This window comes from Allobosea sp. Root381 (assembly GCF_001429395.1).
Lineage (GTDB): Bacteria > Pseudomonadota > Alphaproteobacteria > Rhizobiales > Beijerinckiaceae > Allobosea.
The window spans coordinates 56,938-106,044 of the sequence record NZ_LMJT01000010.1; the positions used below are offsets into that span (position 1 = coordinate 56,938).

The 49,107-nt window shown below is 66.3% G+C and carries 44 protein-coding genes and 1 pseudogene (1 of these 45 only partly in view); 24 read left to right on the forward strand and 21 right to left on the reverse strand.

The window, feature by feature from the left end:
* The 4 genes from ASE63_RS10845 to ASE63_RS10860 form a co-directional block, all read left to right on the forward strand.
* On the forward strand, positions 1–730 hold the 3' portion of the coding sequence (locus tag ASE63_RS10845) for an ABC transporter permease (RefSeq protein ID WP_056800796.1). 290 nt of this gene lie to the left of the window's left edge; only the last 730 of its 1,020 coding nucleotides appear in the window; its start codon lies off the left edge, out of view; its stop codon occupies positions 728–730.
* A 27-nt stretch (positions 731–757) separates the two neighbouring features.
* The gene (locus tag ASE63_RS10850) at positions 758–1,717 is read left to right on the forward strand and encodes a substrate-binding domain-containing protein (RefSeq protein WP_056800797.1); all 960 of its coding nucleotides are present in this window, start codon (positions 758–760) and stop codon (positions 1,715–1,717) included.
* A gap of 143 nt (positions 1,718–1,860) precedes the next feature.
* Entirely contained in the window at positions 1,861–3,033 is a 1,173-nt protein-coding gene (locus tag ASE63_RS10855) for a Gfo/Idh/MocA family oxidoreductase (protein WP_056800882.1), read from the forward strand.
* 398 nt (positions 3,034–3,431) lie between these two features.
* Complete coding sequence (locus ASE63_RS10860) at positions 3,432–4,871, forward strand: FAD-binding oxidoreductase (protein ID WP_056800799.1); 1,440 nt, start codon at positions 3,432–3,434, stop codon at positions 4,869–4,871.
* Positions 4,872–4,982: 111 nt separating this feature from the next.
* On the opposite strand, the gene ASE63_RS10865 is transcribed toward ASE63_RS10860, so the two are convergent.
* Positions 4,983–5,822, reverse strand: a complete 840-nt coding sequence (locus tag ASE63_RS10865) for an amino acid ABC transporter substrate-binding protein (RefSeq protein WP_082609832.1) — start codon at positions 5,820–5,822, stop codon at positions 4,983–4,985.
* Between the two features lie 222 nt (positions 5,823–6,044).
* Between ASE63_RS10865 and dut the strand changes: the two genes are divergently transcribed.
* From dut to cysK, 3 genes are all read left to right on the forward strand, one after another.
* Positions 6,045–6,578 (forward strand): dUTP diphosphatase, encoded by a 534-nt coding sequence (gene dut / locus ASE63_RS10870; protein ID WP_056800803.1) that lies wholly within the window; start codon positions 6,045–6,047, stop codon positions 6,576–6,578.
* The gene (locus tag ASE63_RS10875) at positions 6,575–7,027 is read left to right on the forward strand and encodes an Rrf2 family transcriptional regulator (RefSeq protein ID WP_056800805.1); all 453 of its coding nucleotides are present in this window, start codon (positions 6,575–6,577) and stop codon (positions 7,025–7,027) included. Before dut ends, ASE63_RS10875 begins: the two co-directional genes overlap by 4 nt.
* 95 nt (positions 7,028–7,122) lie before the next feature.
* Positions 7,123–8,076 carry a cysteine synthase A gene (cysK, locus tag ASE63_RS10880; RefSeq protein ID WP_056800884.1) on the forward strand — a complete coding sequence of 318 codons (954 nt, stop codon included), beginning with the start codon at positions 7,123–7,125 and terminating at the stop codon, positions 8,074–8,076.
* A gap of 87 nt (positions 8,077–8,163) precedes the next feature.
* Here cysK and ASE63_RS10885 read toward each other — a convergent pair whose 3' ends face one another.
* The 5 genes from ASE63_RS10885 to ASE63_RS10905 form a co-directional block, all read right to left on the reverse strand.
* Positions 8,164–9,492: a CHASE3 domain-containing protein gene (locus ASE63_RS10885; RefSeq protein ID WP_056800807.1), complete on the reverse strand. Its 1,329-nt coding sequence runs from the start codon at positions 9,490–9,492 to the stop codon at positions 8,164–8,166.
* Between the two features lie 133 nt (positions 9,493–9,625).
* On the reverse strand, positions 9,626–10,063 hold the full coding sequence (locus ASE63_RS10890; protein WP_056800810.1) for a hypothetical protein: 438 nt from the start codon (positions 10,061–10,063) through the stop codon (positions 9,626–9,628).
* A gap of 4 nt (positions 10,064–10,067) precedes the next feature.
* Positions 10,068–10,433 carry a hypothetical protein gene (locus ASE63_RS10895; RefSeq protein WP_056800811.1) on the reverse strand — a complete coding sequence of 122 codons (366 nt, stop codon included), beginning with the start codon at positions 10,431–10,433 and terminating at the stop codon, positions 10,068–10,070.
* Positions 10,434–10,753: 320 nt separating this feature from the next.
* A complete protein-coding gene (polA, locus tag ASE63_RS10900; RefSeq protein ID WP_056800886.1) occupies positions 10,754–13,792 on the reverse strand; it encodes a DNA polymerase I in 3,039 nt (1,012 codons plus the stop codon).
* Positions 13,793–13,905: 113 nt separating this feature from the next.
* The gene (locus tag ASE63_RS10905; protein WP_056800813.1) at positions 13,906–15,360 is read right to left on the reverse strand and encodes an AMP nucleosidase; all 1,455 of its coding nucleotides are present in this window, start codon (positions 15,358–15,360) and stop codon (positions 13,906–13,908) included.
* A gap of 340 nt (positions 15,361–15,700) precedes the next feature.
* Here ASE63_RS10905 and ASE63_RS10910 point away from each other — a divergent pair, with 340 nt between their 5' ends.
* The 12 genes from ASE63_RS10910 to gyrB all read left to right on the forward strand — a co-directional run bounded on the left by ASE63_RS10910 (position 15,701) and on the right by gyrB (position 30,018).
* A complete protein-coding gene (locus ASE63_RS10910; protein ID WP_056800816.1) occupies positions 15,701–16,246 on the forward strand; it encodes an SRPBCC family protein in 546 nt (181 codons plus the stop codon).
* Between the two features lie 39 nt (positions 16,247–16,285).
* Positions 16,286–16,768, forward strand: coding sequence for a DUF1579 domain-containing protein (locus ASE63_RS10915; protein ID WP_056800818.1), 483 nt, complete (start codon positions 16,286–16,288; stop codon positions 16,766–16,768).
* A 28-nt stretch (positions 16,769–16,796) separates the two neighbouring features.
* On the forward strand, positions 16,797–17,228 hold the full coding sequence (locus tag ASE63_RS10920; protein ID WP_056800820.1) for a VOC family protein: 432 nt from the start codon (positions 16,797–16,799) through the stop codon (positions 17,226–17,228).
* Positions 17,229–17,398: 170 nt separating this feature from the next.
* Positions 17,399–18,172: an enoyl-CoA hydratase gene (locus tag ASE63_RS10925; RefSeq protein ID WP_056800822.1), complete on the forward strand. Its 774-nt coding sequence runs from the start codon at positions 17,399–17,401 to the stop codon at positions 18,170–18,172.
* A 134-nt stretch (positions 18,173–18,306) separates the two neighbouring features.
* Positions 18,307–19,308 carry a threo-3-hydroxy-L-aspartate ammonia-lyase gene (locus ASE63_RS10930; RefSeq protein WP_156410299.1) on the forward strand — a complete coding sequence of 334 codons (1,002 nt, stop codon included), beginning with the start codon at positions 18,307–18,309 and terminating at the stop codon, positions 19,306–19,308.
* A 204-nt stretch (positions 19,309–19,512) separates the two neighbouring features.
* Positions 19,513–19,779, forward strand: a complete 267-nt coding sequence (gene rpsT / locus ASE63_RS10935; RefSeq protein ID WP_056800826.1) for a 30S ribosomal protein S20 — start codon at positions 19,513–19,515, stop codon at positions 19,777–19,779.
* Between the two features lie 782 nt (positions 19,780–20,561).
* On the forward strand, positions 20,562–22,091 hold the full coding sequence (gene dnaA / locus ASE63_RS10940; RefSeq protein ID WP_082609839.1) for a chromosomal replication initiator protein DnaA: 1,530 nt from the start codon (positions 20,562–20,564) through the stop codon (positions 22,089–22,091).
* Positions 22,092–22,280: 189 nt separating this feature from the next.
* Positions 22,281–23,396 (forward strand): DNA polymerase III subunit beta, encoded by a 1,116-nt coding sequence (gene dnaN / locus ASE63_RS10945; RefSeq protein WP_056800890.1) that lies wholly within the window; start codon positions 22,281–22,283, stop codon positions 23,394–23,396.
* A gap of 10 nt (positions 23,397–23,406) precedes the next feature.
* Positions 23,407–24,531, forward strand: a complete 1,125-nt coding sequence (gene recF, locus ASE63_RS10950; protein WP_056800829.1) for a DNA replication/repair protein RecF — start codon at positions 23,407–23,409, stop codon at positions 24,529–24,531.
* Positions 24,532–24,569: 38 nt separating this feature from the next.
* Positions 24,570–26,408, forward strand: coding sequence for a DNA helicase RecQ (recQ, locus tag ASE63_RS10955; protein ID WP_056800831.1), 1,839 nt, complete (start codon positions 24,570–24,572; stop codon positions 26,406–26,408).
* A gap of 91 nt (positions 26,409–26,499) precedes the next feature.
* Positions 26,500–27,429 carry a GGDEF domain-containing protein gene (locus ASE63_RS10960; protein WP_056800892.1) on the forward strand — a complete coding sequence of 310 codons (930 nt, stop codon included), beginning with the start codon at positions 26,500–26,502 and terminating at the stop codon, positions 27,427–27,429.
* Positions 27,430–27,579: 150 nt separating this feature from the next.
* On the forward strand, positions 27,580–30,018 hold the full coding sequence (gene gyrB, locus ASE63_RS10965; RefSeq protein ID WP_056800833.1) for a DNA topoisomerase (ATP-hydrolyzing) subunit B: 2,439 nt from the start codon (positions 27,580–27,582) through the stop codon (positions 30,016–30,018).
* Between the two features lie 12 nt (positions 30,019–30,030).
* On the opposite strand, the pseudogene ASE63_RS10970 reads toward gyrB, so the two are convergent.
* The 7 genes and pseudogenes from ASE63_RS10970 to ASE63_RS11000 all read right to left on the reverse strand — a co-directional run.
* Positions 30,031–30,282, reverse strand: a pseudogene (locus ASE63_RS10970) (transposase); the annotation flags it as partial.
* A gap of 130 nt (positions 30,283–30,412) precedes the next feature.
* Positions 30,413–31,873, reverse strand: coding sequence for a UdgX family uracil-DNA binding protein (locus ASE63_RS10975; RefSeq protein WP_056800835.1), 1,461 nt, complete (start codon positions 31,871–31,873; stop codon positions 30,413–30,415).
* A complete protein-coding gene (locus ASE63_RS10980; RefSeq protein WP_056800837.1) occupies positions 31,874–33,091 on the reverse strand; it encodes a putative DNA modification/repair radical SAM protein in 1,218 nt (405 codons plus the stop codon).
* Between the two features lie 365 nt (positions 33,092–33,456).
* A complete protein-coding gene (locus ASE63_RS10985) occupies positions 33,457–34,089 on the reverse strand; it encodes a hypothetical protein (protein WP_056800839.1) in 633 nt (210 codons plus the stop codon).
* 40 nt (positions 34,090–34,129) lie between these two features.
* Positions 34,130–34,963, reverse strand: coding sequence for an alpha/beta hydrolase (locus ASE63_RS10990; RefSeq protein WP_056800841.1), 834 nt, complete (start codon positions 34,961–34,963; stop codon positions 34,130–34,132).
* A gap of 151 nt (positions 34,964–35,114) precedes the next feature.
* On the reverse strand, positions 35,115–37,892 hold the full coding sequence (locus ASE63_RS10995; protein WP_156410300.1) for a winged helix-turn-helix domain-containing protein: 2,778 nt from the start codon (positions 37,890–37,892) through the stop codon (positions 35,115–35,117).
* A 200-nt stretch (positions 37,893–38,092) separates the two neighbouring features.
* Entirely contained in the window at positions 38,093–39,004 is a 912-nt protein-coding gene (locus tag ASE63_RS11000; protein ID WP_056800846.1) for a LysR family transcriptional regulator, read from the reverse strand.
* Between the two features lie 102 nt (positions 39,005–39,106).
* On the opposite strand from ASE63_RS11000, the gene ASE63_RS11005 reads away from it, so the two are divergent.
* From ASE63_RS11005 to ASE63_RS11015, 4 genes are all read left to right on the forward strand, one after another.
* Positions 39,107–39,766: a L,D-transpeptidase gene (locus ASE63_RS11005; protein WP_056800848.1), complete on the forward strand. Its 660-nt coding sequence runs from the start codon at positions 39,107–39,109 to the stop codon at positions 39,764–39,766.
* Between the two features lie 46 nt (positions 39,767–39,812).
* Positions 39,813–39,959: a hypothetical protein gene (locus tag ASE63_RS27900; RefSeq protein WP_200962551.1), complete on the forward strand. Its 147-nt coding sequence runs from the start codon at positions 39,813–39,815 to the stop codon at positions 39,957–39,959.
* A 52-nt stretch (positions 39,960–40,011) separates the two neighbouring features.
* Entirely contained in the window at positions 40,012–40,419 is a 408-nt protein-coding gene (locus ASE63_RS11010) for a RidA family protein (RefSeq protein ID WP_056800849.1), read from the forward strand.
* 184 nt (positions 40,420–40,603) lie between these two features.
* A complete protein-coding gene (locus tag ASE63_RS11015; RefSeq protein WP_056800851.1) occupies positions 40,604–41,212 on the forward strand; it encodes a hypothetical protein in 609 nt (202 codons plus the stop codon).
* Between the two features lie 122 nt (positions 41,213–41,334).
* On the opposite strand, the gene ilvA is transcribed toward ASE63_RS11015, so the two are convergent.
* The 7 genes from ilvA to ASE63_RS11050 form a co-directional block, all read right to left on the reverse strand.
* A complete protein-coding gene (gene ilvA / locus ASE63_RS11020; protein WP_056800853.1) occupies positions 41,335–42,861 on the reverse strand; it encodes a threonine ammonia-lyase, biosynthetic in 1,527 nt (508 codons plus the stop codon).
* Positions 42,862–42,955: 94 nt separating this feature from the next.
* Positions 42,956–43,897, reverse strand: a complete 942-nt coding sequence (locus ASE63_RS11025; protein WP_056800856.1) for a pyridoxal-phosphate dependent enzyme — start codon at positions 43,895–43,897, stop codon at positions 42,956–42,958.
* Entirely contained in the window at positions 43,894–44,934 is a 1,041-nt protein-coding gene (locus tag ASE63_RS11030; RefSeq protein ID WP_056800858.1) for a succinylglutamate desuccinylase/aspartoacylase family protein, read from the reverse strand. The genes ASE63_RS11025 and ASE63_RS11030 overlap by 4 nt, the downstream gene beginning before the upstream one ends.
* Before the next feature lie 184 nt (positions 44,935–45,118).
* The gene (locus ASE63_RS11035) at positions 45,119–45,901 is read right to left on the reverse strand and encodes a transporter substrate-binding domain-containing protein (RefSeq protein ID WP_056800860.1); all 783 of its coding nucleotides are present in this window, start codon (positions 45,899–45,901) and stop codon (positions 45,119–45,121) included.
* A gap of 43 nt (positions 45,902–45,944) precedes the next feature.
* Complete coding sequence (locus ASE63_RS11040) at positions 45,945–46,676, reverse strand: amino acid ABC transporter ATP-binding protein (protein ID WP_056800862.1); 732 nt, start codon at positions 46,674–46,676, stop codon at positions 45,945–45,947.
* The gene (locus ASE63_RS11045) at positions 46,663–47,313 is read right to left on the reverse strand and encodes an amino acid ABC transporter permease (protein ID WP_156410301.1); all 651 of its coding nucleotides are present in this window, start codon (positions 47,311–47,313) and stop codon (positions 46,663–46,665) included. The genes ASE63_RS11040 and ASE63_RS11045 overlap by 14 nt, the downstream gene beginning before the upstream one ends.
* Complete coding sequence (locus ASE63_RS11050; RefSeq protein WP_056800864.1) at positions 47,310–47,972, reverse strand: amino acid ABC transporter permease; 663 nt, start codon at positions 47,970–47,972, stop codon at positions 47,310–47,312. The genes ASE63_RS11045 and ASE63_RS11050 overlap by 4 nt, the downstream gene beginning before the upstream one ends.
* Before the next feature lie 143 nt (positions 47,973–48,115).
* On the opposite strand from ASE63_RS11050, the gene ASE63_RS11055 reads away from it, so the two are divergent.
* The gene (locus ASE63_RS11055) at positions 48,116–48,898 is read left to right on the forward strand and encodes a helix-turn-helix domain-containing protein (RefSeq protein WP_056800866.1); all 783 of its coding nucleotides are present in this window, start codon (positions 48,116–48,118) and stop codon (positions 48,896–48,898) included.
* 16 nt (positions 48,899–48,914) lie between these two features.
* Here the strand turns inward: ASE63_RS11055 and ASE63_RS11060 are convergent.
* The coding region (locus ASE63_RS11060) for a hypothetical protein (RefSeq protein WP_056800872.1) at positions 48,915–49,107 on the reverse strand (193 nt) is incomplete at its 5' end.

Consider the following 49,107-nt stretch of genomic DNA (forward strand, 5'->3'; position numbering starts at 1 on the left):
GATCATGTTCATCAACTGGGCGGCCGGCGCGGTGGGCTCGCCGCTGCTGGCGGTCATGCTCGGGGCCGGGCTCGCGATCCTGCTCGGCGGCGCCTTCGGCCTGATCCATGGCGTGCTGATCGCGAAGGGGCGGATCGAGCCCTTCATCGTCACGCTCGGCACGCTTGGCATCTACCGGGCGTACCTGACCTATTTCGCCGATGGCGGCGCGCTGACGCTGGAGAACAACCTCGCCGATCTCTATGCACCCGCCTATTACGGCAGCCTGCTCGGCGTGCCCGTGCCGGTGATCGCCTTCCTCGTCGTGGCCCTGATCGGTGCCGCGATCCTCAACAAGACGGCCTTCGGCCGGCATGTCCAGGCTATCGGTTCCAACGAGATGGTGGCGCGCTACGCGGCGGTTGACGTCGAGCGGGTCAAGATCCTGACCTATATGCTGCTCGGCATCTGCGTCGGCATCGCCACGCTGTTCTACGTGCCGCGGCTGGGCTCGGCCTCGCCGACGACCGGCCTGCTCTGGGAGCTGGAGGCCATTGCCGCGGTCATCGTCGGCGGCGCCGCGCTCAAGGGCGGCCAGGGCAGCATCATCGGCACCGTTGTCGGCGCGATCCTGCTCTCGGTCATCAGCAACATCCTCAACCTGACGAGCCTGATCAGCGTTTACCTCAACGCCGCCGTGCAGGGCTTCGTCATCATCACCGTCGCGTTTTTGCAGAAGGGCCGCCGCTGAAAGCGGGGCTGTAAAGGGAGAGAAGCCATGCTCAAGCAGACCAGACGCAGCCTCATGCTCGCCGCAGCGGGCCTCGCCTTCGCCGCAACCGGCGTCGCTGCCGAGCCGGTCAATCTCGGCGTCTCGATCCCGGCCGCGACGCACAGCTTCATGGGCGGCATCAACTACTGGGCGAACCAGGCGAAAAAGGAGCTTGAGGCCGCCCACAAAGACCTCAAGATCACGATCCGCACCGCCGCCAACGCGACCGAGCAGGCCAACCAGCTGCAGGATCTCAGCACGGTCAACAAGATCAACGCGCTCGTGGTCTTCCCCTTCGAGTCGGCGGCGCTGACGCGGCCGGTCGCCAATGTGAAGGCCAAGGGCACCTATGTCACCGTCGTCGACCGCGGCCTGACCGATACCGCGGCGCAGGATGCCTATGTCGCCGGCGACAACACCGCCTTCGGCAGGATTCCGGCCGAGTACATCGTCAAGACGCTCGGCGGCAAGGGCAATGTCGTGGCGCTGCGTGGCATCCCGACGACGCTCGACAACGAACGCATGGATGCCTTCAACGCCGTGCTCAAGGCCAATCCGGACGTCAAGCTGCTTGACGCGAAATACGCCAACTGGAACCGCGACGACGCCTACAAGGTGACGCAGGATTTCCTGACCCGCTTCAAGGACATCGATGCGATCTGGGCGGCCGATGACGACATGGCCTTCGGCGCCATCCGCGCCATCGACCAGGCAAACCGCAAGGACATCAAGGTGATCTTCGGCGGCGCCGGCGCCAAGGACATGGTCAAGCTGATCATCGACGGCAAGGATCCGCGCATCCAGGCCAATGTCAGCTATTCGCCGAAATTCATCTACGACGCGATCAAGCTCACGGCCGAGGCCCGCCTGAAGGGCGAGAAGCTGCCGTCGACGACGATCATCCCCTCGGTGCTGATCGACAAGAGCAACGCCAAGGACTTCCACTTCCCCGACTCGCCGTTCTGAACCGGCGCTGACAAGCGCCCGTCATTGCGAACGGAGCGAAGCAATCCAGCGTCGTAGAGCGCTACGTCCCCCTGGATTGCTTCGTCGGCTCACGCCTCCTCGCAATGACGGGCATCGACGCCTTCCCCGACATGGACCAGCCGATGACCGATGAAGCCCCGCAACGCCTGCGCTACGCCATGGTCGGTGGTGGACACGGTGCCTTCATCGGTGCGGTGCATCGCCATGCCATCGCGCTGGACGGCCTGGCCGAGCTGGCCGCCGGGGCGCTGTCCTCGACAGCCGAGAAGGCCCTCGCCTCGGGCCGCGCGCTCGGCCTCGCGGACGAGCATAATCATGGCAGCTGGCAGGCACTGCTCGACGCCGAGCTGAAGCGCGGGCCTGGCGAGCGCGTCGACGCCGTCGTGATCGTGACGCCGACCGACAGCCATTTTCCGATCGCCCAGGCCTTTGCGGAGGCGGGCTTCAGCGTCGTCTGCGACAAGCCGCTGGTTCATACCGGCCAGCAGGCGGACGCACTCGTCGCGACGGTGAAGGCGCAGGGCGGCGTCTTCGGCGTCACCTACAACTACACCGGCTACCCGATGGTGCGGCAGGCGCGCGAAATGGTGCGGTCCGGCGCGCTCGGCGCCATCCGCAAGGTCGTCGTCGAGTACAATCAGGGCTGGCTCGCCACCGCGCTGGAGACCACCGGCAACAAGCAGGCCGGCTGGCGCACCGATCCGGCCCGCAGCGGCATCGCCGGCGCGCTCGGCGATATCGGTTCTCATGCCGAGAATCTGGTCTCGAGCGTGACGGGGCTGGAGATCGAGGAACTCGTCGCCGATCTCGGAGCGCTGGTGCCGGGCCGCGCGCTCGACGACGACGCCAGCATGCTGCTGCGCTTCACCGGGGGCGCGCGCGGCGTGCTCGTTGCCTCGCAGATCAATGCCGGCATGGAGAACGACCTGCGCCTGCGTATCGCGGGCGAACTCGGCACGCTGGAATGGCGGCAGGAGGAGCCCAACCGTCTCGTCCACCATCGTCGCGACGGTGCGGCCGAGATTCTGACCCGCGGCTCGCCCTGGCTCGGCGAGGCGGCGCGGCGCGCCGTGCGCCTGCCCTCCGGCCACCCGGAAGGCTTCATCGAAGCCTTCGCCAATGTCTATCGCGGCATCTTCGCCGATATCCGCGCCCGGCGCGCTGGCAGCATGGCCGATCCCCTGGACGCCGATTACCCGCGCGTGACCGACGGAGCACGCGGCGTGCACTTCATCGAATGCGCCGTCGCATCCTCGGCGGCGCGACGCTGGACACGCTTCGAGCAGGCAAATTGAACCCGAGGCGCTTCCACCGCGACTAGTGGTGGAAGCCCGGAGGGAACCACATGTCATCGGCGCGTCCCCCTGATCGGAAAACGGTCCGCGAACCGCCCGGGACGCACAGGGGCAGTGACAGCGCGATGTCGCCCGATGAATCCGGCGGCTCGAACCCCAGGCCGATTTCAGTGATCGAAATCAGCCTGCTGGTGCTGGCGCTGGTTCTGCTCTGCGACGTCCTCAAGACCGCGACCGGGTGGTGATGGGGGCTCGCTCGGCCACGCGGATACTCCGTAGATCGACTGATCGAAGCTCCCGGCTGTGTGACCTGCATCACTGATGGGGGGCATGAATGGGCGCATATTCCCGACAGCCGGGGGGCGAAAGCTCGACGCAACCGTTCGGGAGGGTTCACCATGCCTGCATACGACCTGACGACACTGGCGGGCGGAAAGAAGACCATCGCGGCCCCGGTCATCGAAGCGCTCGCCTCGCAACTTCGCGGCAGCATCCTGGGCGCGAGTGACACGGATTACGACGGCGCACGCGCGATCTGGAATGGAATGATCGATCGCAGGCCCGGGCTGATCATACGCTGTCGGGACACAGGCGATGTCGTCGGCGCGGTTCGTTTCGCGAACGACAACGGGCTGCTCGTCTCGGTGCGTGGCGGTGGCCACGGCATTGCCGGAAATGCCGTCTGCGACGGCGGCGTGATGATCGATCTTTCGCAGATGAAATCGATCCGCGTCGATCCGGCCGCGCAGCGCGCTCGGGTCGAGCCGGGCGCGACGCTCGCCGATCTCGACAGGGAAACGCAGGCCGCCGGGCTGATCGTTCCGACGGGCGTCAACTCGACGACGGGTATCGCGGGGCTGACACTGGGGGGAGGCTTCGGCTGGATCACGCGGAAGTTCGGGCTGACGCTCGACAATCTGGTCTCGGTCGAGGTCGTGACCGCCGATGGCGAACTCCGGCGGGCGAGCGAGACCGAAGAACCCGATCTGTTCTGGGCCCTGCGCGGCGGCGGCGGCAATTTCGGGGTCGTGACGGCGTTCGAGTTCAGGCTTCACAAACTTGGGACGCAGGTGCTGGCGGGCCTGGTCGTGCATCCGCTCGAGGATGCCGAACGGGTTCTGAAGGAGTATCGCGAGGCGCTTGAGGCCGCTCCGGACGAGCTGACATGCTGGGCCGTGATGCGGCAGGCGCCGCCTCTGCCTTTCCTGCCGGAGGCGTGGCACGGTAAGGGCGTGCTGATCCTCGCCATGTGCCATTGCGGTGACCTTGCCGAAGGCGAGAAGGCGACGGCCAGGCTGCGCTCGATCGGCAAGCCGATCGCCGATGTGGTGGCGCCGGCCCCCTTCACCGCTTGGCAGCAGGCTTTCGATCCCCTGCTCACGGAGGGCGCCCGCAACTACTGGAAGAGCCACGACTTCACCGAGCTCTCCGATGCGGCCATCGCAGTCCTGATCGGCGCGGCGCGCCGTCTGCCGGGCCCCGAATGCGAAATCTTCATCGCCCATATCGGCGGTGCGGCGGGCCGCGTCCCGGCCGCTGCGACGGCATTCCCCCAGCGCAGCTCCCATTTCGTCATGAACGTCCATGCGCGTTGGCGCGAGCACGACATGGATCAGGCCTGCATCGGCTGGGCCCGGGAGGTGTTCTACAACGCAAGGCCCTATGCGGCCGGGACGGCCTATATCAACTTCATGCCGGCGGACGAGCTGGATCGTGTCCCGGAGGCCTATGGGGCCAGCTATCATCGCCTTGCCGCGCTGAAGCAGCGCTACGACCCGTCCAACCTGTTCCGCGTGAATCAGAATGTGATGCCGACGGCGAAGACAAGGGCCGCCTGAACCGCGTCGCGCGGGTCTATGGCAGATCGCGAATGACTGCCGATGCCGCAGGGTGGCGGACAAGCGCCCCCTGCGGCGGGGGGCAATTATCGGGAATCGTGGAACGCGGCGCTATTTGGGCACGCCGTTGATGACGAACAGGGCACGAATGAACTGATCCGGCGGGAAGCTGCCGAAACTGCGAGCATAAATCTCCTTCACGCGATCCGTGCGATAGAGCTCTGCCAGCGTGGCATCGACAAGCAGGCGCAGCTTCTCGTCGCCACGCGGCAGGGCCAGCGCATAGGTCTCGAAGGTGAAATACTGGTCGGAAAGCTTCATGCCGGAGCGGTTCTGGCTGCTGCGCAGATGATAGTTCAGGATCCCGCGGTCGGCGAAATAGGCGTCGATCTTTCCCGCGGACAGGTTCCGGACCCCGTCGGGATGGGCCTGCATCGGAATGATCTCGGCCGCGATCCCGAGTTGCGCCAAGGTCGTCTTCAGGACCTCCTCGGTCGTGGTGCCGCCGAGCACGCCGATCTTCCTGCCGCGCAGATCCTCGAGCCGGTTGAACTCATTGACCCGGTGCAGGACTCCGGCGCCATCGATGAAGGTCGGCAGCGAAAAATCGACGACGGCGCGACGCGACATCGTCATCGAGGTCGGATCGCAAAGGATGTCGATCTTCCCATCCCGCAGCGCTTCCAGCCGCGCGGTAGAGGGGACCTCGACATAGTCGATCTTGAGCGAAGCGAGCCCCTGCGCATTCTTCACGCCAGCGGCGACTTCCCGGCAAAGATCGACGATGTAGCCGGCCGGATCGCCGTTGGCCGTGCGGTAGGAATATGGCGGCGCATCGATCCGGAAGCCGAGCCGCAATGTCCCTGTCTCGCGGGCCCGTTCCAGAGTGTCGGCCGCCACGCTCGCCGTCGACATCGCTATGCCGAGAACCGCTATCAAAAAAGCTCGCATGGTCGCCTTCCGCCTTTAGGTCAGCGCGCACGATAGACCAGATGGATGAATCGAAAAACGTTGCCGCAATAGGCTAAGGCTTGCGGGCGCGGAAGGCGCACGGCTGGGATGAAGATTGATCAGGTCTGAGACCCTGGAACCGCCGGGGCTGCTTGCTCCTGCTCGTGCCCTGGGGAACAATCTCCGCCGGGCAGATTTGACCGAGGAAGACGAGGTTCGACGTTGGACGTACCGTTTGAAAATCCCCAATTCGAGATCAAGGTTCTGGACGGCCGCATATTTGATTGGGGGCTTCCCAGCTATCAGACCGACCTTTCAGCCGGAATCGACCTGTTCGCCTGTGTCGACACTCCGCTCGAAATCCAGCCGCAGGCTGCCGCCATTCTGATCCCATCCGGCATAGCCGTGCAGATGAACCATCCGAATATGGCGGCGTTCCTGCTGGCGCGCTCCGGGTTGGGCCACAAGAAGGGCTTGGTCCTGGGCCAGGGCGTCGGAACGATCGACGCCGACTATACCAATCAGATCTTCATCAGCGCCTGGCTGCGAAACGCGCCGGGCAGCGAACCGATCACGATCATGCCCGGAGACAGGATCGCGCAGCTCGTCTTCGTGCCGATCCTTCGTCCGACCTTCAAGGTCGTCGAGAGATTTTCGGCCTCGACCGGCCGCGGCGGCGGCGGTTTCGGCTCGACCGGCGTTTCCCACGGCGCATCGGGCGGCCCCGACACGACTCCAGAGGGAGCCAGCGCGTGATCCTACTCTCACGCCGCAGCCAGCTCGCCATCGCGGCGGTCGTCGATATCGCCCTCCATGCGAGGCCCTATCCCGTGGCGGCCAAGCTGCTGGCGGCGCGCCACCAACTGCCGCCGCGCCATCTCGAGACGCTGCTGCAGGCGCTGGTCCGGGCCGGCATCCTCAAGGGCGTCCGTGGCCCGCGCGGCGGTTATGAACTGGCGCGGGAACGGCGCCGCATCACCGCCGGCGACATCGCGCGCGCCGCTATGCAGGACGCCGGCGAGGAGGCGCTCGGCCCGGCGCCGCGCTCACGGCTTGTCGACGAGGTGATTGGGCCGGAGGTCATGCGGGCCTCCGAGGTTTTTCTCGCCGCGCTGGACGACGTCACGGTCGAGGAGCTTTGTAGGCGGGCGCAGCAGAGGAAGGTTCTGAGCGACACAGGGCTCGGTGCCGATTTTACAATATAGGTCGTGAATTATTCTATTCATCGACAGTGCTCGTGTATTGGCATAGCCTGATGGCCTGACGGCGGTGCGTGACCGTCGCTCCCAAGGAGGTTCCCATGGCAAAGGTGCCCGGCCGCGGCCGGATCTACGAGTCGATCACCGACACCATCGGCGATACGCCGCTGGTCAAGCTCAATCGCCTCCCGGCCGAGCGCGGTGTCAAGGCGACGATCCTGGCCAAGCTCGAATTCTTCAACCCGATCTCGAGCGTCAAGGACCGCATCGGCGTCAGCATGATCGACGCGCTCGAGGCTTCCGGGGCACTGAAGCCGGGCGGCACGCTGATCGAGCCGACCTCCGGGAACACAGGCATCGCGCTGGCCTTCGTCGCGGCCGCGCGCGGCTACCGGCTGATCCTTGTGATGCCCGAGACGATGTCGATCGAGCGGCGCAAGATGCTGGCCCTTCTCGGTGCCGAGCTGGTGCTGACGCCGGGCCCCGGCGGCATGCGCGGTGCCGTGGCCAAGGCCGAGGAACTCAAGAGCGAGATTCCGGGTGCGATCATCCCGCAGCAGTTCGAGAACCCGCATAACCCCGAGATCCACCGCAAGACCACCGCCGAGGAAATCTGGAACGACACGGAAGGCAAGGTCGACATCATCGTGTCCGGCGTCGGTACGGGCGGCACGATCACGGGCGTCGGGCAGGTCCTCAAGGCCCGCAAGCCCGGCCTGAAGATGATCGCGGTCGAGCCGGAGGATTCTCCGGTCCTGTCGGGCGGCGCACCCGGCCCGCACAAGATCCAGGGCATCGGCGCCGGCTTCGTCCCGGGCATCCTCGACCGCGCGGTGATCGACGAGGTCGTCACGGTCGGCAACCAGACCTCGTTTGAGACCGCGCGGGCCCTGGCGAAGAAGGAAGGCATTCCCGCCGGCATCTCGTCGGGCGCCGCGATCGCGGTGGCGCTCGAGGTGGGTGCACGACCGGAAAATGCCGGAAAGACGATCGTGGTGATCGTGCCCTCGTTCGCCGAGCGTTACATTTCCAGCGCTTTGTTCGAAGGGCTCTGAAGACTAAGCAGCCCCGGACCGGGCACGCCGAGATGAAGAAGGCCCGGTCCGCGCGACCGGGTCTTTTGCCATATCCGGCTCTTGCGCTCAGGCGCGCTTGGGGAAGATCAGCGTCACGCAGGTGCCGGGCCGGGCCGAATCCGGAGCGAGGGGCTTCGTGGTCATCGTCGCCTGCATGCTTCGCAGCAGGCTCGCGATCACGGTCTGGCCGAGCCCCTTGTTTTCGAGCTCGGCCGGCATCCCAATGCCGTCATCCTCCACGGAGAGGGCAAGGGCCGGCTCGCTCTCCAGGGGCGTCTCCTCGAAACGGATCACGATCTGGCCCTTCATCCCGTCCGGGAAGGCATGCTTGATCGCGTTCGTCACCAGCTCGTTGACGATCACGACGAAGGATACCGCGTCGCGCCCGGGCAGGCGGATCGAATCCATGGCGAGCTTCATGCCGATCGGGCGCCCTTCGGCGGCCTTGCCGATCTCTGCCAGCAGATCCTCCATATAGGGCCGTGCCTCGATCTCGTCGGTGTCGAGGTCGAGGCGCAGGCGGCGCTGCCCGGCGGCGATCGCCTGGATGCGCGCCTGTGCCTGCTGGAGGGCCAGGCGCACGGTGGGCTCGCGGCTCTGCCGACTCTGGACGTTAAGCAGCGCCGAGACCATGGCGAGATTGTTGCCGACGCGGTGGTTGACGTCGCGCAGCAGGGCCTCGATGCGCAGGTGTTCGTTCTCGAGTTCGCGGGTGCGCTCGCTGACGATCTGCTCCAGCTCGGCGTTGCTCATCGCCAGTGCCTGGCTGCGGCGGTGGCGGGTGCGCAGCTGCATCCAGGCCGCGAAGGCGAGCCCCGCCAGCGCCACGACGATGCCGACGCTCCCGAGCAGGCGCCGGCGCATCTCTCGGCGGTTCAGTGCGACGAGCCGAAGGTTCTCGGTCAGTTGGACCTGCTGGACCGCCTCGCGCAGCGCGTCCATGGCGCCGATGCCAGCGTCGTCGCGCATCGCGGCGAGCGCTTCCGCCGGGCGCCCGTCACGCACGAGTGCCACCATGGCATCGAGCTCTGCGAGCTTGCGCTCGGCCAGCGGCCGGAGCGCCGCGACCCGCTGCTGTTGCGGCGGATCGTTCTCGACCAGTCTTTCGAGCCTCTCGAGAGCCGGAAGGACGGCGTCGCGGCCGGTGGTGTAGGGGATCAGATAGCGCGCGGTATCGGTCAGCATGTATCCGCGCTGACCCGTCTCGGCATCGCGAAGATGCCCGAGGAAACGCTCGGCATTCTCGCGTACCGCGATTGCGCGCGAGACGCGCTCGGCCATTCGCTGCGCCTGGAGATTGATCCATGCCGCGAGCACGATGGCGACGGCGACGACGCCGATCGCGATGACGGTGGTCGTGGCCGAGCGGAGGCGCGCCCTGAGGGCCGGAATCATCGGGTACAGAAAGCGGTCCCGCGGCCTCACCCGACCTGGCATGAGGACCGTGTTGCAGGACGCGATCTCCGATCCGAGTGCGAAATGCGCGGCAGCCGCGATCTCGGGCTGACGCGTGCCCCAGTGCCGGACATCACGCGTCGCCCTCGCCGGTGTCGTCGTTGTTGAAGAACTGTCGGCCGAGCACGGCGCCAAGCACCACGACGCCGCCGATCAGCGCGACGCGCCAGCCCTTGCGCGAACCGGCGAGCTTGGCCGCCAATGGGGCCAGCAGCGGCGCTGCCATCATCGCGGTTGCTGCGACGGGAGGGCCCGGGCGACGGCGGTTCTTCAGGTAGAGTGCGATACCGAGCGCGACCAGCGCGACCAGTAGAAGCCCGCCGGCGATATAGAGGCTCGCCGCCACCGTGCCGTGCTGCAGCGCCAGATGCGAATGCAGTGCGTTGAGTGCATAGCCCGCAGCGCAGAACATCAGCAGCGCCGCAAAGCCCATCAGCACGTAGACGGTCACGTTCCGCCGGACGGCGCCGGAAATCTCCGACGCGATGAAGCCGCCGAGTCCCCCTGCCATCGATTCAGCGTGCCGACAGGAAGCCGACGAACAGGCCGACCGCAGCCGCAAGCCCGAGCGCACGCAGCGGCCGCTCCCGGATTTCCTCCTCGATCAGATGCTGAAGATCAGTCGCCTGTTCCTTGGCGACCTCGACCATGCGGTCTGTGTCGACGCCAGCCGAACGCAGGCGCTCGCCGACGGTTGCGACCAGGTCCTCTGCGCCGCGGGAGAGGCTGTCCTCGATCGCGCCGGCTTCGTGCTTGGTTGACGCCGCGACCCGGCGCGCTTCCGCCGCGATGTTCTCGCTGCCGGCGACAGCCTCGTCCTTTGCCCGCTTGGCGGACGCTGCGGCCTGGCGCTTTGCGGAACTGGTGGGGCTGGTGGCCATGTCGCTGATCCCTTGCCTGTATCGGTCTGTTGAACGGGTCCGAAAGGGCGCTACCACCCCTGCCGGACGAGCCTTGGGGCAACGCATCGAGGCCGCTCGGGTTCCGGAAGGCCCTATCCGGGTCGGCCGTCGCCACGGTGGCTGTCTCTGGATCGGCGCCCGCTCCGCCCGCATGGCAGCGGGCGACATCCTCTCGCACAGCATGGCCGCGAGCGGGGCCGAAGTCGAGAGGGGGCCGGTGTCGACAGGAACCCGGGCGACCCGATGCCCATGCGAAATCGAGAGCCGCGCCGAGCGGGACTGGCTGTTCTGCCTCGAGCCTAGTGCGCCTCGTCCCAGTTGCCGGCCGCGCGCGCCTCGACCTGGAGCGGTACGCGTAGCTGGACTGCCGGATGCGGCGCCTCGACCATGACCTTCGTGATCACGGGAAGGGCAGCCTCGACTTGGGCATCCGGCACCTCGAAGACCAGTTCGTCATGCACCTGCAGCAGCATGCGGACATCGAGCCTCGCCGCGGTCAGCGCATCTTCCATCCGGATCATCGCGCGGCGGATGATGTCGGCGGCCGAGCCCTGGATCGGTGCGTTGATCGCCTGGCGCTCGACGAAGGCGCGCTCGGACGGGTTTTTCGAGGCCACCGCCGGGAAATGGCAGACGCGGCCGAAGATCGTCTCGACATGGCCGTTGGTGCGCACGAAGGTCTTAGTCTGGTCCATATAGTCGCGGATGCCGGGGAAGCGCTCGAAATACTTCCGGATATAGGCGCTCGCCTCCTCGCGGCCGATGCCGAGCTGGTTCGCCAGGCCGAAGGCAGAGATGCCGTAGATGATGCCGAAATTGATCGCCTTTGCGCGGCGGCGCACCTCGCTCGGCATGCCCTCGACCGGGACGCCGAACATCTCCGACGCCGTCATTGCATGGATGTCGACCCCGTCGGCGAAGGCCTGCCGCAATTGCGGGATCTCGGCGATATGGGCGAGCAGCCGGAGCTCGATCTGGCTGTAATCGGCCGAGACCAGCTTGTATCCCTTTTCGGGAATGAAGGCCGTCCTGATCTTGCGTCCGGCCTCGGTGCGGATCGGGATGTTCTGCAGGTTCGGCTCGGAGGAGGAGAGCCGGCCCGTGGTCGTCGCCGCCAGGGCGTAGGAGGTGTGCACGCGCTGGGTCTGCTGGTTCACATAGGCCGGCAGCGAGTCGGTGTAGGTCGATTTCAGCTTGGCGAGTTGGCGCCATTCCAGGATTTTCGACGGCAGCGGATGCCCCTGCTCGGCCAGATCCTCGAGCACGCCCGCGCCCGTGGCCCATTGTCCGGTCGCCGTCTTCTTGGCACCGGCAAGGCCCATCTTGCCGAACAGGATGTCGCCGAGCTGTTTGGGTGAGCCGATCGTGAACTTCTCGCCGGCGAGCTCGTAGATCTCATCTTCGAGCCGGGCCAGCGACTGGGCGAAATCGCCGGAAAGCCGCGACAGGATCTGCCGGTCGATGGCGATGCCGCGCGCCTCCATCCGGGCGAGCACGGCGACCAGCGGACGCTCCAGCGTCTCATAGACCGTCATCTTGCTCTCGGCGGCGAGGCGCGGCTTCAGCGTGCGCCAGAGCCTGAGCGTCACGTCGGCATCCTCGGCGGCGTAGTCGGTCGCCTTGTCGAGCGCGACCTTGTCGAAGCTGACCTGCGCCTTGCCGGTGCCGGCGACCTGCCCGAACGTGATCGTCTCATGGCCGAGATGCAGCTCGGAGAGCTTGTCCATGCCGTGGCTGTTGTTGCCGGCATCGAGCGCATAGGAGATCAGCATCGTGTCCTCGATGGGCGCGACCTCGAGGCCGTAGCGCTTCAGCAGGACGAGATCGTATTTGAGGTTCTGGCCGATCTTCAGCACGCCCGGATCGGCGAGCAGCGGCTTGATCGCCGCGATCGCCTCGGCCAGCGGAATCTGGCCCTCGACCATGCCGCCGCCGAAGAGGTCGCTGCCGCCGCGATGCTGCAGCGGGACATAGCAGGCCCGCCCCGGCGCCACGGCCATCGAGATGCCGACGAGGTCCGCCTGCATCGGGTCGATGGCGCTGGTCTCGGTGTCGATCGCGACATGGCCGGCCTCATAGGCCCAGCCGATCCAGCGCATCAGCGAATCCAGGTCCCGGACGCATTCATAGGCGCTCCGGTCGATCTTCTGGGCGAGGACCTCGTTCTTGCGGGACGCGGCGAGATCGGCCGGTTGCATCCAGCCATCGCCGCCCGGCGCGGCGCCTGCCGGCTGCGCGGGTGCGAGCGGATCGAGCGTAGCGGGGACCGCCGGACCGTCCGTGGTCGCCTCCGCGCCGGCATAGAGCGCCTTGAGTTCCGCGGCGCGCGAGCCGCCGGGAGCGAGCGCCGGGTCGGCATCGATGGCGGCGACGTCGGCCTCGTAGGCTTCGGCGACGCGCTTGGTGATGGTGGTGAACTCCATCGCCTTGAGGAAGGCGATGAGCTTGCCGGGATCGGGTTGCGACAATGTCAGATGCGACAGCGGCGTCTCGACCTTGACGTCGTCGACGAGGCTGACGAGCTTGTGCGAGATGCGGATCTTCTCGACGATCTCGGGATTGGTCAGCGTCTCCCTACGCTTCGGCTGCTTGATCTCGCCGGCGCGGGCGAGCAGGGTTTCGAGATCGCCATATTCGCCGATGAGTTGGGCGGCCGTCTTGATGCCGATGCCGGGTGCGCCGGGAACATTGTCGGTGGCGTCGCCCGCCAGCGCCTGGACGTCGGTGACCTTGTCTGGCGTCACGCCGAAATACTCGACGACCTCGGGCTCGCCGATGCGGCGCTCGGGCCGGAAGCCGGCGCCCTTCTTCTGGTCGCCCGAGGCCGGATCGTACATGGCGACGCCGGGGCCGACGAGCTGCATCAGATCCTTGTCGGCCGAGACGATCAGCACCTCGGCGCCGGCCTCGCGGGCCTGCTTCGCATAGGTCGCGATCAGGTCGTCGGCCTCGTAGACGTCCTGCTCCACCGGCAGGAGCCCGAAGGCCCTGACCGCTTCGCGCATCAGCGGAAACTGCGGGATGAGATCGGGCGGCGGATCGGAGCGATTGCCCTTGTAGGCCGGATAGATCGCCTTGCGGAACGAGTTCTCCGACTTGTCGAAGACGATGGCGAGATGGGTCGGCCTGACGCCGAGCACGCCGTCGCGCACGAACTGGAACAGCTTGGTCGCGAACAACCGGACCGCGCCCGAGGGCAGTCCGTCCGAGCGGGCATTGTATTTCCGGTCCTGGTTGATCGACTGGAAATAGGCCCGGAAGATGAAGTTCGAGCCGTCGACCAGGAAGAGATGGTCGCCGGGCTTCAGGTCCGGGGCGGTGGGGGCTGTCTCGCTCATGGCGCGGACCATAAGCGGGCGGCGGCGGCCGGTCCATCGCGCGGATGGGGCGATTCGCAAGAAGCTGTCAGGAGCGGCGGCGCTCGCGCTGCATTGCCGGGAAGAATGCGGGTCTAGCGGAAAGGCGGCTCGTCGAAGCTGCGCAACTTGCGCGAATGGATCGTGCTGCCGGCTTCCTTGAGCTTTTCCAGCGCCGCGAGCCCAATCTTGAGATGCTCGCCGACGGCGCGCTCGTAGAAGGCATTCGCAGCACCGGGCAGCTTGATCTCGCCATGCAGCGGCTTGTCGGAGACGCAGAGCAGCGTGCCATAGGGCACGCGCAGGCGGTAGCCCTGCGCGGCGATGGTGCCGGATTCCATATCGACCGCGATCGCCCGCGACAGGTTGATCCGCCGGCGTTCCTTGGTCCAGCGCAGCTCCCAGTTGCGGTCGTCCTGCGTCACCACGGTGCCGGTGCGCAGGCGGTTCTTCAGCCGCTCGCCCTTCTCGCCGGTGACCTCGGCCGCAGCCTGCTGCAACGCGACTTGCACCTCCGCCAGCGCCGGGATCGGGATGTCCGGCGGCACCAACTCGTCGAGGATGCCGTCCTGCCGCAGATAGGCATGGGCGAGCACATAGTCGCCGATGATCTGCGTCTGCCGCAGCCCGCCGCAATGGCCGACCATCAGCCAGCAATTCGGCCGGAGCACGGCCAGATGGTCGGTGATGTTCTTCGCGTTCGAGGGGCCAACGCCGATGTTGACCAGCGTCACCCCGTCGCCGCTCTCGCGGAGCAGGTGGTAGGCGGGCATCTGGAAGCGATGCCAGGGCGCGGACATAACGCGCTCGGCGGCGCTGACGTCGATGCCGTCGCGGTCGATCCGGATGCCGCCCGGCGTGACCAGAGCCAGCGCCGTCCCGGCCTCGATCTCCGCCAGTGCCAGCCGCACGAACTGGTCGACATAGCGGTGGTAATTGGTCAGCAGCACCCAGGGCTGGACCGAACGCCAGTCAGTGCCGGTGTAGTGCACCAGCCGGCGCAGCGAATAATCGACCCGCACCGCGTCGAACAGCGAGAGCGGCCGCGGCTCGCCCTCGACGATGTCGAAGGTGCCGTCGGCGATCTCGTCACCGACGAGAGCCAGCAGCGGCGTCGGGAAGTGGCGCGCAAGCTCGACGGCCGTCACCTTGCCGCGACCGAATTCATCGCCGCCATCGAGCGCGTAGGGGTAGGGGATTTCCTGCGTGCTGACCCCGGTCTCGATCGTCGCGCCATAGTCGTCGACCAGCGGCTGCAATTGGTCGAGCAGGTAGCTGCGGAACTCGCCGGGCTGCGTCACCGTGGTCGAGTAGATGCCGGAAGCGGCGAATTTGGCGTAGCCCCGCCGCGTTGCCGCCGGAAGTTTCGAAGGCTCGTAGGTGACGCGAAGCAGCGGGTAGCGATAGCGCGCCCGCTCTTCCGGGGTTGGGGCCTGCCCCGTCTCGAAGAAGCGCTGCAAGTCATCGCGGAGCGCCGCCCACGCCTGGGCGTAGAGCGCCTTGAGCCGGTCGACGGCTGCGGCAGGGGAGGCGGCGGTCTCGAACGTCATGGGCGGGAGCGTCCTCTCGTTCGAACGAGCTTTAGAGCATCGGTCCGAAAAGTGGCATGCGGTTTTCGGGAGAAGCCGATGCGAGATCAAAGATCTAGAGCATCGGCCGGCAAAGTGGAACGCGATACCGAGAACAAAGCCGGTGTAAAAACAAGGCGCTAAGCCGATGCATCGGGGGGAGCGCTGCCATCGCCGTCATGCTGACCGCGCCTTCCGCGTGACAGCTGCCAGCTTCTGACGCCGCGCCTTGGTTGACTTAGGGGCGGCTCGCATTTACTAAACCAATAAGTTAACTGATTATGCGATCCCGGCGCCGAGGCGGCTGGATCAGGGAAGCAAGATGCTGAAGACCATTCTGGTTGCCGGGGCCGCCCTGGCCTTTGTCGCGATCGCCCTCGTGTTGATCCTGGCTGCGATGAAGCCGGACACTTTCCAGGTCCGGCGCTCGATCGCCATCGACGCCCCGCCCGAGCGCATCTATCCGCTGATCGCGGACTTCAAGGCCTGGGGCGCCTGGTCTCCCTGGGAGAAGAAGGACCCGGCGCTGAAGCGCAGCCTCAGTGGCGCCGAGAGCGGAGTGGGCGCGCGCTATGCTTGGGACGGCGACAAGAATGTCGGTCGCGGCAGCATGGAAATCGTCGAGGCGCAGCCATCGTCGAAGATCGCGCTCAAGCTCGATTTCATCGCACCCTTCGAGGCTCACAATGACGTCGTTTTCAGCCTTCAGCCTGAGGGCCGCGCGACGACGGTGACCTGGACCATGATCGGGCCGACGCCGTTTCTCGGCAAGGTCATCCATGTCTTCATGGACATGGACCGCATGGTCGGCGGCGATTTCGAGGCCGGCCTAGCCGCGATGAAGACGGCGGCCGAGCGGCCGGCCTGAACCGATTCAAGAAGCAACCGCAGGGAAAGGAAACGAGCGATGAAAGCCGAACCGCAGAAGGAACATGCCTGGCTCCAGCAACTCGTCGGCGAGTGGGAGAGCGAGATGACCTGCTCGATGGGCCCGGACCAGCCGTCTTCGACGACGAAGGGCAAGGAGAGCGTGCGTTCGCTCGGCGGACTCTGGACCGTCGGTGACGGCGGCGGCGAAGCTCCGGACGGCTCGCACTGCACGACGCTGATGACGCTCGGCTTCGATCCGGCAAAGGGGCGTTTCGTCGGCACCTTCGTCGCCTCGATGATGTCGATGATCTGGCACTATGAAGGTTCGCTCGAAGCCGACGGCAAGACCCTGACGCTGGAGACCGAGGGGCCAAGCATGGCGGGCGACGGTTCGATGTCGAAATATCGCGACATCATCACCTTCCTGAGCCCTGACCACCGAACGCTCACCTCGAAGATGCCGGGCGAGAACGGCGACTGGACCGAGTTCATGACCACCCATTACCGCCGCAAGGCCTGAGGCAACCGCAGAGCAGGAGGAAACGACGATGAAGCTCGCCACATATCTGCTGTTCGAGGGCAATTGCCGCGAGGCCTTCACACTTTACGAGAAGGTTCTCGGCGGCAAGCTGACCGCGATGATGGACCATCGCGGGACGCCGGCCGAGGAGCATGTCCGGGAGCAGTGGAAGGACAAGATCCTCCACGCCTGCCTCGAGATCGACGGCCAGATGCTGATGGCTTCCGACGCCCCGCCCGACCGCAGCGACGGCCCGATGCGTTCGGTTTCCGTCAGCGTGACCGTCAAGAGCCCCGAGGAGGCCGACCGTATCTTCAATGGCCTGGCCGACGGGGCCAAGATCAACATGCCGATGGCTGAGACGTTCTGGTCGCCGCGCTTCGGCATGTTGAAGGACCGCTTCGGGACCGACTGGATGGTCGGGGTCGAGATGCCCGCCGACCAGGCGAATTGCGGCTGACAAAGCCCGTCATTCTCGGGGGAGGCGCAGCTTCGACCCGAGAATGACGGGAGACTAGGGCTTTCCGAGCATGACGCATCCTTGGCGATGCGGAGCGCGCCAACGCGCATGGACTTGGACCTTGCCTGCCCGCTAAAGCTGTCCCGACAGAGAGCATCCGGGAGGCCGCCATGGCTTATGAGACCATTCTCGCCGAAACCAAGGACAGGGTAGGGCTTATCACCCTCAACCGTCCGCAGGCGCTGAACGCGCTGAACGGCCAGCTCATCGCCGAGATCAACATCGCGCTCGACGGCTTCGAGAAGGATCGCGAGGTCGGCTGCATCGTCCTGACCGGTTCGGAGAAGGCCTTCGCCGCCGGCGCCGATATCAAGGAGATGCAGGCCCGGACCTATCCGGAGACCTATCTCGACGACAAATTCGCCGATTGGGACCGCATCGGCCAGCGCCGCAAGCCGATCATCGCCGCGGTCGCGGGCTTCGCGCTGGGCGGTGGCTGCGAGCTTGCCATGATGTGCGACTTCATCATCGCCGCCGACAACGCCAAGTTCGGCCAGCCGGAGATCAATCTCGGCGTCATCCCGGGCGCCGGCGGCACGCAGCGCCTGACGCGGGCCATCGGCAAGGCCAAGGCGATGGACCTCTGCCTGACCGGCCGCATGATGGATGTGCAGGAGGCCGAGCGCGCCGGGCTCGTCGCCCGTATCGTCCCCCTTGCCGATCTGATGGCCGAGGTGATGAAGGCGGCCGACGCCATCGCCGCCAAGTCGCTCCCCTCGGTTCTGATGGCCAAGGAGACGGTCAACCGCGCCTTCGAGGTGACGCTGGCCGAGGGCGTGCGCTTCGAGCGCCGGCTGTTCTCCTCGCTCTTCGCCACAGCCGACCAGAAGGAAGGCATGGCCGCCTTCGCCGAGAAGCGGAAGCCCGATTTCAGGAATGCGTGAACCGGTGTGCGCCGGTCGGCTCCGCCCGCGCGCGCTACCGATCACACTCAACGCATGGCCGGGTCGTCGATCTTTGACTTGAACCCGGCCGCTCCCTGCTGACACGATGCGCCATCGCCAGCAGGATGAAGTTGATGACCGCCGCAGCCCGTATCGCCGCCCCAGAGGGCGTGACACTCCCGACCTATGCCGATGTCGAGCGCGCCGCAGAGCGTCTCAAGGGCGTCGCACATCATACCCCGGCGCTGAGCTCGGCCACGGCAAACCGGCGCACCGGCGCGAGCCTGGTCTTCAAGGCCGAGAACCTGCAGCGCATGGGCGCCTTCAAGTTCCGCGGCGGCTACAACGCCATTTCCGCGCTGACGCCCGAGCAGAAGAAGGCCGGGGTGCTGACCTTCTCCTCTGGCAACCATGCCCAGGCCATCGCCTATGCCGGCAAGCTGCTGGGCGTGCCGACCACCATCATCATGCCCGAAGACGCTCCGCAGGCGAAGGTCGAGGCCACCCAGGGCTATGGCGGCGAGATCATCCGCTACGACCGCTACACGCAGGACCGCCTCGAGATCGGCGGCCGCCTCGCCACCGAGCGCGGGCTGACGCTGATCCCGCCTTTCGACCATGCCGATGTCATCGCCGGGCAGGGCACGGCGACCAAGGAACTGATCGAGGATGCCGGTCCCTTCGACATGCTGTTCGTCTGCCTCGGCGGCGGCGGTCTGCTCGCCGGCGCGGCGCTGGCGGCCAAGGCCCTCAACCCGGAATGCCGGATCTTCGGTGTCGAGCCCGAGGCCGGCAATGACGGGCAGCAGTCGCTGCGCTCGGGCAAGATCGTCAGGATCGGCGTGCCGAAGACCATCGCGGACGGGGCGCAGACAGCCTTCCTGGGCGATCTGACCTTCCCGATCATCCAGGCGCTGGTCGACGACATCGTCACCGTCAGCGATGCCGAACTCATCGACACCATGCGGTTCTTCGCCGAGCGGATGAAGCTCGTCGTCGAGCCGACCGGCTGCCTTGCCGCGGCGGCGGCGCTGACCGGCAAGGTGCCGGTCGAGGGCAAGCGCGTCGGCGTGATCATCAGCGGCGGCAATGTCGATCTGGCGAGTTATGCCCGCTTTCTCGCCTCCGCCGAGTGAGGGCAGGCAGCGGCGGCGCGATTTCAAAGCGCTGCCTTTCGAATCTGCGTTGACGCGGGCGTAGCTTGAGATTATACGCCATCCACTCGCGACGGCCCGCGCAAGCATCGGCTGTCGCTCACGCATTTCCATTACGGTTGCGTTCGGTGCCCGCCAGGCCAATGCCAGGCGTCCGGTCGCGATGCAGCACACGAGGACGTACCGATGGCCAATACGACGTCGGCGAAAAAGGCGACGCGCAAGATCGAGCGCCGCACCGAGGTCAACAAGGCGCGCCGTTCGCGGATGCGCACCTTCCTCCGCAAAGTCGAGGAGGCGATCGCCTCCGGCGACAAGGGCGCCGCCTCCGAGGCTCTGAAGGCCGCCCAGCCGGAGATCATGCGCGCTGCCCAGAAGGGCATCGTTCACAAGAACACCGCCTCGCGGAAGGTCTCGCGTCTCGCGCATCGGGTTGGCGCTCTCGCCTCCTGATTGCAGTCTGCGACCCCGTGTGGGACACTGAAAAAGCCCGGCCTCGCGCCGGGCTTTTTTGTTGCCCGTAAGCCGGCTTGTTGCGATTCCGCAACAGCGCTCCAGCGACGAAAACTGAGGCCCCGAGGGGCTGATTCCGCAAGCTTTCCGCCGCTTTACGGGGTTGACTCCATGGAGCGTTTCAGGGCGGCAAACAGGCCGATCGGGGCCGTTTTGCCGCGCAGCGAAAGCGCTTATTTTTCATGAGTTTAGCGGGCAAAGGAATTCTCTTTCGGGAATCGTGGCGACTCTCGGGCACCCTGCCTGGCGCCTCCGAAAAAAAGATTCGGGCGCGGGGCTGGGCGGCCTTCGTGAAGAAAATCTTAAGTTCCCCAACCTATTGGCGGTCGGCCACCGGCAGGCCGCGAAGGCCTTCGCCGGGGCGGCCATCGGGGAGCTGATCGAGGGGGTATTGCAGCCCGTCGAGAGCGCCCTGTAAGGTCCTTTTCAACGCCGGTCGGACAGCGATGGCCGCCCGGCATTTCCACAAGATTATCGGTTCTGGCTCGCGACCTGGAGGTTGGAGGATGCGGCTCTTTGTCTTTTGAGTTGAGATGAAGTGCGGCGACGCCTTCCGGCGAGCCTTTCAAGCGTAATCGATCACCATCGGGCCGGAACACCGGCGAGCGCTCGCGTTCGCTGGAACCCTGGTCCTTTGACCGGACAAAACAGCGCCGGTGGGGCGGTCACTGCGGTGGCTCGCTTCTCCAGGCGCGCGAATGACTGAAGGAATGGGGCAGATGATGTTCGAACGGCGGCAGACAAGCGAGGGTGTCGAGGTTGTGGCGTCGTCGATGGTGGCAACACTTGCGGAGCCGGCCCGGCAGCCGGCAGCCGAGGTGCCCGCTCTGCAGGCCTCGCCGTCCGATGCCTGGGACCGTGTCCGGCGGCGCCTGCGGGCGGAGCTCGGCGAGGACGTGTTCTCGAGCTGGTTCGCGCGCGTCGAGCTCGGCGGCATCGTCGACGGTGTCGCTTATCTGACCGTGCCGACCCGTTTCCTGAAGAGCTGGCTCGAAGCGCATTACGCCGAGCGGCTGCGGGTCAACTGCATGGCCGAGCTGCCGGGCCTGAACGGGATCATGCTGTCCGTGCGCCAGGTCTCCCGCGACGCAACCCAGGCTCCGGCCGAGATCGTGCCGCTGCGCAGCCGGCCGGCTGCTGTAACCTCCCCCGAGGCCAGGCCGGCCCCGGCCGAGATCGCCGCGGAACCCTGCGAGCGCGATCTCGTCGATGCCTGTGGCACGATGCTCGACCGCCGCATGAACTTCCAGGCCTTCATCGTCGGCAAGTCGAACCAGCTTGCTTTTGCGGCGGCCGAGCGCATCGCCGCCGCCCCGGCCGGTACCGCGCCCTATAACCCGCTCTACATCCATGCCGGCGTCGGCCTCGGCAAAACGCATCTGCTCCAGGCGATCGCCCAGGAGGCGCGCGGCCAGGGCAAGCGCGTCGCCTATTTCACCGCCGACCGTTTCATGTACGGCTTCGTCGCCGCGCTGAAGTCGCAGACGGCACTCGCCTTCAAGGAGAAGCTGCGCGGCATCGACCTGCTGATCGTCGATGACGTCCAGTTCATCCAGGGCAAGTCGATCCAGCAGGAGTTTGGCCACACGATCAACGCGCTGATCGATGCCGGCAAGCAGATCGTCGTCGCCGGCGACCGTCTGGCCAATGATCTCGAGGCGCTGGACGAGCGCATCCGCTCGCGTCTTGGCGGTGGGCTCGTGGTCGAGGTCGGCGATCTCGACGAGGCGCTGCGGGCCAGGATCCTGGCGAGCCGGCTCGAGGCGCTGCACGCGGCCCATCCGAATTTCCACGTCAATCCCGATGTCGCCGCCTATGTCGCGCGCGTCGTCGCCACCAATGGCCGCGATCTCGACGGCGCCGCCAACCGGCTGCTCGCCCATGCCACGCTGTCCGGCCAGGCGGTCACGCTGGAGACGGCGGAAGCCGCGATCCGCGACCTGGTCCGGACCCGCGAGCCGCGCCGCGTCAAGATCGAGGACATCCAGAAGCTGGTCGCCACCCGCTACAATGTCAGCCGCGCCGACATCCTCTCCGAGCGCCGCACGGCCGCCGTGGTCAAGCCGCGCCAGATCGCGATGTATCTCTCCAAGGCACTGACGCCGCGCTCTTTGCCCGAGATCGGCCGGCGCTTCGGCGGCCGCGATCACACCACGGTGCTGCATGCCGTGCGCAAGATCGAGAAGGCGATCACGGAGGATCGCTCGCTCCATGACGAGGTCGATCTGCTGAAGCGCATGCTGCAGGAGTGAGAGCCGGCGCCGTTCGCCTTGCGGACGGCGCTTTGGCTCGCCCGCCCCGTTCCGGGCCGTGCCGCCTTTGGCTGTGATTGGGACGGTCGCTGCCCTTGCGCCTGTCGCCGCCGTCCGGCAATGTCGCGGGCCCCTTCCGTCGCCCGCACAACCGTGGCGGGCGCCAGCACGCCAGAAGATCCGAAGCCGATGAAGGTCACCGTCGAACGTTCCACGCTGCTCAAGTCGCTGGGCCACGTGCATCGCGTGGTCGAGCGCCGCAACACCATCCCGATCCTCTCGAACCTGCTGCTCAGCGGCACGGAAGCCGGGCTGAAGCTGAAGGCGACGGATCTCGACATCGAGGTGGTCGAGACCGTGGCGGCGGATATCGCCGAGCCCGGCGCGACGACCGTTCCGGCCCATACCCTCTACGACATCGTGCGCAAGCTCCCTGACGGTGCCCAGGTCTCGCTCGAGACGAGCGGCGATACCGGGCTCGTGCTGCGCTCGGGACGTTCGCGCTTCCAGCTGCAGACACTGCCTGAGAGCGATTTCCCCGACATCACCGCCGGCGAGATGGCGCATCGCTTCTCTCTGCCGGCCGGCGAGTTCAAGCGCCTGATCGACAAGACCCAGTTCGCGATCTCGACCGAGGAGACGCGCTACTACCTGAACGGCATCTATCTCCACACCATCGATGTCGATGGCCGCCCCGTGCTGCGCGCCGTCGCCACCGACGGCCACAGGCTTGCTCGCGTCGATACCGCGGCGCCCCAGGGCGCCGCCGGCATGCCGGGCGTGATCGTGCCGCGCAAGGCCGTCTCCGAGATCCAGAAGCTGCTGGAGGATGGCGAGAGCGAGGTCACGATCGAGCTTTCCGCGACCAAGATCCGCGTTGCCACTGCCGATGTCGTGCTGACCTCGAAGCTGATCGACGGCACCTTCCCCGACTATCAGCGCGTCATTCCCGCGGGCAACGACAAGCGCCTGACCGTCGACAAGGGCGATTTCGCGGCCTCGGTGGATCGCGTTTCGACGATCTCTTCGGAGCGAGGCCGGGCGGTGAAGCTCTCCATGGCCGATGGCCGGATGACGCTTTCCGTGACGAACCCGGATTCGGGCTCGGCGACCGAGGAGATCGAGGTCGATTACGATGCGAGCCCGCTCGATATCGGCTTCAACGCCCGCTACCTGATGGACATTGCCGCCCAGCTCGACGGCGACACGGCGTTGCTCAAGCTCGCCGATCCCGGCTCGCCGACGGTGATCCAGGATCGCGAGGGTGCGTCCGCGCTCTATGTGCTGATGCCGATGCGCGTCTGACGCGGCGGCCATGGCCGCCGTCGCGCGCCTGATCCTCCAGGATTTCCGCTCTTACAAGGCCCTCGATCTGGCGATCGGGGGCCAAATCGTTGCGCTGGTCGGCGAGAACGGGGCGGGCAAGACCAATATCCTCGAGGCTCTTTCACTGTTTTCGCCCGGCCGCGGCCTGCGCCGCGCCGATCTTGCCGACATGGCCCGCCTCGACGGCGACGGCTCCTTCGCTGTCTCGGTCGCCCTGGGTGATGACGGCTCGCGGCTCGGTGTCGGCCTGGGCCCCGCCGATGCCGAGGGCAAGCGGGCGCGGCTCGCCCGGATCGACGGGGCGCCGGCGGGCTCGGCGCTCGCCTTCAGCGAACACGCCCGGGTGGTCTGGCTGACGCCTGATCTCGACGGCTTGTTCCGGGGCGCCGCCGGCGACCGCCGCCGCTTCCTCGACCGGCTGGTCCTGGCGGTCGATCCGGCCCATGCGACGCGCTCGAACGCCCTCGAGCGGGCGCTGCGCTCGCGCAACCGCATCCTTGAGGAGAACCCCGGGCAGGCGCAATGGCTCGACGCGATCGAGCGCGAGATCGCCGAGCTCGGCGTTGCGGTCGCGGCGGCGCGGGCCGAGACGGTCGCCAGGCTGTCGGCGATCATCACCGAGACACGCGACGAGGGCTCGCCCTTTCCGCATGCCGGGATCGCGCTTTCGGGCGAGATCGATACGCTGGTGGCACGCGGCGCCGCGCTCGATGCCGAGGACGGCTACCGCGCCTTGCTACGCCAGGGCCGCGCCCGCGATCGTGCGGCGGGTCGCACGCTGACGGGACCGCAGGCCTCCGACCTCGAGGTGCGCCACGGCCCCAAGGGCATTCCCGCAGGACAGGGCTCGACCGGCGAGCAGAAGGCGCTGCTGATCGGGCTCGTCCTCGCCCATGCCCGACTGGTCGCCGCCATGAGCGGGCTCAAGCCCCTCGTCCTGCTCGACGAGATCGCCGCCCATCTCGATCCGCGCCGGCGTGCGGCGCTCTACGAGGTGCTGACGGGGCTCGGTTGCCAAGTCTGGATGACGGGTGCCGACCCGGCATTGTTCGGTGACCTGCCGGCCGGATCGCAGCGGATCAGGGTCGAATCCGGGCGCGCACGGACGGAATAGGCTGGATTTGGGGCCGTCGCTGCGGCAAACCCTCAGCCATGTCGCATTCAGCCGAATCAGACGCCCGCGCCATCCTCAAATCGGTGTTCGGCTATGATGAATTCCGCCCCGGCCAGTGGGAGGTGATCGAGGCCGCGCTCGCCGGCCGCGACGTCTTCGCGGTGATGCCGACCGGCTCCGGCAAATCGATGTGCTACCAGCTTCCCGCGCTCGTGGCCGGCGGGCTGACGCTCGTCGTCTCGCCGCTGATCGCCCTGATGCGCGACCAGGTCGGCCAGCTGGTGCGCGCCGGGGTCGCCGCCGCCTCGCTGAACTCGATGAACAGCGAGAGCGAGGCCGCCGAGGCCTGGGATCGGCTCAACGCCGGCGATCTGCGCCTGCTCTTCGTGTCGCCCGAGCGGCTGGCCGGCGAGGGACTGGTCAACCGGCTGCGACGGCTCGGCGTCACCCGGCTCGCCATCGACGAGGCGCACTGCGTTTCGCAATGGGGCCATGACTTCCGGCCGGAATACCGCCTGCTGGCCAAGACGCGCGAGGCGCTGGGCGGTGTGCCGGTGACCGCGCTGACCGCGACGGCTGACCGGCAGACGCAGGCTGATATCGCCCAGCAGCTCTTCCCGCAGCCGCCCCATATGGTGGTGCATTCCTTCGATCGACCGAACCTCAAGCTCGCCTTCGCGCCGAAGGATCAGCCGCGCCGGCAGATCGACGAATTCCTGCGGCGCCACCGCGGCGGCTCGGGCATCGTCTACTGTTCCTCGCGCAACCGCACCGAGAAGCTGGCCGAAGGGCTGCGTGAGAAGGGCTGGAACGCGCTGGCCTATCACGCCGGCATGGAGCAGGGCCTGCGCAATCGCAACCAGGACATCTTCCTGCAGGAGGACGGCGTCGTCGTCTGCGCGACCATCGCCTTCGGCATGGGCATCAACAAGCCCGACGTCCGCTTCGTCGTCCATGCCGACATGCCGGGCTCGGTCGAGAGCTATTACCAGGAGATCGGCCGCGCCGGGCGCGACGGCCTTAGCGCCGATACGCTGACGCTCTTCGGCATCGACGACATGGTGCTGCGCTGCCGCCAGATCGACGAGAAGCCGATCGATGACGAGCGCCGCCGCATCGAGCACAAGCGCCTCAACGCCATGATCGACCTCTGCGAGAACGCACTGTGCCGCCGCAGCGCATTGCTCGCCTATTTCGGCGAGGCGACGCAGAGCTGCCGGCACGGCAATGTCCCGATCCGCTGTGATCTCTGCGGAGCCGATGCTCCCGAACTCAGCGATGCGACGCTGGATGCGCGAAAGCTGCTCTCGGCCGTGGCGCGTTCCGGCCAGCGCTACGGCGCCGCCCATCTCGCCGATATCCTGACCGGCAACGCGACCGAGGCCATCCGCCGCCAGAACCATGACGGGCTGAAGACCTTCGGCGTCGGCCAGGACAAGCCCAAAAATGCTTGGACCGCCTTGACCCGCAAGCTCTTCGCCGCCGGCGCCTTGGCCGAGGCCAGCACCGAGCATGGCGGGTTCTGCCTGACCGAAAAGGGCGAGGACATCCTCTTCGGCCGCGAGGCGATCGCGCTCAGGGCCGATCCTTTCGCGGCGCGCCGGACGCGTCGGGAGGGACGCGAATCCGCCCGCGCCGACGGGCTCGACGAGGGCACGGCCGGCCTGTTCGAGCATCTGCGCCAATTGCGCCTGTCGCTTGCCCGCGAGGAGGGCGTCGCCGCCTATATCATCTTCACCGACCGCACGCTGATCGCCATGGCTCGGGCGCGCCCCGCCGGCCTGGAGCAGATGCGGGCGATCGAGGGCGTCGGCGAGCGCAAGCTCAGCCAGTATGGCGAGGCCTTCGTCGAGGCGATCGCGAGCTTCGACGGCTGAGGCCTGCGCTCGGTCCTACCAGTTGGCCCACGCTCGCGAATGAGGCATGCTGGCGATCGGCCGGGGGGCCGATCCGGGAATTCGCGCGTTCATGGAGAGCATCGAAGCAGCCCTGTCCGGCCTGATCGGGCAGTCGCATGTGCTCGTCGCAGTTTACGACAGGACAGACCGCATCCGCTATGCCAACGACGCCTTCCGGCGCACCTTCGGGCTCGATCCCGAGGAGACGCCGAGCTGGGCGGAGATCATGCGCCGCAACCTGCCCCAGCTGAAAGGCACCGCGATCCGTTCGCCCGATTTCGAGGCCTGGCTGACCTCGACACAGTCGCGCCGCGGCAAGACCCCGTTCCGAGCCTATGAGACCGACCTGACCGATGGACGCTGGCTCTGGATGACCGAGACCGTCCAGCCCAATGGCTGGATGCTCTACATCGCCAGCGAGATCACCGATCTGCGTCCCGACGAGCGCCTGTTGCGGCAGGACCGCGACCTCGCGCTGCGCGCCGCGCAGACCGACGAATTGACCAGCACCGCCAATCGCCGCTTCGTCTTCGGCCGCCTCGAGGCGTTGCTGCTCACGACGGCAGCCACGCCCGGCAGCGAGCTCAGCGTCTGCGTGTTCGACATCGACCTGTTCAAGGGCATCAACGATCGCTTCGGCCATCAGGGCGGCGACATGGTGCTGCGCCATTTCGTCAACCTCGTCCATCAGCACATCGGCAGGACCGATTGCTTCGGCCGCATCGGCGGCGAGGAGTTCATGCTGGTGACGCCGGGCAGCGGCGTCGAGACCTGCCGCCTCTTCGTCGAGGCCTTGCTCGCGGAGGCGCGCGTCGCCTGTCCGCTGCCGGACCTGCCGGCGCTGGCCTACACCTGCTCCGCCGGCATCGCCGCTTATCGGCCGGGCGATACCGCGCCTGCGCTCTATGGCCGAGCCGACCGAGCGCTCTATCGGGCCAAGGAAGCCGGGCGCGATCGGGTCGTGCTCGCGGAGGAGCCGCTGTCGCCGGCTTCCGCCTGAGCGTCTCGCGCACGCACGTGCATGAGCGCGTTTGCGCGTGTCCATGCGTGCGAGCGCGTATGCGCGTGAAAAAGCCGCGTTCTGCCCCTATATTCTCCCGACGAATCAAGATGATCGCGGGCGCCTGCGCGCCGGCCGAAGGACCGACAGATGAGTGAAGCTGCCCGCGACCTCGAGGACGCCGCCTATGGCGCCGATTCCATCAAGGTTCTCAAAGGCCTGGATGCGGTGCGCAAGCGGCCGGGCATGTATATCGGCGACACCGATGACGGCTCGGGCCTGCACCACATGGTCTACGAGGTCGTCGACAACGCGATCGACGAGGCGCTGGCGGGCCATGCCGACATCGTCACCGTGACGCTGAATGCCGAGGGTTCGGTGACCGTGACCGACAATGGCCGCGGCATTCCCACCGATATCCACAGCGAGGAAGGCATCTCGGCGGCCGAGGTCATCATGACCCAGCTCCATGCCGGCGGTAAGTTCGACCAGAATTCCTACAAGGTCTCCGGCGGCCTTCACGGCGTCGGCGTCTCTGTGGTCAACGCGCTGTCCATCTCGCTGAAGCTGAGGATCTGGCGCGGCGGCAAAGAGCATTTCATGGAGTTCCGCCATGGCGACGCGGTCGCGCCGCTCGCGGTCGTCGGCCCGGCCGGCGACAAGCGCGGGACGGAGGTGACCTTCACCCCGTCCCAGGAAACCTTCACGATGATCGAGTTCGACTACAAGACGCTCGAACATCGCCTGCGTGAACTGGCCTTCCTCAATTCGGGCGTGCGCATCGTCCTGACCGATGCCCGCCATGCCGAGGTGGTGCGCGAGGAGCTGATGTACGAGGGCGGCGTCGAGGCCTTCGTGCGCTATCTCGACCGGGCCAAGACCCCGGTCATCGCCCAGCCGATCATGCTCTCCTCGGAGAAGGACGGCATCACCGTCGATGTCGCGCTGTGGTGGAACGACAGCTACCACGAGAACGTGCTCTGCTTCACCAACAACATCCCGCAGCGCGATGGCGGCACCCATCTCGCCGGGTTCCGCGCCGCGCTGACGCGGCAGGTCACCGGCTATGCCGAAAGCTCCGGGATCTCGAAGAAGGACAAGGTTTCGCTGACCGGCGACGATTGTCGCGAGGGCTTGACCGCGATCGTCTCGGTCAAGGTGCCGGACCCGAAATTCTCGTCGCAGACCAAGGACAAGCTGGTCTCCTCGGAGGTGCGCCCGGTCGTCGAGAATGTCGTCAACCAGGCGCTCTCGACCTGGCTGGAAGAGCACCCGAACGAGGCCAAGACCATCGTCGGCAAGGTCGCCGAGGCTGCCGCCGCCCGCGAGGCGGCCCGCAAGGCGCGCGATCTCACCCGCCGCAAGGGCGCGCTCGACATCGCCTCGCTCCCGGGGAAGCTGGCCGATTGCCAGGAGCGCGATCCGGCCAAGTCCGAACTCTTCATCGTCGAGGGTGACTCGGCCGGTGGCTCGGCCAAGCAGGGTCGGGCCCGGGAGTATCAGGCCGTCCTCCCGCTGCGCGGCAAGATCCTGAACGTCGAGCGCGCGCGCTTCGACAAGATGCTCTCCTCCGAGCAGGTCGGTACGCTGATCACGGCGCTCGGCGCCGGCATCGGGCGGGCCGAGGCCGAGCAGGGCGGCTTCAACCTCGCCAAGCTGCGCTACCACAAGATCATCATCATGACGGACGCGGACGTCGACGGCGCCCATATCCGGACCTTGCTGCTGACCTTCTTCTACCGCCAGATGCCGGAGCTGATCGATGCCGGCCATCTCTTCATCGCCCAGCCGCCGCTCTACAAGGCGGCGCGCGGCAAGTCGCAGACCTATCTGAAGGACGAGCGTGCGCTGGAGGAGTATCTGGTCGAGACCGCGCTGGATGGCGCCGTCTTCAGGACCAGCGAGGGCATCGAGCGCGGTGGCGCCGACCTGCGCGGGCTGATCGAAGAGGCCCGGGGCGTCCGCCACACGCTGTCGCAGCTGCATTCGCGCTACGACCGCCGCGTCGTCGAGCAGATGGCGATCGCCGGCGCGCTCCGTCCGATCTCGGAGGAGAACGAGGCGCAGGGCAACGAGGCGGCCGCCTATGTCGCGCGCCGGCTCGATGCGATCTCCGACGATCTGGAGCGTGGCTGGGAGGGTAAGGTCGCCGAGGGCGGCTACGTCTTCTCGCGCATGGTCCGCGGCGTGAAGCAGGCGGCGATGATCGATGCCGGCCTGCTCGCCAGCGCCGAGGCCCGCAAGCTCGACGCTTCGGCCGCCTCGCTGCAGGAGGCCTATGCCAAGCCCGGCACGCTGTCGCGCAAGGGCGACGACCATGTCGTCAACGGCCCGACCGACCTGTTCGAGGCCGTCTCCGCCATCGGCAAGAAGGGCGTCTCGCTGCAGCGCTACAAAGGTCTGGGCGAGATGAATCCCGACCAGCTCTGGGAGACGACGCTTGACCGCGACGTGCGCTCGCTGCTCCGGGTCAAGAACGACCAGAACGACGAGGCTGACGACCTCTTCGTCAAGCTGATGGGCGATGTCGTCGAGCCGCGGCGCGAGTTCATCCAAACCAACGCGCTGAACGCGACCGTCGATACCTGAGCGTCTTTTCGTGTTCACATCCTCGCACAGGCGTCGCTCCGGACGGATGCCGAAGCAGTACCCGACGTGCAGCATCCGGATCATCAGCTCCGGATCGATCGAGGGCCGCCCCATCTCGCTTTAGAACGGGCGAAGATGGGCGCGGATCTCTGACAGATCGACGGAACGGTCGATGGCGCGCACCCAGTGATCGGCTGGTACGTGATGCCCCCGGCTGAACTCGTAGAACAACGTCTCATGCGCTACATGCCGCTCGCCCATCATCGCGCCGCGCCCCGGCCAAGAACGACTGAATCAGGACTTTACAGCTGAGAAACATCGATTTTTAAACGGCACCGGCGCAAGTTCGAAGTCGAAAGCGCTGCACAAGCTAACTTCAGAACTATTGTGGCCATTATTCCGGGTCCAATAGTGCGGAAAGTATCCCCTTTGCCGAATTCAGGTCTGCGACGAAACGCGCCGTTTCTTTTTCCCTTTCCGCTTCGTCTGGAAGCCGCAGCAAATATGATGGATGAACGGTCGCAATCATCGGCGTGCCATCGTCAAGCGACGTAATCTGGCCGCGTAGCGATGAAATCGACGTTGCCTTGCCCAGCAGCGAGGTCAAGGCGGTCGCGCCCATGGCCACGATGAGCCTCGGCCTGACGAATTCACGCTCAAGGCCAAGCCAGAAGCGGCAAGCCTTGATCTCGCCTGCGTTCGGGCTCTGGTGAATCCGCCGCTTGCCGCGCACCGTGAATTTGAAATGCTTTACGGCGTTGGTGATATAGGCGCGATCGCGTTCGAGCCCTGCCTGCGCTATCGCCTTGTTGAAAATCTGCCCGGCGGGCCCGATGAAGGGCTCGCCAGCCAGATCCTCCTGGTCGCCCGGCTGCTCGCCGACGAACATCACGGCAGCGTCGAGCGGGCCTTTCCCGAAGACGGTCTGCGTCGCATCCCGGCACAGATCGCAACGGGCGCAACTGCGCGCTGCCGTCGCCGCCTGAACCCAGTCGGAGGGTATCCCGGCGGTCCCTCCGATCAGCTCGGCTTGCCTCGACTGCTGGCGAGCATGACGAATGGAGGGGCTCGTCGGTGCCGCCTTCACCATTGCGGACATACGCTGCGAGGCGCCGGCAATCAGCGGCGCGATCAATTCGGCCTCCGGCAAGTTGCGCCAGTATTTCTCCGGCATCTCGGCTTTCATGGCCTTGATCTTCAGTCGCGCCGGATTGAAGATATTGGCGTAATAGGTCCTCCAATAATCCTCCATGGCGTCGTCGTCGGGCGAATCGCGCTTGGCCGCGCCTTCCGCTATCTGCAGGGCCGTTCCATCCCAATGAAGGGAGGCCAGCGGCGTCAGGATCGACCACCTCATCGACGAGAACCGGTTCACGAAGAACGACGAAACCCGCCGCACGATGAAATGCTCGGGCTCGAACCAGGCGACGAACACCTCGCCTTCCGCGTTATCGCGAACCTGCCTGAACCTGACGAAGGCGGTCATCTTATGTAAGTCGCGCCTGACGGCGCGCGCCATCGTGTTGAGGCGGTGGACGTCGGGATCGGTCGCGACCTTGAGAAGATCGGGCTCCCGCTTCAGGCGCAGCAACAGCCGGTAGAGCAGGCCGAACCGCTCGGGATCGCGATGGCAGACGACCTGCTCGGCGAGATCGAGAAATTCGCGCGGCACGTTGAGTCGAAAAAGCGGATCGCACGCGAGATGGTTGACCGGCTGGTCGACGAACAGGGCCATCGGCTCATCGCCGACATGCCAGACAATGTCGCCCGGCGGAATCTCCCGCTGGGCCAGCACGCGGGCCTGCCGGCGCCAGCCCTCGAAATCCGCCGGCTCGGCGAGGTGCGCGCCGAACATTCAGAGCAGCGCCAGTTGTTGCGACTTCGGTGCGAGATGCAGTCTCAACCGCTCGCTGTCGAGCAAAGCGCCGGGCCGCCAGTCCTCTGCCAAAATGAAGTTGCGCAGCACCCGCAACGAGCGGGCCAGGCGTGCGACGTCATCGAGCCGCAGTCGGCGGAACCGTCGCATCTCCAGGATGCTCTTGACGCTGCGGGTTCCCAAGCCCGGCACGCGCAGCAGCGTCTCGCGATCGGCCCGGTTGACGTCGACCGGAAAGCGCGAGCGATGACGAAGCGCCCAGGCCAGCTTGGGATCGACCGTCAAGTCGAGCATATGTCCGGAACTATCGTCGAGGATCTCGCCGATTTCGAAACCATAGAACCGCGTCAGCCAGTCGGCCTGGTAAAGCCGGTGCTCGCGCATCAGCGGCGGATCGGAGAGCGGCAGCTGCGCTGAGGCGTCCGGGATCGGACTGAATGCCGAATAGTAGACGCGCTTTAATCCAAAGCTGCCGTAGAGCTGGGCGCTGCGTTGCAAGATGACGGCATCGCTGGCGTCGTCGGCGCCGACGATCAATTGCGTGCTCTGGCCTGCAGGCGAGAAGGCAGGCGCCTTGCGCGAGACCGCACGCTCCGCCTTGCTCTCGTCGATCCTGAGTTTCAGCGAGCCCATCGCCGCGCTGATGTCCCGCGATTGCTTCTCGGGAGCGAAACGCTTGAGCGAAGCTTCGCTCGGCAATTCGACATTGACTGAGACACGGTCGGCGTAGAGCCCGGCCTGTGCGACGAGATCCGGACTCGCGCTCGGGATCAGCTTGAGATGGATGTAGCCGCGGAAATCATGGAGCTCGCGCAGCATCTGCGCGACCCGCACCATCTCTGCCATGGTGTAGTCGGGCGAGCGGATGATGCCCGAAGACAGGAACAGCCCTTCGATATAATTGCGCTTGTAGAAATTCAGCGTGAGATCGACCACCTCCTCCACCGAGAAGCGCGCGCGGGTGACATTGCTGGACGAGCGATTGATACAGAAGATGCAATCGTAACTGCAGAAATTGGTTAGCAGGATCTTCAGCAGCGAGATGCAGCGGCCATCGGGCGCATAGGAATGGCAGATGCCCGAGCCTGTCGTTGATCCGATGCCTTTCCCACCGACCGAGTTGCGCTTCGTCGTGTTGCTGGACGCGCAGGATGCATCGTACTTCGCTGCGTCGCTTAGAATTTCCAGTTTCTGCATGACCGAAAACCGGGCCAAGGAAAACCTCCGATGTTCATGATATGTTCTTTAGCATGAAGTTTCGATTCCGCTGGCGATTTTCCGCCATGACCGATTGTCGCAGGGCTGTCTGGGCAGAGGCCGCAGCTGAACGTCTCCTTTCCGGCCGCTCGTGAATGTCCACTTTGGCACGCATCACTGGCGCTAGCCGCCCAAGCCTAGAGGCCCAAGGCTAGGGGCCTTGTCCTGCGCGAGGCGCGCCGGATGGCCGCCAGCTTCGGACGAAGATAGCGGCGCCGTCCGCCGTTTCGACCAACTCCCCAGGCTCGGGGCCAGAGATCGCATCAAGGTCCATCGGCGTGCCTCTCCAAATGATGCGGATTTCCTCAGCGGAAATCGGAATGGGTGATTGGGTCGCTGGCGGGAAACGTCTCGATCAGCGCCTCGTCGAGAAGCTCGTCGAGATGGGAGCGCTGGCCGAGTGAGGCCGCCGCCTCGAGCGCAGCTGTTCGGCAGGCCCCGAGAGCGGCCAGCAGCGCATGCGCGGCTTTATCAGGGGAGCCTGCTGCATCCCCGGTGATCAGGACGCCGTTTCCTGCACCGCCCGGATAGAGATCCATTGGGCTCGGGATCGTCGCCACCGCCTTGCCCGCCGAGAGAAACCGCGCCAGCAGAGGCGCGGCTGCGGCGGCCGGGTCGGGCGGCGCCGCAGCCTCCCAAAGCCGGCCGACGACCCCGACGCAGAAAGCGGCGTCGAAATCCTCCGGAAACACTTGCCCAATGGCCAGAGTATCCGTGATGACCTCGTGGAGGCGGGCATCGGCCTTGAAACGCTCGCCGAGCGCGACCGGCACGTCTTCGAGGCTGGACAGGCGGTCGAAGACGAACCCGCCCTCCGGCGAGGCGACGATGACTTCCGCCCCGGCCTCGAGGAACGTGTAGTACGGCGCAATGAAGCGCTCGAGGCGCAGATGCCCGGGCAGGTCCCGGTCCGGGACGAGAACCATGAGGATGCGCATGGCGTCAGCTCGGTTGCATGGCTCGAACTGGCGCGTTGCTTCAGCGCAGGCCCTTGATGAAGGCTAGGAGATCCGCGTTGATCTGCGCCGCATGGGTCGTCGGCATTCCGTGCGGCAGCCCCGGATAGGTCTTCAGCGTCGAACCCTTGACGAGCTGGTGCGAAAGGGGCGCGGAGTCCGCGTAGGGGACGATCTGGTCGTCGTCGCCGTGCATGATGAAGGTGGGGACGTCGATCTGCTTCAGATCCTCGCTGAAGTCGGTCTCCGAGAACGCCTTGATGCATTCGTACTGCGCCAGCGCCCCACCCATCATCCCCTGACGCCACCAGTTCTGGCGTACGCCTTCGGACTCTTTTACGCCCGGGCGATTGTAGCCGTAGAACGGGATCGTGATGTCGAGGTAGAACTGCGAGCGGTTGGTGGCGGTGCCCTCTCTGATCTCGTCGAATACGCCAAGCGGCAGGCCGCCCGGGTTCGCGTCGCTCTTCACCATCACCGGCGGGACAGCGCTGATCAGGACGGCGGCTGCGGCACGACCCGCACCATGCCTGGCGACGTAGCGGGTGACCTCGCCGCCGCCCGTCGAATGCCCGACATGGATCGCCTTGGTCAGGCCGAGCGCCGATACGAGCTCGGCCACGTCTGCCGCATAGGTATCCATCTCATTGCCGGTCGCTGTTTGGGTCGAGCGGCCGTGCCCGCGGCGGTCATGCGCGATGACGCGAAAGCCCTGGCGATAGAAGAACATCAGCTGAGCGTCCCAGTCGTCCGCGCTGAGGGGCCAGCCGTGATGGAAGACGATCGCGGGCGCCTCGCTGGAGCCCCAGTCCTTGTAGAAGAGCTCTGTTCCGTTCTTGGCCTGGATGATCGGCATCACTGCTGCTCCCTTGCTCGATCCGCATGTCTCTGGTGTCGAGCGCAGTGTTGCTGCTGGGGAACGCGGCCACCAGTTAAGCGGCGTAAATCGCTGCAGCGTGCCGTAAAGGCAGCTCGGATGCGTGCGGTCGTTAGACGATGACGGCGTGTCAGGCCGGGCTTGCCGCCGTGATCCCGGCGAGCACCGCCCTGGCTTCGATCTGGTCGGCCGTGTCGGCGCCCTCGCTGAAGCGTGTGAAGATCGTCGCGAGCAGGTTGTTCTGCTTCCCGCCGCAGGCGTCCGGATCGTGCTGCATGAGACTGATACCTGCCCGCAGTTCCCAGGCAGGCGCGCCGTGCCGGCGGGCAAGGTCGAGCGCGAGCCGCAGCGACGTGAGACCGGGGGCGCGCGCTCCCCGCCGAAGCAGGATCTCGCCCTTTACGCGATGGAGTTCGGGTAGGCACCAGGCCTCTCCGGACGCCTCGCAGCGCGCCAGCGCATCGTCGATCCATGCAAGGGCGGCGTCCGGTTGCCCGGCTTCGGACAGGGCCAGCGCAAGCGCCGTCACGAAACCGGACAGATAAAGGACAAAACCCGACGCCTGCATCTTCTCGGACGCCTGGAGCATCAGCCGCAGGCCGGAAGACCGCTCCCCGCGCCGCCACATCACCTCGCCGCGATAGGCCTGTGCATAGGTGTGCCAGACGTCGAGTGCATTGGCAGCCGTGAGTTCCAGCAGCATCGACGCATAGCGGTCCGCAAGATCGAGATCGCCGACGAGCAGGGCCAGCGGGCAGGCGCCATCCGACAACGCGTAGCAAAGGGTCAGCCCGTGATCGACCTGGAGCGCTCGCTCGATGTTGCCCTTCGCATCGAGCATCGCCTGCTCGGGATAGCCCTGAAGCCAGAGGATGCGCTGCCGTGTGACGCGGGCGATGACGCGCTGATCGTACTGGTATCGGGCTGTGTGCGCCCGGCGGAGAGGCGGATCATAGGTTGCCAGCATCCGGTCGATGCAGAGGCGCGCCTCGGCCTGGTTCCCCAGGATGTGGAGTGCCCGGGCGCGCATGCGCTCTCCGATCGCGACCTCGGCCGGCTCGGTCGCGCGGTGTGCGAGGTCGATGAACTCTTCGGCATAGGCCAGCGCCTCACGCGGCCAGCCACTATTGGTTCGGTCGAGCCAGAGCGCCCAGAGCGAGCGCAGCTGGTAGTCGACATTGTCGAGTTCCCTCGCGAGCCCCAGTGCCGACAGCCAGGCTGCCGAACCGGTTTCGCGGGATGCGAGCGGTCGCATCTGCGGCCAGCCGAGGACGGTGCAGAGGCGCATACGCCAGTGCCGCGTATCGCCGGGAAGATCATCGAGGATGTCGAGGGCGCGCTCGACGCGGGCCAGGCACTCGTCGACGAGCGAGAGCTGGAAGAGGAAGGGGACCGCGGCGACGGTGAGAGCGACGCCGAGTGCGGGATCCCCCCTGGTCGAAAGCGCCCAATCCAGCGCGCCCCGCAGGTTTCCGAGATCGGGCAGATAGGTCGCAAGCCATTCCGAAGTCAGCCGAGTATCCCACTCCCCCTCGGCCCGCTCGAAGAGCGAGCGCATATGGACCGCGTGGCGGCTCGCGACGATCTCGCTCTCCCCGGCTTCCGCAAGCTTGTCCCGTGCATAGGCGCGCGTGGTTTCAAGCAGCCGGTAGCGGGGTTCGTCCGTGCCGTGATCCGCGAACACCAGTGATTTCGCACAGAGGCTCTCGAGAAGCTCGACGACCACCGCCGCCGCATCGTCGGCAATCCCGGCCGCTGATATCGCCGAAAAGCCGGAGAAAACACCGAGGCGGCGCAGGAGTCTCTGCTCGTCCAGACTGAGCAGTTCGTAGCTCCAGTCCAGCGTGGCCCGAAGGGTCTGGTGCCGCGGCAAGGCGGTACGGCGGCCCCGCGTCAACACCCTGAAGCGGTTGTCCAGCGAGCGCGCGAGACCGTGCAGGCCCGACGAACCGATCCGAGCCGCCGCGAATTCGATGGCGAGCGCGATCCCGTCGAGGCGGCGGCAAATGTCGGAAATGACCGTTAGATCATCCGTTGTCGGGACGAACCCTCCAAGGCTCGCGGACGCACGTTCGACAAAAAGCTCGACGGCCGGAAACGACAGGGCAGCAGCGGCATCGCGTGCCGGAGATGGCGGCGGGCAATCCAGAGGATGCAGCCGGTGAACCCACTCGCCCGCCGCGCGGAGAGGCTCGCGGGTCGTCAGGAGCAGATCCGCCCGCGGTGCGGCCCGAAGGACCTCTTCGGCCAGGCCGGCAATGCCATCCAGCAGATGCTCGCAGTTGTCGAGCAGGATCAAGGCGTGCGCATCGACCAAGAGGGCGGCGAGGTCTTCGACGGAAGACCCCGGTCTCAGCGGCCGTCCCACAGCCTTGGCAACGGCGGCGGGGACGAGTTCCTGATCTTGAATGGAGGACAGGTCGACGAAAATGACGCCATCGCGGTAATGGCTCGCGAGCGCAGCTGCCACCATGAGGGCGACCGTCGTCTTGCCGATGCCGCCCGGCCCTACGATCGTGACAAGCCGCCGCTGAGGGACGATGTCGCACAGATGGCGGATGGCCTCGTCGCGGCCGATGACGCGCGTGACCGGGACTGGCAGTCGCGACGATGTGAGCGAGGGAGGCGCGGGCTCTGCAACCGCGCGAGCCATGATTACTTCGGTCGCCAGAGTGTAGCCGCGACCCGGTACGTTGGCAATGTATGGCGTGCCGAGCGAGGTCTTGCCGAGGGTCTTGCGAAGCCCAGCGATATGCACGCGCAGGTTCGCTTCTTCGACGAAGGTGTTCGGCCAGACGCGTCGAATGAGTTCTGCCTTTTCGACAACCTCGCCGGCATGGCTCGCCAGCACCGCGAGAATGTCGAATGCTCTACTGCTGATCGACACGATGACGTCGTCACGCGTCAACACGCGCTTGTCCGGGACCAATGCGAAGGGCCCGAAGATCAGCGCTCCGGGCTCTTTCGATCCTATCGAAGTCACTGATCTCTTCCTGTTGCAGGGTGATCCTACGGAAGGCAGATGTCGTACTCAAGGATTCGGATATCGCTACGTTACGTTATCCTGGGTGGCGCACGGGGCCGATGATCGGATCGCTTTTGGCGTGCTCAGGCGGTACCACTGATGCCATCGACCGCACGCAGACGAGCGATGGCAAAATCCGTGAAGGCTCTGATGACGGGCCTCATGTACCGGACCGATGGATAGACCAGGAACGCTTCCGTCGACCTGATGCTGAAGTCGGGCAGGACCCGAACCAGACGCCCCGCGGCGAGATCGTCGGCAACGAGAGGGTGCTGGACGGGTCCGACGCCTCGCCCGTCGCATAACGAGGCGATCAGCACCTGCGCATTGTTCGTCCGCAGTATCGGGCTCACGCACACGCTCAGTTCGCCATTGTCATGCTGAAGGCTGAGAATGTCGGACAGCGCGGGAATAGCGCTCGCCATGACGACATCGACCTCCGAGAGACGTAGAGGATCGTCCAATCCGCCGATCCGGGCCAGGTAGGACGGTGCCGCCACGAGAAAGCGTCGAATAAACCCGATGCGACGCACGATGACGTTCCGCGCCTCCGGTCGCCCGTAGCGCACGGCCAGGTCGAAGTCCTCATGCACGAGGTCGATCACCCGATCTTCCAGGACGAGCTCCATGCTTACGCCGGGATGAGCCGCCTGGAAGTCGTTCACGATCGGATGGATGTGCTTTGATCCGATGCAGCTCGGGACATGCAGGCGAATCCGCCCTTCTACGACGCCGGCCTCGCGTCGAGAATCCTCCAGTGCGGCGTCGATCGCGCCGAGGGCCGGCTGGGCGACCTCATAGAGCCGCTGGCCCTGGGGGGTCGGCCGCACGAGTCGGGCCGAACGCTCCAGCAGTCGCGCGCCGACATGAGCCTCCAAGTTACGCAGATGTTTGCTGACGGCGGGCTGGGAAACGGCGAGATCCCGTGCGGCAGCGGTCATCGAACCGCGCTCGACGGTCCGAACGAAGGCCCGAAGCGCAAGCGTGAGGTCCATCTATTCCATCCAGTTATGACCATTATCACTTCATAGCTGATGGACGTGGCGCTGGCGAGGCGCTTCTGTCCGGTGATCCCGAGTCGAGATCCGATTGCACCAATGCTTCTGACCCGTCGCGCCGTCCTCATCGGAGCTCCCGCCACCCTGGCTGGCTGCGTCACCAGACAGGCGGTCAATGAACCCCCCCTGCCTCCCCCGGTAGTCGATGCAAGCCAGTTGGCGATGTATGCCGCGCTCGATGGCGAGCCGTTCCCCGTCCCTGCAGTCGACATATCGGAGATGGATCCACGCTTCCTGAGGCAGGTCGTGCCATACGCGACGACACAACCACCCGGGACGGTCGTCGTCGATCTAGAGCAGCGATACGCTTATCTCGTCAGAGAGAACGGGCGCGCCTTACGCTACGGCATTGGGGTCGGAAAGCAGGAAGCGTTCAATTTCCAGGGTACAGCGCTGGTCGGCCGAAAGGCTCAATGGCCGCGCTGGACGCCGACGCCGAACATGATCAAGCGCGAGCCGGACCGCTATGGTCGGTTTGCCGCTGGGTTGGCCGGTGGACCGGACAACCCGCTCGGCCCGAGAGCGCTCTATCTCTACCGGGGCGGGACCGACACCCTCTACCGGCTGCACGGCACCGTCGAACCGTGGACGATCGGCACGATGGTCTCGTCAGGCTGCGTCAGGCTGATCAACCAGGACATTGTCGATCTCTATCGCCGCGTGCCGGTGGGGTCGAAGGTCGTCCTCCTGCCGACATGAAGCCGTCGGTTTGCTCCCCCCCACGATCCAGACAAGGCAAAGAGCCATGCAATGGGAATATCTGGTGGTCGAAAACACCCTGGATGCCGGTGCCCTTGGGAAGCTAGGGGCTGACGGATGGGAGCTTGTCGCGGTCGTCTCCCCGGCACACTTCGTGCTGCATTACTTCTTCAAGCGTGAGGCGCACGCCTGACAGATATCGATCCGTTGCCCCCTTCCAGCGATCCACAACAGGAGAAATCGGTATGGCCCAGCGTGAAGCCATTTTTCCGGCCGGTCGGCATGACCTCTACGCGTCACAGGCCTATTCCGCCGCGATCAGGTCCGACAATCTCCTGTTCGTGTCCGGTCAGGTCGGCAGCCGCAGCGATGGGTCGCCCGAGCCGGACTTCGAGGCTCAGGTCCGTCTGGCTTTCACCAATCTCGAGGCGACGCTGAAGGCGGGCGGATGCGCGCTTGACGATATCGTCGATGTGACGAGCTTTCATACCAACCCCGAACACCAGTTCGACACGATCATGAGGGTCAAGAGCGAAGTCTTTCCGGAGGCGCCTTATCCGAATTGGACCGCGATCGGCGTCAACTGGCTCGCGGGGTTCGACTTCGAGATCAAGGTCATCGCCCGTATTCCCGATCGAATAACAAGCGATTAGGCCGCCCATCCGGTACGCGGAACGGCACTGCGAGCGTCCGCTTCCCGGCAATCGCTCAACTTCCGCAATTGGCGCGACGCTGCGTGTCGATCTCGGAACGATTTGTACGCGCCGCGGGGGCTGGGCACCGACGACGCTCGCCTTCGCGGCTCTCGCGCTGGCCGGGCTGGTCGGCCTTGGCCTGATGCGGCTCGATCGCGGCCGGGCGCCATCGGGCACCGCCGCCTCGCCCTTTGCAAGCTTCGCGATGTTCAAGCGCCCGGAAATCAGGCGCCTTCTCGGGATGCTGCTGTTCATCGAGATCGGCTTGGTACTGCCCTATGGCATGAAGCCGGTGCTGCAGGTCGATGCGGGGCTGAGCATGGCGACGATCGGGCTGATAGGCGTGATAGGCGGCAATCTAGCCGGCATCGCCGGCGCAGGCCTGGCAAAGCCGTTGGTCGACCGTGTCGGCGCCTGGCGCGTGCTCGCCGTCATTCTCGCCCTCACCGCGGCGATGGATACCATCCTCGCATTCGCGCTCGTCAGGCCGACGCCTGCCGCCGCGATCGGCTTCGTCCTGGCGTCCTCGCTGCTGAGCTTCGGCTATTTCACGGCCAGCCGGACGCTGATCCTCGGCGTCTGCGATCCGCGCCAGGGCGCGACCGAACTCAGCACCTTCCTGTGCATCGGCAACGCCTTCGTGCTCGGCCTCGCATCGCTGGGGAATCTGATCGCCGGGCAAATCGGCACGCAATTCCTCTTCGCGACCGCCGCCATATTCGCAAGCCTTTCGCTCATGTTCGTGCTTTGAGACAGCAGGGCTTGCACGGAAGCCACCCGATAGAGGTGCGCATTCGGGCAGCTATCCAACCGGTAGGAGGCCTGACCTTGGAAGACGAGTGCCGTGACTGCGGCGACGAAACACAGAATGCTTCAGGCCGGCGCGCTGCCTGACAGGAAGGAGCGGTAGGCCGGATTGTCGGTCTCGTCCCAATAGGGATAGCCGAGCGCGTCCAGGCTCTGCCTGAGTTTCGCGCGCTCCGCCGCCGGAATCTGGATGCCGGCGAGCACGCGGCCATAGTCGGCGCCGTGGTTGCGGTAGTGAAACAACGAGATGTTCCAACTGCCCGACAGGCTGTTCAGGAACTTCAGCAGCGCACCCGGCCGCTCCGGGAACTGGAAGCGGAAGATCATCTCGTCGCCAAGGTCGCGGGCCTGCCCGCCGACCATGTAGCGCACATGCAGCTTGGCGAGCTCGTTGTCGCTCATGTCGAGCACCGCATAGCCGTGCTCCGCCAGCATGGCGAGGATCTGGCGCTTCTCCTGCTCGCCCTCGCTCAGCTGTACGCCGACGAAGATCCGCGCCTCGGCCGGGTCGCTGTAGCGGTAGTTGAACTCGGTGATTGCGCGCTTGCCGAGCAGCCGGATGAACTGGCGGTAGCTGCCGGGACGCTCCGGGATGGTCACCGCGATCAGGGCCTCGCGCTGCTCGCCGATCTCGGCCCGCTCGGCGATGTGGCGCAACCGGTCGAAATTCATGTTGGCGCCGCTGTTGATCGCGACCAGCGCGCGTCCCGCCGCCTTGCCGCGCGCGGCGTAGGCCTTGAGCCCGGCGAGGCTGACCGCGCCCGATGGCTCGGCGACGGCGCGCGTATCCTCGAAGATGTCCTTGATCGCGGCGCAGATCTCGTCGGTCGAGACCGTGATGACCTCGTCCAGCAATTCGCGACAGAGCCTGAAGGTCTCCTCGCCCGCCTGCCGCACCGCGACGCCGTCGGCGAAGAGGCCGACCTGGTCGAGCATCACGCGCTCACCTGCGGCGATGGCGCCGGCCATCGAGGCCGCCTCGATCGGTTCGACGCCGATGATCTTCGTCTCCGGCCGCAGGAATTTAGCATAGATGGCGACGCCGGCGGCGAGCCCGCCGCCGCCCACGGGCACGAAGATCGCCTCGATTGCGTCCGGATGCTGGCGCAGGATCTCCATGCCGACCGTGCCCTGGCCGGCGATCACCTCGGGATCGTCGTAAGGGTGGACGAAGGTCAGCCCCTTCTCGGCCTCGACATGGCGGGCATGTGCATAGGCATCGTCGAAGCTCTCGCCATGCAGGACGACATGGCCGCCGAGCGCCCGCACCGCCTGGACCTTGATGTCGGGCGTGGTGCGCGGCATCACGATGGTGGCCTTCAGCCCGAGCTTCCGCGCCGCCAGCGCCACGCCTTGCGCATGATTGCCCGCCGAGGCGCAGATCACGCCGCGCTCGGCGAGATGGGCCGGAAGGCCGGCGATCTTGTTGTAGGCACCGCGCAGCTTGAAGGAGAAGACCGGCTGCAGATCCTCGCGCTTCAGGCTGATCGCGGCACCGAGGCGGGCCGAGAGCCGCGGCATGGCATCGAGCGGGCTCTCGATCGCAACGTCATAGACGCGGGCGCCGAGGATCTTGCGGACATAGTCTTGCATGCGGACCGTTCCTGAGGGACAGCCCCGCGATAGTGGCGGCAGCAGCGAAGTTCAATCGCCGCGGCGCGAATCCCGGGCCGCGAAGCGCGATCGCTCAGCCGATGCCGTCATTGCCGGCGCCGCAGACCAGCGCGCAGACCCGCTCCCACGGCGCGAAAGCGACGCGGCCGGACTGCAGCGCGGCGAGCGCAGCCGCGCCCGACAGATCGGCGGCGATGCCGAACTCGAACCACAGCGCCTTCGCGGCCTTCTCCATTTCGTCGTCGCTCACCAGCACGATCTCGTCGACGTTGCGGCGCGCGATCTCGAAGATCGCCTGGTCGGTCTGCCGGCACGACATCGTCGCCACCTTGGTCTCGAGCTTGTCGAGCGCCACGAGCTTGTCGGCCGCGAGGCAGGCATGCAGCGTCGGCGAGCCGATCGGCTCGATGCCGATGATCCGCGTCGCCGGGCGCTTCGCCTTGATTGCGGTCGAGAGCCCGCTGATCAGCCCGCCGCCGCCGATCGCGACCAGGATCGCATCGACCTCGGGCATGTCGTCGAGGATGTCGAGGCCGAGCGTGCCCTGGCCCGCGACGACCACGGGATCGCTGAACGGATGGGCATAGGTCGCCCCCGTCCGCTCGGCATGGGCCAGCGCTGCGGCATTGGCATCGTCCCAGATCGCGCCGACGATCTCGACTTCGGCTCCCCACTGCTTCAGCTTGGCGACCTTGTCCTCCACCACATTGGACGGCAGGAAGATCTTGGCCCTGGCGCCGAGCACATGGGCCGAGCGGGCGATGGCGAGGCCGTGGTTGCCGCCCGACGCCGTGACGATGCCGCGCGCTCGCTGCTCGTCGCTCAGCGTCAGCAGCCGGTTCATCGCACCGCGTGCCTTGAACGATCCCGCGGCCTGCAGCAGCTCGAGCTTCAGCGTGACCTCCGGCCCCCCGGTGACGCGATCCTTCAGCTGCGCATAGGGCAGGGTTGGCGTCTTCCGGATATGCGGCGCGATGCGGTGGCGCGCATCCTCGATGGCGGCGAGATCGATCACGACAGGGTTCCCTTGTAGGGCGCGGCGACGATCAGGCAGCAATTGCCCGGCCTGACCCGGCCGGGCTGGCGGCGGCCATAGAGGATGCCGTCGGCCGCATAGTGCAGCGTCTCGGGCGGCCGCGTCGGGTCCCAGGTGCAATGGATGCGGCCCGCCGGCTGGCCGGCGCTGACGGTCTCGCCATTGGCGTGAAAGGGCTCGAAGACGCCGTCGGCGGTCGCGTAGACATAGGCTGCGGTGCCCGGCAGCTCGAGGATGACCCCGCCGCCGCGCCGCGGCTCGGGCTTCTCCTGCGCGACGATGCCGAGATGGTCGAGCACGTTGGCGACGCCGCGGCGGCAGACCTTGAGCGCCTCGAGCGAGACGGTGCCGGCGCCGGCCATCTCGGTGCCGACCGTTACGAGGTCTGCTCGGCAGGCGGCGGCGGTCGCGGTACGCGGCTCGCCGAGATTGCTGATCACCACCGTCATCGGCGCGTCGAAGGCTCGGACGGCGGCGACGTTGCGCTTGTGCAGGGCCGGGTCGTCGGTCGGTTCGACGATGGCGCTCGGGATGATGTCGAGCGAGGAGCCGCCGGAATGCAGGTCGAGGAATGCGTCGCCCAGCGGCAGGATGTGATCGGTGACAAAGGCCGAGATCTGCTGGGTAATCGTGCCGCGCGGGTCGCCTGGGAAGGTGCGGTTGAAGTTCAGCCCGTCGACCGGCGAGGTGCGCTTGCCGGCGATCACGGCGTGGACGTTGTTGGCTGGCATCAGGATCAGCCGGCCCTGGACGCGTCCGGGATCGAGATCGCGGATCAGGTCGCAGATCGCGATCGGCCCCTCATACTCGTCGCCGTGATTGCCGCCTTCGAGGATCGCGGTCGGTCCCGAGCCGTTCTTGATGATCGCGATGGGGATGCGCGTCGCTCCCCAGGCATCGTCGTCCGGCGAATGCGGGATCATCAGGAAGCCGACCTGCTTGCCGTCCCGCTCCGGATCGACCGTCAGGAAGGCGCTGGAGGGGCGGGGCGCCGGCTTCGGGCGGGTGCTGGTCATTGGGTGGCTCGTGAAGTGCGATGAGTCGAATGTGGGCGTGGGGAACCCCTCTCCTGGAAGGAGAGGGGTGAAGGAGGCGTCATGGTCGGGCTTGACCCGACCATCTCAGGACAAGAGGACGCCTTGTGCTGCGAGAGATTCTCGGATCTGCGCTTGGCTTCGCCCGAGAATGACGGCGGCTGCCTCACAGCGTCGGCAGCGGGTCCATCGGCATGTCGAGATACTTCTTGTGCAGCCGCTCGAGCTCGCCGTTCATCGTGTTGAACAGGATGAAGCCGTCGAGCCAGCGCACCAGATTGTGCTGGTCCATCTGCACGGCCATATGCGCCGGGCTGCGGCGGATCACGAAGCGGCGCTCGAACTCCTTGTTCGGATTCTGCTTGGCGAGCGCCTGCGCCACGATGCTGTTGGTGGCGATCAGGTCCGCTTGGCCCGTCATGTATGCAGCGGCCGCGGTCGCGTCGTCCTCGGTGCGCATCAGGTTGGCCTTGGGTGCCGCGGCGGTGATCGCGAGTTCCTGCGTCGTGCCCTTGGCGGCGGCGATGCGAGTCGAGCCCAGCGTCTCCGCGCTGGTCACGGGCGAGGATTTCGCGCCGTAGACGGCGAGGAACGTGTTGGCGTAGGGCGCGGTGAACTGCACCTGGCGGGCGCGCTCGGGCGTCATGCCCAGCACCGAGATCACGATGTCGACCTTGTCGGTCATCAGGAACGGGATGCGGTTCGCCCCGGTGATCTGCTGCATCTCGAGCTTCACGCCGAGTCCCTTGGCGACCATCTCGGCGAACTCGATGTCGAAGCCGACCGGGTTGCGGTTGGCGTCCTGCGAGCCGAAGGGCGGCGCGTCGAGCGGCACGCCGATGCGCACCACGCCCTTCTGCAGGATGTCCTGGAGCTTGTCTGCCTTGGCCTCGGCCGCGCCGAAGGCGGCGACGGCCAGAGCGGCGATGCCGGCGAAGATTGAGCGCATGTTCTGTTCTCCCCTGGTTGAGATGCGTGACGGGACGGCGACCTCAGTGCAGCACGGCGCTGAGGAAGGTCTGCAGTTCGGGCGTCTTCGGCTCGGCGAGCACCGCCGCGGCCTGGCCTTCTTCATGGATCCGGCCCTCATGCATGAAGACCACGCGCGAGCCGAAGCGCCGCGCGAAGCCCATCTCATGGGTGACGAGGATCATCGTCATGCCTTCCTGCGCGACGGATTCGAGCACTTTCAGCACCTCGCCGGTCAGCTCGGGGTCGAGCGCCGAGGTCACCTCGTCGAACAGCATCAGCTTCGGCTTCATGGCGAGCGAGCGGGCGATGGCGACGCGCTGCTGCTGCCCGCCCGAAAGCTGCGAGGGAAAGGAATCGAGCTTGTCCTCCAGCCCGACGCGGCGCAGCACCTCGCGCGCGACCTCTCGCGCCGCCTCCGGCGCCTGCTTCTTCACCACGCGCGGCGCCAGAGTGATGTTGTCGCAGACCGAGAGGTGCGGAAACAGGTTGAAGCTCTGGAAGACGATGCCGACCTCCTGGCGCAGCTTGCGCAGGTTCGTCTTGGGGTCGTTGACCCGAACGCCGTCGACGCTGATCGACCCGGCCTGGATCGGCTCGAGCCCGTTGACGCAGCGAAGCATCGTGCTCTTGCCCGAGCCGGAGCGCCCGATCACGGCGACGACCTCGCCCTTGGCGACGGAAAGCGAGACGTTCTTCAGCACCTCGACGGTGCCGTAGCTCTTGCTGATAGCAGCGATTTCAACGAGCGACATCGAGCTTCCGCTCGAGTGAGCGGCTCCATTGCGTGAGGGGGAAGCACATCGCGAAATAGATGCAGGCGACGGTGATGTAGACGGCGAAGGGCTTGTAGGTACCGGCGGCCGTGAGCTGGCCCTCGCGGGTGAGCTCGACCAGCCCGATCGTCGCCGCCAGCGACGTGTTCTTGATCAGCTGGACCAGGAACCCAACCGTCGGCGGGATCGCGACGCGGATCGATTGCGGCACGATGACGTGGCGCAGTTGCTCGTACATCGACAGGCCGAGCGAGGCGCCGGCCTCCCATTGCGTCCTGGCGATGGAGATCAGCGCACCTCGCCAGATCTCGCCGAGGAAGGCGCTGCCATAGATCGAGAAGGCGAGCGCCGCTGCGAGCCAGGGATTGACGCTGATGCCGACGAAGGGCAGCCCGAAGAAGATCAGGAACAGCCAGACCAGCAGCGGCGTGCCCTGGACGATGTGGATATAGGTCGCGGTGATCCAGCGCAGCGGCGCGATCGGCGAGATTCGGGCGATCGCGAGCAGGAGGCCGAGCACGGCCGAGCCGGCGAAGGCTGTCGCCGTCAGGGCCAGCGTCCAGCGCGCCGCCGCGATCAGATACATCACGTCGATATAGGAGAAGGTCCGGATCATCGCCTGACGAACGCCCAGTAGTAGATGCCGGCGAAGAGGCCGCGGAAGGCAAAGGCGAGCGCCAGGTAGAGAACGCCGATGACGGTGTAGACCTCGAAGTCGCGGAAGGTGCGCGACTGCACGATCGAGGCCGCATGGAACAGGTCCTCGACCGAGATCTGCGAGACGACGCTGGTCGCCAGCATCAGCAGCACGAACTGGCTCGCGAGCGCCGGGAACATCGACTTCAGCGCCGGGAACACCACGATGTAGCGGAAGACCTGCAGGCTGGAGAGGCCGAGCGAGTGGCCGGCCTCGATCTGCGCCTTCGGCACGGCCTGGAACCCGGCGCGGACAATCTCGGTGGTGTAGGCGCCGAGATTGATGACCAGCGCGATCAGCGCCGCCGTCATTCCGTCGAGCCGGACGCCGAAGCTCGGCAGGCCGAAGAAGATCAGGAAGAGCTGCACCAGCAGCGGCGTGTTGCGGATCACCTCGACATAGGCCGTGACGATGCGCTGCAGCCAGCCCGGCCCGTAGACCTTGGCCGCCGCGCAGGCGACGCCGACCGTAAGCCCGCCCAGCATCGTCCAGACCGAGAGCGTCAGCGTGACCAGAACGCCATCGAGGATGGATTCCCAGGCCGCGAAGATGTCGCGGAACTGCAGCCCATACTTCATCGCCGCGGCCGTCCAGACACCTGGCGGAATGGCTCGCAATGTTCGGCGCGTGGCATGGCCCGTTGCAGCATCTCATCCCCTTTTTTGAGAGGCTAGGTTGGCTTCTTATTTGATGTCAAGCTTCATATATGAAACAACGTACCATGACCGATTTCTCGGAAGCCGAAAGCGCAGATAAGACCTCCTACGCCGCGCCGGCGTTGGAGAAGGGTCTCGACATCCTCGAGCTGCTGGCGGAGGTCGGCGAGCCCCTGTCGACGCGCACCATCGCCGAGCGGCTGCAGCGCTCGAAGAGCGAGATCTTCCGTATGGTCTTCGTGCTGCTGCAGCGCGGCTATCTGGCGCGCGAGCCGGGTACGGACCGACTGCATCTGTCGCGGCGGCTGTTCGATCTCGGCATCAGGACGCCCGGCGGCCGGCAGCTGACCGCAGTCGTGCTGCCACTGATGGAGCGCTTCAGCGAGGCGAGCGGCCAGGCCGCGCATCTCGTCGTGCTGAGTCGGGCGCAGACCGTCGTACTCGCGACGACGTCCGGCCATCTCGATGCCAGCGTTATCGTACGGCCAGGCTATGGCCGTCTGGCGCTGGAAGCCAATTCCGGGTTGCTGATCCTCGCCTTCCAGTCGGAGGCGCGCCGCCGCTCGCTGATGCGCGATGCCGGCCCGGTCGAGCTCGGCAAGCTCGCCGAAGCCGAGCGGGCCGATGTCTTTGCCGGCATCCGTGCGCTCGGCCACCGGGTCGCGCCGAGCCGCGACATCATGGCCGTGACCGATATCGCCTGCCCGATTATCGGCCCTGCCGGCCATGCCGAGGCGGCGATTCTGGTGCCCCTGCTCCAGCGCCATGGCGTCGCGCTGGACGAGGAAGCAGTCGTGCAGGGCCTGAAAACGATCTGCCGCGAGGCGGGCGCACAGCTTTCGCTATAGGCCGGCGTCGCGGCTCCTACGCCGCGCGTCGACCGAAGGCTTCCTGCCCATAGCCGGACGAGGTCGCCCACGCCCCGCCCGCGCCCTGCTCCTGTCCGGTCCTGAAGGCGGCGACGAGGTCGTTGAGCTGGCCGATGCGGGAGGAGAGCGAGGCGGCCGACGCCGCGCTTTCTTCGGACAGCGCCGCGTTCTGCTGCGTCATCTCGTCG

Coding starts and splice junctions, on each gene's coding strand:
- ASE63_RS27900 (WP_200962551.1), top strand. CDS start 39,813: ATGCAATGGGAATATCTGGTGGTCGAAAACACCCTGGATGCCGGTGCC.
- ASE63_RS11005 (WP_056800848.1), top strand. CDS start 39,107: ATGCTTCTGACCCGTCGCGCCGTCCTCATCGGAGCTCCCGCCACCCTG.
- ASE63_RS11030 (WP_056800858.1), bottom strand. CDS start 44,934: ATGACCAGCACCCGCCCGAAGCCGGCGCCCCGCCCCTCCAGCGCCTTC.
- ASE63_RS10905 (WP_056800813.1), bottom strand. CDS start 15,360: ATGACGTTCGAGACCGCCGCCTCCCCTGCCGCAGCCGTCGACCGGCTC.
- ASE63_RS10980 (WP_056800837.1), bottom strand. CDS start 33,091: ATGCAGAAACTGGAAATTCTAAGCGACGCAGCGAAGTACGATGCATCC.
- ASE63_RS10920 (WP_056800820.1), top strand. CDS start 16,797: ATGAAGCTCGCCACATATCTGCTGTTCGAGGGCAATTGCCGCGAGGCC.
- rpsT (WP_056800826.1), top strand. CDS start 19,513: ATGGCCAATACGACGTCGGCGAAAAAGGCGACGCGCAAGATCGAGCGC.
- ASE63_RS10885 (WP_056800807.1), bottom strand. CDS start 9,492: ATGATTCCGGCCCTCAGGGCGCGCCTCCGCTCGGCCACGACCACCGTC.
- cysK (WP_056800884.1), top strand. CDS start 7,123: ATGGCAAAGGTGCCCGGCCGCGGCCGGATCTACGAGTCGATCACCGAC.
- ASE63_RS10910 (WP_056800816.1), top strand. CDS start 15,701: ATGCTGAAGACCATTCTGGTTGCCGGGGCCGCCCTGGCCTTTGTCGCG.
- dnaA (WP_082609839.1), top strand. CDS start 20,562: ATGTTCGAACGGCGGCAGACAAGCGAGGGTGTCGAGGTTGTGGCGTCG.
- recF (WP_056800829.1), top strand. CDS start 23,407: ATGGCCGCCGTCGCGCGCCTGATCCTCCAGGATTTCCGCTCTTACAAG.
- ASE63_RS11050 (WP_056800864.1), bottom strand. CDS start 47,972: ATGAAGTATGGGCTGCAGTTCCGCGACATCTTCGCGGCCTGGGAATCC.
- ASE63_RS10915 (WP_056800818.1), top strand. CDS start 16,286: ATGAAAGCCGAACCGCAGAAGGAACATGCCTGGCTCCAGCAACTCGTC.
- ASE63_RS10895 (WP_056800811.1), bottom strand. CDS start 10,433: ATGGCCACCAGCCCCACCAGTTCCGCAAAGCGCCAGGCCGCAGCGTCC.
- ASE63_RS11035 (WP_056800860.1), bottom strand. CDS start 45,901: ATGCGCTCAATCTTCGCCGGCATCGCCGCTCTGGCCGTCGCCGCCTTC.
- recQ (WP_056800831.1), top strand. CDS start 24,570: ATGTCGCATTCAGCCGAATCAGACGCCCGCGCCATCCTCAAATCGGTG.
- ASE63_RS11055 (WP_056800866.1), top strand. CDS start 48,116: ATGACCGATTTCTCGGAAGCCGAAAGCGCAGATAAGACCTCCTACGCC.
- ASE63_RS10865 (WP_082609832.1), bottom strand. CDS start 5,822: ATGCGAGCTTTTTTGATAGCGGTTCTCGGCATAGCGATGTCGACGGCG.
- ASE63_RS10925 (WP_056800822.1), top strand. CDS start 17,399: ATGGCTTATGAGACCATTCTCGCCGAAACCAAGGACAGGGTAGGGCTT.
- ASE63_RS10930 (WP_156410299.1), top strand. CDS start 18,307: ATGACCGCCGCAGCCCGTATCGCCGCCCCAGAGGGCGTGACACTCCCG.
- gyrB (WP_056800833.1), top strand. CDS start 27,580: ATGAGTGAAGCTGCCCGCGACCTCGAGGACGCCGCCTATGGCGCCGAT.
- ASE63_RS11000 (WP_056800846.1), bottom strand. CDS start 39,004: ATGGACCTCACGCTTGCGCTTCGGGCCTTCGTTCGGACCGTCGAGCGC.
- ASE63_RS10855 (WP_056800882.1), top strand. CDS start 1,861: ATGACCGATGAAGCCCCGCAACGCCTGCGCTACGCCATGGTCGGTGGT.
- ASE63_RS10860 (WP_056800799.1), top strand. CDS start 3,432: ATGCCTGCATACGACCTGACGACACTGGCGGGCGGAAAGAAGACCATC.
- ASE63_RS10960 (WP_056800892.1), top strand. CDS start 26,500: ATGGAGAGCATCGAAGCAGCCCTGTCCGGCCTGATCGGGCAGTCGCAT.
- ASE63_RS11010 (WP_056800849.1), top strand. CDS start 40,012: ATGGCCCAGCGTGAAGCCATTTTTCCGGCCGGTCGGCATGACCTCTAC.
- ASE63_RS11045 (WP_156410301.1), bottom strand. CDS start 47,313: ATGATCCGGACCTTCTCCTATATCGACGTGATGTATCTGATCGCGGCG.
- dnaN (WP_056800890.1), top strand. CDS start 22,281: ATGAAGGTCACCGTCGAACGTTCCACGCTGCTCAAGTCGCTGGGCCAC.
- ASE63_RS10890 (WP_056800810.1), bottom strand. CDS start 10,063: ATGGCAGGGGGACTCGGCGGCTTCATCGCGTCGGAGATTTCCGGCGCC.
- ASE63_RS10975 (WP_056800835.1), bottom strand. CDS start 31,873: ATGTTCGGCGCGCACCTCGCCGAGCCGGCGGATTTCGAGGGCTGGCGC.
- polA (WP_056800886.1), bottom strand. CDS start 13,792: ATGAGCGAGACAGCCCCCACCGCCCCGGACCTGAAGCCCGGCGACCAT.
- ASE63_RS10850 (WP_056800797.1), top strand. CDS start 758: ATGCTCAAGCAGACCAGACGCAGCCTCATGCTCGCCGCAGCGGGCCTC.
- ilvA (WP_056800853.1), bottom strand. CDS start 42,861: ATGCAAGACTATGTCCGCAAGATCCTCGGCGCCCGCGTCTATGACGTT.
- ASE63_RS10985 (WP_056800839.1), bottom strand. CDS start 34,089: ATGCGCATCCTCATGGTTCTCGTCCCGGACCGGGACCTGCCCGGGCAT.
- ASE63_RS11015 (WP_056800851.1), top strand. CDS start 40,604: ATGCGGCTCGATCGCGGCCGGGCGCCATCGGGCACCGCCGCCTCGCCC.
- ASE63_RS10990 (WP_056800841.1), bottom strand. CDS start 34,963: ATGCCGATCATCCAGGCCAAGAACGGAACAGAGCTCTTCTACAAGGAC.
- ASE63_RS11040 (WP_056800862.1), bottom strand. CDS start 46,676: ATGTCGCTCGTTGAAATCGCTGCTATCAGCAAGAGCTACGGCACCGTC.